Genomic DNA, 57671 nt, shown 5'->3' with positions numbered 1-57671 from the left:
GTGACATTAAGGGCAGCGCAGCTATGAAGCAGGCCTTTGAAATGGGAAAGAATATATAAATTCAAACCACAAACGGAGGTAACTATGAAAGTATTATTAGTCAATGGAAGTCAGCTCAATAAATATTTTTCCCTATCGGAAATGTCTGTTATTTCATCAAGGTATTGGAACATGGTACACGGGCATACACCAGAAGACGTGAAACAGGATTTAGAGGGATTGCAAATAATGCGGATATTGGGACGGAATATGGCCTGGTTCTTAAAATGCAAAGAGGCTGGTATCAAAGCAGGTGTTCCGTTCCAATTTTGTTGAAGGAGCAGTAGGAAGTGCTTTAGCGTTCGAATATCAAAGATACCTTGCACGCCTATCAGATGGCGAAACGCTGCAACGAAAAGAGGGTTATGGCGGAATCTATAAAATGGGGTGCCAGAGGTGCGCGAATCAATTCCATCTCTCCGGGAATCATTGTCACCCCGCCGGCCATTGACGAGTTTAACGGCCCCAGAGGTGATTTCTACAAGAATATGTTTGCTAAATGCCCGGCAGGTCGCGGCATCATTCCGTTTCCACTGGATTTCTTGGGTCAACGTACAGTCGATGGTCGAAGTAGTGTTTGTGTTTAAGACGGGGGTCGAGGTGAGGGAGATATTTTAAGGTGAAACGTCGGTTGAGGTTCAAAGTTACCTTGACCGGCGTTTTGTGTCCTCATGGCTAAAACGTTGTATGATGGTTCATAGGAAATTTTTAAAATACGCATTAGGAGGATAATGGTATTTTGGTAGTATTACTATTTTAATCTAATGTTATTTTCACTATCCATTTCAAATTGATTCCGTCCTAATTCATGAAATCAACTTTAACGGGAGAAATGTGGCACTAATGACGATCATTCAAAAAGGAGATGATATCAAGGAATGATTATCAAGAATTTTAAAGGAGAGACTGACAATGCTTATCCGTAAAAACTTATATGGACCAAATGATCTAGAGAATGAAGCCTCCCTTGAAACGATTATTAAGGATAATGAACCTAAAATTATAAACTTGATATACGGAATGACAGGAGATTATCATATCGCCCAGGACTTGGCCCAGGAAACATTTATAAAGGCATTCCAGTCAAGGCAATCGTTCAATGGCCAGTCTAAAATCTCGACATGGCTATACCGTATAGCCGTTAATACAACAATCGACTACCAACGCAAACGATTTGGTCGTAAAGAAAATCCGGCTGAAGAACTTGAAACAAAACTAGACGAAACTCAAGACCCGGATCAAAAGTGTCAAAAAACAGCGATGAGAAAGATGCTGTTTAAGGCGATTTCACAGCTGCCAAATGAACAACGTGAGGTGTACATTTTAAAAGAAATCAATGGATGCTCTACTAAAGAGGTGGCGGAGATCCTTAACATTTCGGTTGAATTGGCGAAGTGGCGACTACACAGGGCACGGATGCTCCTTCGCAAGTCTTTAACTCAAGGCAATGGCTATGAGAATATGGGTTCGTTTAAATTAACTACGGCTGGAATAGAATAAATTATCCATTAGGAGGAAAATTCAATGATTACAGGTCAAATGAAAATTACTGAAATTGTAGAAAAGTATCCGCAGTCCGTCGAAGTGTTTTTAAAACATGGCATGCATTGTTTCGGATGCATGGCTGCCCGGTTCGAGAATCTTGAGCAAGGTGCAAGGGCTCATGGTATCGATGTAGCAAAGCTGCTTGAGGATCTCAATAAAGCGATTGAACAGGATTATTGTTTGGTAAGAAAGGTTTAAAACGAGGTGTTAACTATGAATAAGATGCCTGGTTGTGTTTGTTGGGCACTATGAACCAATCGCCTCTTGCTAAAGAATTAATTTCTGTAGCAGGAGGTTTGTTTTATCCGTTAATGATACAAGTATCATGACTGAGCGAGAAGACTAACATCATCTAGCTATAAATAATTTAACATGAACTTTTTTATAACTTCCCTATCCTTTTAAAAATCTTTCCGTCTTAATATATGAAAGTAGGTTGGCGCCACCTATTGAACTTTAAAAACGTTAATTTTAGAAGGAGCTAAAAAATGAAAAATATAATATTCGCTACAGTTGAGTCCAACAGTTTCTTAATTTTGCGTCTTGCGTTGGGAATTATCTTTTTCGCTCATGGAGCTCAAAAACTTCTGGGTTGGTTTGGCGGTTACGGGTGGACAGGCACTATCGGTTTCTTTTCTTCATTGGGTATTCCCGCTGCATTAGGCGGTTTAGCCATATTAACCGAGTTCTTTGGCGGGATCGCAATTATTTTTGGCTTTTTAACTCGTCCGGCTGCACTTGGGCTTGCCATTGTTAATTTGGTAGCCATAGTCAAAGTCCATGGGGCTAATGGGTTCTTCTTAAATGGCCCCGCTAATTCCGGTATTGAATACGTTTTTGCACTGTCCATGATTTCCCTCTTCTTGCTAATTAAGGGTGCAGGATCACTCTCAATTGATAATGCCATTTCAAAGAAACTAAAATAACGGAGGATAAAATGTTAAAATCACTCATTTCAAAAATATTTTCCAAAGAACAAAGCCAAGTAGTATGCGGCTGTATGAACGTCACCGATCTAGACATCAAGAAGGCGATCAAGAATGGCGCCAAATCCTTTGAAGAGGTTCAAGCCGCAACGAAAGTCGGTACCGGTTGCGGAAACTGTGTTGAGAGTAATAAAGTTTTAGTTAATGAGTTATTGCTAAAAAAGAAAATTGCTGAAAACCAAATTGTATGCGGATGTATGAAAGTCACTGCCCAAGATATCGTAAATGCAGTCAAGAATGGCGCCAAATCCTTTGAAGAGGTTCAAACCGTAACAAAGGTCGGAACCGGTTGCGGAAATTGCGTGGAAAGCAATAAAGCATTGGTCGCATTACTGTTAAAATGATTAAAGATTTCTTACGGTATAGATCAAAAGAAGCCTTTTCACGTTCGAAGAACTGATTCCATATTATAGGAAGATTGGAAAGGGAGATTGAATAATGGATAAACCGGTAATCGCTCAAAAATACCCGTTCCTGTAGATCTTAAAAAGGGTGAAACTTATTATTGGTGTACTTGTGGCAAAAGTTCTACCCTACCGTTCTACAACGGAGCGCATCAAGGTACTTCCTTTACGCCGATGGCATTTATAGAAAAAGATGAAACTGCTTATCTTGCACGTTGCCAGGGCGGGTGTGTGACGGGAAACTGTCATGCACGGTGTGGAACGGGAGAAAAAGCGGAGATAACATCAAAGCCTTACCTATCGTTATTGTTCATGGCTAACGAAAGGCTCTCTCTTTAGTTGAGGGAGCTTTTTTGTGTTTGTTTACGGCAGAAAGATTTGGAATTCAACGGATAAACGATTAAGAAGGATTATCTGGCGGTGTAACAATAAATAGTATCCAAAGGAGAAAAAGAATGCGAGAGTAGGCATATCGATGATCAACTTTTATGTAGTCTTTGTCAACACTTTACTGGTTAACATATTAACTATAAAAATCCGGGTGGTTCAAATAAACGGGATGTAGGTAGATTTGTGTGTAATACAAATCTACCTACATCCCCATTTTTGCTTCAATCCTCAATATTAATTAGATTGCTATTATACTTTATTTTTCCTCTAAGTGCATCATCATAGAATTGTTGTTTATTGTCAATGAAATCAACACTTTCGTTCAATTCTACTATTCTATTCATTAAATCTACCTTCAGCTTATCTAACATTATCTTGCGTTCAGGAATGGTTGATTGACCTTTCAGACATAGGCTAAGATAGGTTTTCATATCTTGAATACTCATTCCACATTTTTTAAGGCAAGATAAGCTGTTTAGCCAATTAATATTTTTATCATCAAAAATTCTATAGTTGTTTTTATCTCTTTTGACATTTGGGACTAAGCCCTCGTTGCAATAAAACTTTAGAGTTTCATAAGTCATGTTTACTTTTTGACATGTTTCTTTCATCGAATACATGAAATTACCTCCAAAAGGCATAATAGTATTTGACCGGTAGTAACAACCGGGAATTATAATCGTATTGTACGACAAAATACAGTGTGAATCAAGGAGGATAAAAATGGAATATGTTATTTTGAACAATGGGGTAAAAATGCCAGTCTTAGGATATGGAGTTTATCAAGTATCCCAAGAAGAATGTGAAAAATGTGTATTAGATGCAATTAAGGTAGGTTATCGTTTAATTGATACTGCACAATCGTACTTTAATGAAGAAGCAGTAGGAAATGCTATTCAAAAATGCGGTATACCTCGTGAAGAATTATTTATTACCACAAAAGTATGGATAGATAATTATGGTTATGAAAAGACAAAAGCATCTGTATTGGAATCCATGAAAAAGTTAAAAACGGATTATTTGGATTTGATTTTGCTGCATCAACCTTTTAGTGATTATTATGGCTCTTATCATGCTTTAGAAGAAATGTATAAAGACGGAAAAGTAAGAGCGATTGGAGTGAGTAATTTCTATCCTGACAGACTGTCTGATATCTGTGCTTTTAATGAAATCACTCCTCAGGTCAACCAGGTGGAAACAAATCCGTTGAACCAACAAATAAAGGCTCAAGAGAATATGATTAAGAACAAAGTTCAAATTGAAGCATGGGCTCCGTTTGGTGAGGGCAGAAATAATATATTTTCTAACTCTACTTTAGATAGGATCAGCAAAAAATATCAGAAGACAGTTGCTCAAGTTATTTTAAGATGGTTGATTCAAAGGGGTGTTGTTGCTTTAGCAAAATCCACTCATATAGAAAGAATGCAGGAAAACTTTGATCTATTTGATTTTGAATTGTCCAAAGAGGATATGGAAACCATTATGACATTAGATACTGGAAATAGTTTGTTCTTTTCCCACCAAGAAGCAAGTACTGTGGATTTCTTCGTTGAACTTATTAATAAAAGACGAATATGAAATAGGAGTCTTATAAATAAAGCTAGGAGGAAAATGATATGAAAGTACTATTGATAAATGGCAGTCCAAATATGAAAGGATGTACCTATACAGCATTAACAGAAGTAGAAGAAACTTTACATGAAGCAGGTGTCGATACTGAAATCATTCATGTTGGCAATAAGGATCTTCGTGGATGTATGGGATGTCGTCAATGTAAAAAGAATGGAAAATGTGTATTTAATGATTTAGTTAATGAAGCTGCGCCTAAATTTGAAGAGTGCGATGGAATCATTATTGGTTCGCCAGTATATTTTGCCTCGGCAAACGGAACTCTTGTCTCATTTATTGATCGATTATTTTATAGCGTTCCATTTGACAAAACAATGAAGGTTGGTGCAGCAGTTGTTTCAGCGAGAAGAGGAGGATCTTCTGCAACCTTTGATGTAATCAATAAATATTTTACGATTTCAGGTATGCCAGTTGTTTCTAGTCAATACTGGAACAGTGTTCACGGATACACACCAGATGATGTTCAAAAAGATGAAGAAGGATTACAGACAATGCGTACATTGGGTAAAAATATGGCATTCTTAATTAAGAGCATTTCATTAGGAAAAGAAAAATTTGGTTTGCCAGAAAAAGAAGAAAGAAAAGTTACAAATTTTATCCGCTAAGATAAATGATTAGCGATGATTTGTCTGACTAAAGGGGAAAAGTACATGCAAAAGCGTCAATTAGGAAAAGGCGGCTTGGAAGTATCAGCAATCGGGCTTGGGTGCATGGGAATGAGTCATGGTTATGGCCCAGCGTCGAATAAAAAAGTGGCCATTTCTCTAATCCATGCGGCAATCGACCGGGGTGTTAATTTTTTTGACACCGCCGAAGTTTACGGACCATATGTCAATGAGGAGTTAGTCGGTGAAGCACTTGCCCCGTTCAAGGGGGAGGTAGTTATCGCTACCAAGTTTGGTATTAAAGAGGTTAATGGCAAGCAGGCACTTGACAGCAAGCCTGAGACCATTAGGCAGTCCGTTGAAGGCTCCCTCAAACGCCTGAAAGTTGAAGCCATTGACCTATACTATCAACATCGTGTTGACCCAAATGTCCCGATCGAGGAAGTGGCCGGAGTAGTACAAGACTTAATTAAGGAAGGTAAGGTTAAGTATTGGGGGCTTTCCGAAGCAGGAGTACAAACAATACGCTGTGCACACGCGGTTCAGCCGCTTACTGCAATTCAAAGTGAATACTCAATGATGTGGAGAAATCCTGAAGAAGAACTGCTGCCTGCCCTAGAGGAACTTGGAATCGGTTTTGTTCCGTTTAGTCCACTTGGCAAGGGATTCCTTACTGCAAAAATTGATAAGAATGCAACCTTTGCTAGTTCCGACTTTCGCAACATTGTTCCGCGCTTTAAACCGGAGAATCTCGAAGCCAATCAGGTTTTGGTCGAACTGATAAAAAAGGTTGCTGTAGGTAAAAATGCAACTCCAGCACAGATCTCGCTAGCATGGGTACTTGCCCAGAAACCGTGGATTGTTCCGATTCCTGGCACGCGCAAAATGGAGCGCCTGCAAGAAAATCTTGGCGCAGCGGACATCAAGCTGACTCTCGATGAAATAAATGATTTGAACGAGGCGCTCTCGAAGATCGAGATTAAGGGGGATCGCTATCCGGCAGGTTCAGAATACGCAAATAGAACAGGTAAATAAGGAACAAATATTCCGGATATTAGTTAGAGTAAGTAGCTAAGTCTTACCGAACGCAAATCCCTCCTTGACAACTATTGCTTTTTAAGTGATGAATGCTTGTCAAGGAGGGATTTCTATATGACTGATGAACAAAGGCAAAAGATTAAAATATTGCGATACCAAGGGCTCGTCTCTTTACTAAACTCACGGCACGAAAGGCCTCCAATAATAGCAATCATTAGTAATTGAAGAGGTGTTAAAACGATAATGTCTGAAATCGGAATGGGAGAAGCTCCAATCCCACCTGATATCGTTGAAAATCTATTTATTAGAGAAGAAGACAGCGGATTTATTGTTTTCATAGCCTTTTTAGGTGCCTTTGTGCCGCTTTCAACAGATGCCTATTTACCGGTGTTTCCGCAGATGGTCCAGCATCCAAATACGACAGCTGATATGATCAATCTAACCTTAGTTCAGCCTGATATTTATGGGCGATTCATAGACGATACATTCAGAATAATTATATCTCTAACTGTTATCGTTTGATTTTACATCTTGATGCATGTAATATTGTGAAATGACTTTATGACCAATATCAGGATGTGTATAACGCTCTCTATCTTGTGTCTTATTCTCGTAATTGATGGCTCGTTTTGGGCAGTGTTGAATGCAGGCCATACAACATTCGCATTGGTGGTGGAATACAGGCTTTCCATCCTCTAGGGTTATATTCTTTGCCGGACAAACATCCCGACATATCCCGCAGGAGATACAATCATCATTGACATCGTAGCCACTATTGCTATTTTGAATTAGAGCAATAAATTTATCATACTTCTCTTTATCTGACTCTTCTAAGTTTGAAATGGGTATGTGCTGCTTTGCAACAATACTATCAATTACTGGTTTGGTATTGATTTCAGCCTTTTTTAAAATGTCGTTGACTTCTATAGGCATGGGATATGCTGTTAGCGCATTTGGATACGAAATAATTTTGGCACCATAGTTCAGCTGTAAACCCCGCTTTTGAAGCAAATTGCCCATTTGTGAAATAACAGCACCATTGTTTCCTGCGTATGTCGCTACACAAAAAATGTAGGTATCACTTTGATCCGAAAACTTCATTTTACGGACAAAGTTTGCTACCATTGATGGTGGACCTCCGGCATAATTAGGAAAGACAAATCCTATACGCTCATAACCAGATGGTATCTCTAATAGAGTGTCTTTGTAAATTGCAACAAGCTCACAATTGGGTAATGCTTTGGCAATATCTTTTGCAACCTTAAGACTGTTTCCTGTACCTGTAAAAAAATAAATCCTATTTTTCATGATTATCACTCCTTAATTTTTCAAATAGCCTCGAAATCAATACATTACTACGCTACAATATCCAAAGCTTGGTATGCCTGGCAATCAAAGTCCAGGAAGTGATCACGAAGGGCTTTCCAGAGCCGATAAATGAGAGTAGCTCCCATTGCTTCAACAGCGCGCTGATCGGTTGTGACCGGGTTGGCAAAGTTATAGAAGTCATGGATGAACGCCAGATGATGTACCATCCGCCAGATGAATGTACCATCCGCAGCGGCTGCTCCACTGTGTAAGCACTCCAGATCATCCAGAGATCCGCGATGTACTGTTGCCCCCACAGAGGTCAACGCTCTAGGTCCGCTTTGTTTGAATAAAGGGAACGGTTATTCCGTTTATGTTAATATTATACGGAACTATAATTCCATTTGTCAATGCCCAATTTTTTAAGTAAAATTAGAAAAGAAGGGGGATTATCACTATGACAGAGAAAGAGCAGTCTTTGAACCAGACGGCTGATAGTCCACAGCCCAATGAGGACAATTTTGGCGATCATTCAAAACCATTGCGGGCGGACGCAAAACAAAACAGAGAGCAGATACTGAAAGCGGCCCAAAAGATATTTGCCGAAAAAGGGTTGTCAATTCCGATTAGTGAAATTGCCAACCAAGCCGGGGTAGGTATCGGTACAATATATCGCCATTTTCCGACGAAGGAAGCATTGTTTGAGGCAGTCAATATTAGTTATAAGCAGCGGCTTACATCAGAGGCTAAGTCTCTGATGAATCATGTCGATCCGGGCAAGGCATTTTTTGATTTATTTTCACGTGTTTTGGATGAGGGTTTTACCAACAGGGCCTGGAAAGACGCTTTTAAAAGTGGTGCCTTAATTAGTGAGACAGCAAACTCAGATGTGTTACAGGATTTTCAATCGGCTATTGCTAATCTTCTTACTCGGGCTCAGCAAGCGAAGGCGGTACGGGAAGATATCGATGTGCAGGATTTAAGCACTCTTTTGTTTAGCCTTCTGCTGGCATTAGAGCAGCAAGGAAGCGCTTCCGATATTGACCGATTCCATAGATTAGTATCCATTGCCATCGATGGTCTTCGTTGTAAAGATGCTTTCAATAAGTTAAAGTGAATAATGATAATGAATTTCAAACCTGACATTTTCATTCTCACTGTGCTTGTTAAACCAACAAATCGCGCAACCGATGCAAGTTGATAATTATACCCGCTATATCCAGGAAAACAAGAACTGGGAGTTTGTTCTTGTTTATACAGACGAATGCTTGCCGATGCCCTTGATGGCAAAATCACCCTGATTATTACTAAATCGGTGTTACGGTTTGCTCGTAATACCGTCGATACGCTAACAACCGTCCGAACTATTGATCACCAATATGTCGAGCCTGGCTGAAATAAGTACTCAATAATTGATACAATTAATGAACATAAAAAGTCCAGTACTACGGTTTTTTAGGGCAAACAGCATCGTTTAAGACGGTGCTGTTAATGTTTTTTGTACCTTTTCGTTAAAAGATGCATCCTATCAGGAACAATTACTACCTTTCGTTAAAAAGTATAAGCTCACAAAGTTTTGTCTCGATATCCTGAGTTTTGCAGTAAAAATATAGTAAAAAGCTCTGTCAGTACAGCATTTATGCGGACTACAGAGCTTTATTTTTCGGCATATTTATGTTGTATATTCAGACTTGATTTGTGGTATTGCAAATTTTTTTGATTTCAGATGTGGTCATAATCTTATTTTCGAGATCAACGCCGAAAACTTTCTCCAACGTCTGCAGGATTTCATCTCTTTGAGATACCCTTGAGACATGGATTTTGGGCTTGCCGGAAGCCCCTATCCTACGGCGAAAACAGTGTTTTCGTTCTTAGCGAAGTGTAGCTAGGTGAGGTTCACAAGTACCTTGAAAATTATATTTGGGCTCATGTATAATTAAATTATAATATTATTTCATAATATATAAGTTATATAAGTATTTTTGCTGTTTCCGAAATTCGGAAAAAATAAGCCTTTAGGGGGGGATGCTTAAGTGAATTACCAATTATTGAAGAGTGCTACCCAAGAGGTTAGGGATGAGTTCGCTCCATGTATCTATAATTGGCGAAGTGGATTGTTTGAAAACTAACTATGTTGTAATTTGGACTTATTTTTTGTGGTACAAATGGCTTTTTTCGAGCTAAATAATACATAGGAGAGTAGTAAATGGAAAAGATCAGAGTCAGATTTGCTCCGAGCCCTACAGGTTATTTGCACATCGGAGGAGCAAGAACAGCATTGTTCAACTGGTTATTCGCAAAAAAGCACAACGGGAAATTGATACTTCGCATTGAGGACACAGACACAGAACGACTCAAGGAAGACTCTGTAAGTCAAATATTAAGCAGTCTCAAATGGTTAGGGATCGATTGGGATGAGGGACCGGAAAAAGGTGGCGAATTTGGCCCCTACTTTCAATCCCAACGGCAAGAACATTACACTAAAGCAGCCCAAAGGTTAATTCAAGAAAATAAAGCATACCATTGTTTTTGTAGTGCAGAAGAATTAGAAGAAGAACGGCAAAAGCAACGAAAAGAGGGGACGCCTTTTCGTTATCAGGGAAAGTGTCGAAACTTATCTCCTGAAGAAGTTCAAGATAGACTAATGCGGGGGATTCCTTCTGTGATAAGGATGAAAGTACCGAACTCAGGTCAAGTTGTTGTTGAAGATCTTATTAGAGGAGCTGTGAGCTTTAATGCTAAACAATTCGATGACTTTATTATCGTTAAGTCGGATGGAACACCCGCCTACAATTTTGCTTGTGTTGTTGATGACCACGCCATGCAAATTAGCCATGTTATCCGGGCGGAGGAACATTTATCCAACACGCCAAAGCAGTGTTTAATCTATCAGGCTTTAGGTTACGAGATACCATTATTCGCTCATCTATCAATGATTTTAGCACCCGATCGCAGCAAATTGAGCAAAAGGCATGGCGCAACTTCTGTTGGCGAATTTCAAGAAATGGGTTGTTTACCGGAAGCTTTAGTCAATTATCTGACTCTACTTGGATGGTCTCCGGCAGAGCAGCAGAGTGAACTCATTGCTCCTACTCAAACGATCTCTGCTTTTTCACTAGAAAAGGTTTCCAAAACCGCTGCTGTATATGACGTTCAGAAACTAATTTGGCTTAATGGGCAATATATGACCACCTATGATTTAGATAGACTAACTCTACAAGCCATACCATTTTTTATTCGGGCTGGTCTAATCAATAACATAGAAGCTGAAGAAAATCGAGACTATATTCGTGACGTCGTAAACACGGTTAGAGAAAGAGTAAGGACTCTAGGAGAATTGACCGAAGCAAGTCGTTACTATTTTCAAGACGTTGTTTCCTATGATGAAAAAGGCCGCGAGAAGTATTTTGTTAAACAAGAAGGCGTTGCGGCTTTGCTCACCAAGGGCAGAAATTGTTTGAATACCCTAGAACGATTTGATGTAGAAAACGTTGAAAGCGCCTATCGACAATTAATGAGTGAGCTTGAGATTAAAGGTGGTACTATTATTCACCCCACAAGGTTAGCCTTAACAGGTCAAACCGTTAGCCCAGGCTTATTTGATGTTATGGCTCTATTGGGGAAAAAGAAATGCGTAGAACGTTTAGATAAGGCCATTGAATATATTCGGAAAATTTAAAAGAGGAATGGGTATATGAAATCGGCATTTGGTATTTTTTCTTTATCGACTAGCTAAAGTGCGTACGGCATCGATAGCGGACTCTGTCTCTTCTAGCGTGTTGAAATGCGAGAAAGAAAACCGGACGGAGCCGGATAGTTTGAGTCCATCATGCATCAATGGTGCACAATGTGCCCCCGCGCGCACCGCAATGCCGTATTTTTCAAAAAGTAGATCGGCGACTTGAGCAGAATCATACCCTTCGATATTGAGAGAGACTATGGGTGTGCGGAGAGGCGCAGCCAAATCGCCATAGAGTGTAACTCCTGGAGTATCTGCCAGCGAATGTGCAAAGAGGCGTGCCAGTGTATCCGCCTGGCCATGAATTGTTGATAGCCCAGTGGATTGTATATATTGTACGCCAGCCAATAATCCTGCAATCCCGTGCGCATTTTGCGTACCAGCTTCCAGCGCATCGGGCAATTCCCGGGGATGTTTGAAGTCGAAAGAATGATGGCCGCTTCCCCCAACATACAGGGATTCGGGCATGTAATTGGGTCCTAAACAGAGCCCTCCGGTACCTTGCGGTCCGAAGAGGGATTTATGACCTGTAAAGCAAAGCGCTGATATGTTTTTCATATCGATAGGCAAAAGTCCAGCGCTTTGTGAGGCATCTACAATGAAGTGCACGCCTCGTGCTGCACATAATTCACCGACAGACTGTATATCGAATACGTTGCCTGTGACATTGGAAGCATGTGTAAGTACTACGGCCTCAGTATCTGGCCGGATGGCAGAGGAAATTGCTTCCCTCGAAATGCATCCTAGGATGTCACAAGGAACAATGGTATAATTATCCTGCCTGTATATGGGTCGCAGTACCGAATTGTGCTCTGCAGCGGTTGTAACGATATGTCCTTTAATTCCGGCAATGGCGATGTTTAAGGCGACAGTGGCATTGGGGGTGAATACAACGCGCATAGGATCGTCAAGAAGCCCAAAGAGTGAAGCCAAGGCTATCCGTGCTTCCATCAACATACGGAGGGCGTCAAGCGCTGGTCTATGCGCTCCGCGTGAAGCGTTGCCAAACGTATCCATGGCTTGTAAAACGGCTTCCTTGACGCAATCAGGTTTTTTTAGAGTTGTGGCAGCGTTGTCCAGATAAATCATTTTTTTCTCCAATCTGTAAACAGAGATTATTTTATATTAGTATAATGCAAATACCTGTGATAAGGAAGGGATTTCCATGATGAGTTTATTATCAAACTGTACGTCCGGCGGCTGCGGGGCCAAGATTGGTCCGGGTGAGTTATCCAAGGTGTTGTCCGGTATGCCTGTATTTGGCGATCCTAAGCTCCTGGTTGGTTTTGATGCATCAGATGATGCTGCCGTTTATCAAATTAATCAGGACACTGCTATTGTTTCTACTGTGGATTTTTTCTCGCCGATGGTGGATGATGCCCGCTCGTTTGGCCGAATCGCAGCTGCTAATGCTTTAAGTGATGTATATTCCATGGGGGGCACACCACTTTTCGCTCTGAATCTCGTTTGTTATCCTGAGAGAATGGAACTAGAAGCCTTGGGTGAAATATTATTAGGCGGCGCGGAAAAGATCCAAGAGGCGGGAGCGGTACTTTGCGGCGGTCATTCTATCTATGACAAAGAGCCAAAATATGGGCTGGCTGTCACCGGACGTCTCGACCCGGAACGAATCTGGCGTAATAACACACCAGCTCCTGGGGATCAGCTGATCCTTACAAAACCACTTGGAATTGGTATCGTTATGGCTGCGCTGCGTGGAGAAATGGCAGATGAACAAGCTGTTCAGGCAGCGATTTCTTCCATGCAGCGGCTCAACAAATATGCAGCGGAGAAAATGCACAGTTTTCCGATCAGTGCCTGCACTGATATCACTGGTTTTGGACTGTTAGCCCATGCAAGAGAAATGGCGGGGGAAGGTACATCGTTAGTATTGTATAGTTCGGAGTTGCCATATATCCCTCAAGCTTATAAGTATGCCGGAGATTATCTGATAACTGCGGCTGCACAGCGCAACCGCAATCATATGCAGGGCTTTGTGGATCTTGGCGATACACCCTTTGCCTTGCAGGAATTGATGTTTGATCCGCAAACCTCTGGAGGACTGTTTCTCAGTGCCCCGAAATCCTGTGCCCAAGAGCTGTTAAGTGCCATTCAGGAAGTGGAACCGCAGGCTAGAATCGTAGGAGAAGTGCTCCTGCCGCAAAATTCATCGATTTTAGTACGCTAAGGAGGAATATTCATGAATAACATTGATTGTATTGGACAGGTCTGCCCTATACCGGTCATTCGAGCAAAAAAAGCGCTGGAGAGCTTGGGGGAAGCTGGCGGCGTGGTAACTGTTTTAGTAGATAACGACATTGCCCGTCAAAATCTTCAAAAGATGGCAACAGGTCTGGGTTATCAAAGCGAGTATGAGCAGAAAGAAAACGGCAATGTCGAAGTTACCATTGTTGCAGGAGAAGGCTGTGCTGTGGAAAGCTGCGCGACAGACGGAGATTCGGGGCTCGTCGTCGCCATCGGCAGGAATTCCATGGGGGAAGGCAGCCAGGAGTTGGGCCAAATACTGATCAAAGGTTTCATCTTTGCACTCAGGGAGCTTGTGCCGCCGCCCACGCATGTTTTGTTTTTCAATTCGGGGTCATACCTTACCAGCAGTGATTCAAACTGCTTGGAGGACTTGCGCGCTCTGGAAGCAGCGGGAACGGTTATCCTGACCTGTGGGACTTGCACCAATTATTTCGAGATTACAGAGAAGTTAGGGGTCGGTGAGATCACCAACATGTACGGCATCGTTACAGCTATGGCTGGGGCGAAGCGGCTTATTAATCTTTAGGAGGCTATCTGTGTCTTATATTCTTACGTTTGCCAACACGCATGCGGCTATTTTGGCCGAAAAGGCGCTTTTGCAGGCTGGATATTCGGTAGGGGTGATGCCATTGCCATCCGGTATTAAAGCTGGATGCGGCATCGCGCTTCGGGTAGATGATTATATTGCGTCAAATGCATTTTTGAAGGACAATAACATAGTTGTCGCAGCTGTCTATCAAACGTCGGCAAATGCACATGAGACTGTGTACAGCGAGGTAGTGCTATGAATATGCTTTAAGCGAGACAAGTGAACTCGTTCAGCTAAAGCTGAACAACGGGGAACCACTCCCACTTCTACAAGTGGGAGTCTTACGATTACGATTAGATGAAGACCTAAAGAGCGACATACAGGAATAGGCCCTGACATTAAAAAAATTTCAAAAATGACTAGACATATTAGTTGTAAATGGATTATAATAAAGGCCGTGACATAATCCAAATCAAATGATTATGCATAACGTAATGGTGATGCTTATTGAATTTAAAGGCATCTAGTATTCCGGGATTGTGTAGTGGTAGCACGTGTGACTCTGAATCACATAGCCTAGGTTCGAATCCTAGTCCCGGAGCCAAATTACGGCCCCATAGTCAAGAGGCCTAAGACGCTGCCCTCTCAAGGCGGAAACACGGGTTCGAATCCCGTTGGGGCTACCAATTTCCGCGCCACTAGCTCAGCTGGTAGAGCATCCGACTCTTAATCGGCAGGTCCCTGGTTCGAATCCTGGGTGGCGCACCAGAGAATGTATTATCCCGCAAGTTATTGCGGGATTTTTTTGCGTCACAAATATTACAAAGTATTTAAACTTCGCCATATACAATCAATCACTTTTAAAACTTCCTCTTCTGTGTTGAAATGACTAAAGCTAAAGCGTACGGTTCCGTGCGGAAAAGTACCCAAAGTTTTGTGACCAGACGGAGCACAATGAAGTCCTGAGCGTGTCATTATCCCATGTTCTTTATATAGAAGATAGCTAACCTCCGCATTATCATGCTTCGGAAAATTGATTGAGATGATTGACGTTCTATCCTGAAGATCGCTCTTTCCGATTAATTGCGCTGACGGAATCTCTAATATCCTGGTCATAAATAGATTCAGTAAATGTAATTCTTGTTCGCGGATTTTATCGATGCCAACTTTGAAAAGGTATTTTAGAGCAGCATTAAGTCCAAAAATTCCAGGAATATTTAGTGTTCCCGCTTCAAATTTATCTGGCATACAAGCGGGTTGAGTCTCTAGTTCGGAAAAACTTCCCGTACCTCCTTCAATCAGTGGTTCTATAGATGGTTCAATCCGTTTATTTACTAGAAAGCCTCCTATCCCTTGGGGACCAAGCAATCCTTTATGTCCGGTAAAGGCAAGTGCGTCAACATTAAGCCAATTCATGTCCATCTCTGTAAAGCCCGCAGTTTGGGCACTGTCCACGATGAAAAAAATGTTATTCATACGACAGAAGTGACCGATCTCCTTCAAGGGCAACATTGTACCGCAAACATTGGAAGCTGCGGTCATAAATACAGCCTTTGTATTTGCTTGAATCAGGCTTGGAAGAGATTCAACTTGATCCGGTGATAATGCCCCTTCCTTATTACATTCCAGGATATCAACCTCAAGATTTCGTGCTCTTAAGTTGTTCAATGGCCGCATAACAGCATTATGTTCCATTGAAGAAACTATGACATGATCTCCAGATTTCAGGAGACCTTTTATGATGACGTTCATGCTTTCTGTTACGTTTTTTGTAAATACGACATTCTCGGGTTTATCAAAGCGAAAAAGACGGCAGAGTAATTCCCTTGTTTCATAAATTACTTCTTCTGTTTGATAGGCTTTTGTATAAGCCCCCCTATTAACATTGCAGCCAATGGAAGATAAGAAATGCGAAACTGTCTCGGCTACACCCGGAGCCTTAGGGTATGAAGTAGCTGCATTATCTAAATATATCTCTTTCATGGTTTCACTCCAAAACTATATATGTTTTCCCTTCGTATACTTTATTGACGTCTGAGCAGCAGATACTTCACTATCGGACCAGCTGTTAGTGGTTTTTGGCGTACTTTAAAATATACTGATTGCCTTTAATATTGTATATTTGTTTAATATCCTGGATTAACAATATACTTAAATCTCCATTATAGTAAAACTCCACTCCTACTGCGCAACTTGTGTTAATATTTCTGGGCACAGGCTTAACTTCTGCTACTATGTTATTGTTACGCAAAAACCTATTAAACCTTATTGCCCCAGAAGTGGTGAAAAATATTGCAAAATATAGTTCGCCTGATTCCATTTTGAGAAGTCTCCTTTTAAGTCTTTATGTACTTAATAAATATTGAAACATGAACTCATCAGGAAAAGATCATTACACAATATAAGTATGTAGAGCCTTTTTAAACTGGAACCATATCGAGAATAATATTACTAATCTAGTTTTAAAAAATGAAAGCCTACAAACCGGATTATACAAACAGGACACGATAGGACGGAGTAAAAGGTATGAAAATAGAAATAGAAGAAGAAAAAGAAAACAACAGGCGGAATTATAGTTGTGGTTGGAAAAACTTTGAATGGCGTTGTTGAAATTTTCTTAATAAATATTTAAGAAAGACTAGCTTATAAAGTTTCGAAAGGCTATAATAAGTGTTATAAGTTAAAATGAATGACAGTACATAATGATTATGTTATGATTGACTATGTTGTGAATGAGGAGTGAGACATTTTGGAGTGGTTTACTTTAACCATTGATGGACGAGAAGTCAGTGTCCCAAAAGGAACGACTGTGCTTGAAGCCTGCCGCATGCATGATATCTCAATTCCGACCTTGTGTCATGACCCGGAACTTACCTCTGCCGGCGCTTGTCGTTTGTGTATCGTCCAAATCGAAGGGATGCGTAATCTTCCCCCATCTTGTGTGACTCAGGTTACTCAAGGCATGGTCGTTCAAACTCAAAATTCCAGAGTTCGGGCAGCCCGCAAAACAATTCTGGAACTGTTGGTTGCGAATCATCCGTTAGATTGTATGACATGTCAGAGGATGGGAAATTGCTCTTTAACCCAATATGCTTATGAATATGGTGTTACCGGAAAGCTTTATCAAGGTGAGCGCCGTCATCTTTCCGTGGACGAAGGGAATCCCTTCATTCTAAGGGACCCCAATAAATGTATCTTGTGTGGTAAATGCATTCGGGCGTGTGATGAGATCCAAGGACGGAGCGTTTTGGATTTCTCTTTCCGTGGGTTCGATACCCAAGTCGGTCCGGCTTTTAATCTTCCCTATCACGAATCTGATTGCGTCTTCTGCGGTTCCTGTGTCTCTGTCTGTCCGGTCGGAGCGTTGACCGAAAAGAAGATGGTCGGCAAGGGGCGTCCTTGGGACATTGCGAAAGTTCAAACCACTTGCCCATTTTGTGGGACAGGCTGCAACTTCGATCTCAACGTGAAAGACGGAAAAGTCATTGGCGTAACCTCAAACCCCAATGCCCCGGTTAATGGTAAAGCGTTATGTGTCAAAGGGCGGTTCGGGATGGATATGATTTACAACCAAAACCGTTTAACAACTCCTTTAATACGAAAAGAGGGTGCATTGGTTCCTGCAGAATGGGATGAGGCCTTAGATTTAGTGGCGAAAAAGTTTCGGGAAATTAAAGACAATTATGGAGCGAATGCTCTTGCTGCCTTAAGTTCAGCTCATTGTACGAACGAAGAAAATTACCTCATGCAAAAGTTCATGCGTGCTGTTATCGGGACCAACAATATCGACCACTGCGCCAGGGTCTGTCATGCTCCTACAGTAGCCGGACTGGCGGTTTCGTTCGGGTCAGGAGCTTCAACGAACTCCTTCGACGAAATTCCGGATGCCAAAGTTATGTTTGTTATTGGGGCTAACCCTACAGAAGCTCACCCTGTTGTTGGAACCAAGATGAAACAAGCCTTAGCCAAAGGGGCAAAGCTAATTGTCGCTGATCCTCGCAAAATTGAACTGGCAGAGAGTTCGGATCTATGGCTAAGACTTCGCCCTGGGACAGATGTTGCTCTGATAAACGGAATCATGAATATTATACTGGCTAATGGTTGGGAAGATCGCTCGTTCATTGAAAAACGTACGGAGGGGTTTGAAAAATTCCACGAGAACCTTGAAAATTACCCGCCGGAATTAGTGAGTCAAATCACTGGTGTTCCCCTGGAACAGCTTATTGAGGCGGCTAAAATCTATGCTACGGCAGAACGGGCCATGATTTTCTATACCTTAGGGATAACAGAGCATACCACAGGTACGGATAACGTGATGAGTTTGGCAAACCTGGCTATGCTAACGGGCAATGTAGGTAAGAAGTATTCCGGAGTCAATCCCTTGCGCGGGCAAAATAATGTTCAAGGTTCTTGCGACATGGGGGCATTGCCTGGCGACTACCCAGGGTACCAGAAGGTCGCAAATCCAGAGGTCCAAAAGAAATTTGAAGAAGCATGGGGCGTAACGCTAAGTCCAAATATTGGACTCATGCTTCCAGATATGTTTCCGGCAGCTAGTAACAAAGATTTGCGCGCTATGTATATTATGGGCGAAGATCCGGTGGTTACCGATGCCGATGCCAATCATGTGCGCAGGGGAATGGAATCCCTCGATTTCCTCGTAGTACAAGACATCTTTATGTCGGAGACGGCTAAACTGGCGGATGTTGTTCTGCCAGGGGCTAGTTTTGCAGAGAAGACCGGAACATTCACCAATGCCGAACGGCGAATACAGATGGTCAATCAGGCTATCGAGCCTATTGGTAATGCTAAAAGTGATGGGGAAATCATTTGTGAACTCGCCAAGCGCATGGGTTATCCATTTTTCTATAATTCTTCAGCAGAAATCATGCAGGAAATAGCAAATCTTACGCCTTTGTACGGAGGGGTTACCCATGAGCGTCTTGGGACGCAAGGACTGCAGTGGCCTGTACCGAGCCTTGAACATCCCGGGAGCAAGGTCTTACATCAAGAAACTTTCTCGCGCGGCAAAGGACTTTTTATGGCGATTGCCCATCAGGATGCTAATGAGCTGCCTGATGAACAGTACCCGTTCCTTCTCAGCACAGGCCGTAAACTTTCACATTATAATGTTTTCACGCAGAACTCAGAAGCACTCGATAGCTATTCTCCGGAAGAATTAGCAGAGATCAACCCGTTGGATGCTGAACGTCTCAGCTTCGAAGAGGGAGAATTGGTAAAAGTGACATCTCGGCGTGGGGAACTGGAAACAAAACTAAAGATAACTGAACGAGTACCGCCCGGCATGGTTTTCATGACCTTTCATTATAAGGAAACACCTACCAACGTCTTAACCAATGGAGCTTCTGATAAGGTTTCTAAAACGTATGAGTATAAAGCCTGTGGTGTACAACTTGCAAAAATTGGTTAAACCAAAAGTGAAGACTTTGAATATAGTTTTAATAAAGGAGTGACCATAATGGTTAAAATAACTGAACTTGCAGCGCAAAAAGTCAAAGAAATACTCAAAGCCCAAAATAAAGAAAATTCATCCCTTCGTCTCTATCTTGCAGGGATGGGCTGCAGCGGCCCGAATTTTGGCATGGCTCTGGATGATTCGAAAACGGATGAAGATATTCTGGACGAAGAATACGGAGTTTCTATCCTCACCGAGAAAAAACTCTCTGATTATTTAGAGGGAGCCACAATAGATTATATTGATACAGAAAACGGCGGAGGCTTTGAAATACGTCCGGCAGTACCCTTTAATGGCGGAGGATGTGACAGCGGCTGCTGCGGAGGATGCGGCGGCAGCTGTTAATATTGCAATTACGCGACTAGCTCAGCTGTTAGAGCATCCGACTCCTAAACGGCAGGTCCCTGGTTCGAATCCTGGGTGGCGCACCATAGAATAATTAATCCCGCAAGTAATCTTGCGGGATTCTTAATATTGGGAGCTGGTGGGATAGGGGCTGATGCTATTACCTATGGATAACAGCGTTTTAATGCGCCCTGTAAGCTTTCAAAAACCTAATGCTTTGACAAAGTAATCTTGAAAGCGAGGATCTGTGGAAAGCTCCAAAACCTCTAATTTACGTTTCAATTCGTTGATCTCTTTCAGCACATTCTTATTGAGCAGGGCCAAGCGGGCGCCTTCTACAGAGGAATTGCCGACAAAGGTAATTTTTCCTCGAAATCCTTTGGGAAGGAGGCCAATCTCACGGATACTATCCGGATTAATATGATAACCGAAGGCCCCGGCAATAACTGCTTCTTCAAGTGACTCGAGCGGAAGACCGGTTTCTTCAAGGAGAATAGATACCCCTGCTGCTATGGCGCCCTTGGCCAGCTGAATCTGGCGAAGATCTGACTGGGAAATGTAGATCTCTTCGGTGAGATAAAATTTTTTATCTCGGATTCTGGCTTCAATTCTGGGGTCGAGTTTAGGATTAAAGCGGCCACTCGCTAGAACTATTTTCCGCTTAACCAATGATGCTGTGATATCAATAAGACCGCTCCCACAGATTCCCTTGGGTTTGGCATCACTAATTGTTGTGAATTTAAGCTCATAATTATCATCGATAAAAAAAGTATCAATGGCACCTTCTTCCGCACGGCAGCCGCAGGAAATGTTCATACCTTCCAAGGCCGGACCGGCAGCCGCTGAGGTGGCAAGGAGCCTGCCGCCAAGATTAGCCACAATTTCACCGTTTGTTCCGATATCTAAAAAAACTGCCGGATGATCTATTTTTACAAAAGCCGTAGCTGCCAGACCGGCAAGTATATCAGCCCCCACATACCCTGAGGCGGAAGGCAAGAGGACTACCAACCCCGCCGGGTTGATCTGCATACCGATCTCTTTAGCATTTAGGTTAACTTGCTCCAAAAAAATCGGACGATAGGGCGCCCGGGCCAAGGAAGCAGGGTAGATCCCCAGAACAAAGTGCAGCATGGTCGTGTTTCCTGCGATAACTATCTGGTAAACACGCTCCGCTCTTTCTCTGGTTGCAGTCAGTTCGAGCACAAGTTCATTCACCTTATGGAGAATAGCTTCTTGAAGACGGTCGGGTCCTTGAGGATTTTCCTGGCAGTAACTGATCCGTGACAAGACATCACCACCGAACTCCGTTTGCGGGTTTAGACAGGATTTTTTGAGAAGGGTTTCTCCGGAGGTCAGGTTAATAAGATAAGCGGACAGGCCGGTGGTTCCAATGTCTACAGCCACCCCCAGGATTTCGCTTGGTTCGCTTCCCAGGTCAATAAGGAGATGATCCCGAATGACACCGTAGCTCGGGAGTGTGCCCCTTAGCTCCAGTTTGCCCATCTTACGATAAAGATCGGGCGAGTCACAGCTATAAGAGAGGCTTTCGAGATAGGGCTGTGCTGTTCTGGCAAGAGGAGGCAGCAAAACTTGTTTGACCGAACTATCAAGTTCAATCTCAACCTCCAAACCATGATCAATGGTTTGGAGCTGTTTTTCTTTGGCCAAAAGCTCAATCCAAACGTCACCCTTTACTCTCGCTTGGCAGGCCAGACGGATGTTAGGCTCATTGATGAATCTACATTCCAGCTCCTCGGGGGGAAAGAGGTCCCCCCGGGCAGCGACACGACATTTTCCGCACAGTCCTAAGCCATTGCAGGGTGTCTCTGAGACTAGCCCGGCTGTTCTAATACATTCCGAAAGCCGCGTGCCTTCGTTGACTTCTATAGCGAGATCCTCAGAGGGGAAATGCACTGTAACCTTATTAACAGCAAGATCATTACCTGCAGCCTTATTTATCGTCGCAGACATCTTAACTATAAGAACCTTCTTTCACGTAATTAGTCATAGCCCTGAGATTGCTTAGAGGTGTAGCCATACTGAGGCCGCAAGCCGGTGCGGCAATATCGACCCCTGAATGAAGAGCATTGCAGGTGATGGATATGATCTTCGCTTTTTCTCCGCTGTGCAGAAGCTGGGTGCTGACGTTGCCCATGAGTCCTGTCTTAATTACCTTTCGGGCGGCTTTTATGTTGACGATGGAGTCGAAACTTACAGCGTCGGCCTCAACCTCGTTAAGGGGGTCGATGATACTGCGGGCATTCCCGCAGATGTGCAGGATGACGGGGATACTCTCCTGATGCAGAGCCTTAATTATTTTCTGATAGTAGGGGACCGCGAACTTTTGGAAATTGCGCGGTCCCAGAATTTCACCTGTTGCCGAGGGATCGGAGATGGAGATAACGTCTGCGCCGGCTTTAACCATCTCTAAGGCATATCTAATCAGATATTCATTAATGAATTCTAAAAAGCGGGCAGCACGCTCGGGTTCCCGGCGCAGCATTTTGAAAATCAGCAGTGGATCAACGACCGAGGTAGCTGCACTCATATGGCCGGAAACATTGCCAATGACCGGAATACGGTCGTTACGAAGTTCGTGGATCGCTGCTAAAACTACTCCCATTCGGCCCGCGGTGACGTCAACAATCGAATAGTTTTGCATAATAGCTTCAAGGGGCTCGTCATTATAGTGAGTGACTCGGGGTTCGATAAGGTTATCGCCAAGATTAATGCCGGCACCTAGTGCTTCAGCTTCTGCTGTTAGACAAAAGGGTACGCCGTAATTTTCAAAGCCTGCCAGCTCGTTGATTTTCCGAGCAGCGGTTACCATGGCTTTAGCTGAGGAGTGCTGACAGCCTCCGATTTGTTCGGAGATTTCCGTTACGCAGGCACTCATCATGCCGCCCGGGCAAATAACAGGAGGCCGATCAACCTGGCCTCTCTTCAATACTTTTAATAAACGTTCTTTTTCCTCCAAATCAGGCACCTTCTTCCGGCCCTAACGACTGTAACGCAGGACAGATCTTATTTGGTTTTAACGTAACATTTTATCCAACTTTTCAGGATCAATAGGGTAACCTATTTCTCGTGCTGTCTCCATCATTGCTTCAATATTTGTAAACGGCGTTTCCACCGGCAAACTGCAGCCGGACATGATTACATAGCCTTTCGGTGAATCCCAAGCTTGCTGCACGCATTTTATAACCGCTGCGCGGACATCAGCAGGGGTGCCGGCGTACATAACGGCTGAAGGATCGACATGCCCCAGGATTTTAACTCTGTCGCCGACTTGTTCTTTGCACTTCTGCAGATCCACGACATTATCGACGCTGAATCCGGCAATACCCATGGCGACAATGTCTTCCCATATTTTTTCGGTTTTCCCGCAAATATGCATCGTCACGGGGTTGCCTTGATTCGTAATATAGTGCACTAATTTTTTGATATAAGGCTCGCCAAATTCTCGGAAATGCCTGGGGCCGACAATAGTACAGGAAGACATAGGTTCAGAAATTGTCGGTGTCAGACCAACATCAATTATCGCCTGAGCATAGCGGATACAAGTTTCCAGGGAAACTTCGCAAGCACGGTGAATGACTTCAGGATTTGTAAAGAATAGCTTACTCATCCGTTCAATGCCTAATAGGAAAAAGGCATTGGTAAAAGGACCAACAATTCCTCCGGCACAAGGAACTTCATCGCCTAATTCTTCAATCAGATATTTCATGGCTTCAATATGGACCGGCAAGCGGCCGTCTTTATACGGATCAGCTGCTTCTAAACGATTGATGTCACTCAGGTCTCCCAGTGCCGGAGCAGCCAGGTCAGCTGTATTGTCAACGGGAAAATTAATTTTCGCGCCCATTGCTTCAGCCCAAGGGAATAAATCCGTAAAAATTCTTACCCCATCGTAGCCAAAACGACGATAAGAAGCGACTTGAGCTGCGGCAATCAGCCGGGCATTGCTATTAAATTCGGATATCTTACAGCCATAAACCCGAGCTACCCCATTAGCTACATTGGGATTGCAAGGCAGACGATCTGCCATTTCGCCTCGGGCGATAGCTTTAGCTCTTTCCAGCGGTGTCATCCTGTCCTTCATGATGGCTTAAACCTCCTTGACCAACGATTGTGCTAAAACAGCTGCCTTTGAGGCATCTCCAGCATAATAGGCTCCGATTTTGTCGGCGAAGCCTTTGGAGATCGGCCCTCCGCCGATCATCACTTTAATCTGATTCTGCAAATTTTCGCCTTCCAGGAGCCTGATCACTTCTTGCATCCCCTCCATAGTTGTTGTCATGAGAGTTGATAAAGCGATAATATCAGCTTTAATTTCTTTGGCTGTATTTACAAAATCAAGGGGAGGCACGTCGCGGCCTAAATCTATTACCTCGAAGCCTGTCGTTTCCAGCATTATTTTCACAAGATTTTTGCCTATATCATGGGTATCTCCCTGAACAACTCCAATGACAATTTTATGGTTATCCTCAAGATTGTCTTGCTTTAAATGGGGCCTTAAAACGTCCAGCCCGGCATACATAGCATCCGAACACATGAGCAGCTCCGGAATAAAATATTCTTCCTCTTCGTACAAGGTGCCCGCACGGTCCATTCCTAGGGCTAAGCCCTGGTTGATGCCTTCATAGGGATCAAGATTATGAGCGATATAATTCTTGGCGAGCTCTACAGTCTGTTCTTCATCCATATTGACAACCGAATCAGCTAAATCTAACAAGAGCTTAGATTTAATATCTGACATACTTTATTTCCCCTTTTCTTTTAAGTTACGTTTTTTATCAAGCCCAGCAGGTCATATGTAGTTAAGTGACACTGATAATTTCCAGGAAAGCTTCAATTCGGACTTTCAATTGCTCTATGTCGGATTCGGAGTAGTCTGTCTCGATTTGCAAAAAGGGAACAGTCTTCCTCTCCTGCAGGTATTTCTTTAAACTATAAGACTCAATGTTATAGGTATGACATGCCTGCCAGGTGAGATCTACGACGCCATCGACCTTAAATTCTTCGATTAATCGTTGAACAAGTTCGAAGCGGGTGTTGTTCGGCGACATACAAGAACATGGTGTGGCGAGATATTTCTCGGCGATGGCCAATAGAGGCTCTTTCTCTTCGTCAACTTGGTCACAAACACCTTTATAACCTCCGCAGCTTTCGAAACAAACAACATTGCCTCCGTTTTCCTCTATAATTTGGACGACCTTGTGACAGCCGATTCCCACAGGAACTCCGGTTAAGAGTATTCGCGGTGTATTGGTCTTAAAAGGGGAGACTCCTTGATTGGATAATTCCTTCAATTTTAGGGTTAAGCGGTCAACTCTTTGAATGGTTGCTTCTTTGTCAATACTAAAGCCTCGATTATAAAGAATCGTCAGTAAGTCCAGGCCGCTGATGGGTGAGGGCTTATGTTTTGTAATATCCTGTAAGTCTTTTAAGGACCGCCGTTCTTCATTCAGCAGATGGATGGCCTCTCGTAAGTTTTGCTCAGTAATGGTCACGCTGAAGTCCTTTTCCAGACGGTCTTTCAGCTTGGTTATTTCGCTGTGCCAATACTCTAAAGCGTTCATATCCTGAGTTTGCGGCAGTTGGAGCAGGTGGAGAGGTTTTAACTCCGCAAGCAGTTCATACATTTTTTTCTTGCCGTCACAGGTTGTTTCGGCAATCAGAAGATCGGATATGTTAAAGTAAGGGCAGGCCCCGGAAGCGGCGAATCCATAACTGGATTTTATGAGGGGGCACAGGTTGCGGGGCAAAACCTTCTCGGCCACGGAAATTGGGTCCTGCTTCGTACTGCACAGGGGCAGGGGAATGGCCCCAGCTGCCATGACTAACTCCGTTGGGGTATAGATACAATATTTTCCTACAACCTTACGGCCCTCAGCTTTAGCCGCTTGGATTTCCGCAATACTATTCGAACGCAAATTTTCAAATTCACATAATAGATCGGCTTCCACGTTATTACCATCCTTTCTCTTTGGTGATAGTCGCTTTTTGATAGTTGGGGAGTCTTATGATTAGATAAAACTAGGCAAGTCTAAATTTTTCGAAACCTACGATAGCAGCTCCGAGGGCGCCAACGATTTGAGGTTGAGTGGATATATTGAATTTCAGCTTGAATGCGCTGGATAAAATTTGGCAGATCTCAGGATTGTTAGCAACTCCGCCGGAGAAAGTGACCTCTTCCCGCAAGGGGATTTTCGAGGCTAGACTCAACATCTTGTTTGCTATGGTCTGGACTATTCCGGAAGCAATTGCTTCTTTGGGCACCTCCTGAGCCAGGAGACCGATAATCTCTGATTCAGCAAAAACTGTGCACATGCTGTTGATACTTACTGGTTTGCTGTTCGAAGCCAGTTGACCCAATTCATCTAAGGTAATATCAAGAATGCCTGTCATCACTTGTAAGAAGCGCCCTGTCCCGGCAGCACATTTGTCGTTCATGATAAAATCAGCAACTGTCCCATCATCACTGACTGAGATCACTTTACTGTCCTGACCGCCGATGTCGATGACTGTTTTGGTCTGTGGAAAAAGGAATCTCGCCCCTTTAGCGTGACAGGTTATTTCAGTTACCTTTTTATCGATAAAGGGAAGGGAAACTCGACCATAGCCTGTTCCCACGATAATACTGATATCTTTTTCTTGCAGACCTGCCTTGTTGAGTGCTTCCAGAAAAACTGACCGTCCGGCTTCTTTCGGGTTCCAGCCCGTGGGAATTATAGCTGCACTTCTAATGGTTCCATCAAAAATAACGGCCTTCGTTGCCATAGAACCGACATCAATACCCGCGCTGAGCACTTATCTCACCTTCTTTAAAATTCTCATCAGTTAGGCAGACTAATACTGATTTAAACAAAAGCTCACCCATTCAACACTCGTGCTAAGAGTTCTATTTGATCAATAACCTAATAGCTATCTGTTAACATAACTATTATATTATCCATCGCGATAGAATTAAATAAGAAATGAGGGATAAGAATTAAGTTTTCAATTTTAAACAACGTTCCTGTCCCTCTTCGTTTCTGAAATATGGATTTTGCAACAAATGAGGCCTTGGAATGGGAGTTGTCAGACAAATAAGTACTCAATAATTCAAAACTCAAAGAGAAAAAGCTCTCGGCAGGCAAGTAATGTTGCGGGATTATTAATTAATTGGGTTCTCTTTATATAACAGAAAAATGAATGACATATATAATCATATTGTTATATAATATATTATGGAATAAATGTAATAATATTGGAGGTATTAAAGTGGCAGGTAAGATTGTTTTATTAGCCCATTGCTTATTAAATCCATTTTCTAAAGTTCGCGGTTCACCGGATAATTCTGATTTGGCAATCAAAATACATAAGTTGCTCAGAGAGAATCAATACGGAATTATCCAACTACCTTGTCCGGAGCTGCTTCACGGAGGGCTAACGCGCTGGGGGCAGACAAGATATCAATATAATTCTGTTTTCTATCGCAAGCATTGTGAACTATTGGTCGAGGATATTGTGAATCAGGTGGAAGAATATAAGCGCTGCAATGTTCCAGTTGGCCCTATTCTTGGGATCAACGGCAGCCCCTCATGCGGAGTATCGTATACCTGTGAAGGGCCATGGGGTGGTGAGCTTTCTCAGAACCATGAGTTGATGAATAAGATTGACCAATTACGAATGATACAAGGCAAAGGTGTTTTCGTGGAAATCTTAGAACAACGTTTGCGTTCTAAATCCATTACTCTTGATGTTATTGGTATAGATGAGGAAAAACCGGAAGAGAGCTTGGATAAATTACGCTCTTATATACTTCATAGTGAAGGAAAGGAAGAAGACTATGAATAAAAAAATTGCTTTAGCCTTAATTGCAATTGGCATTGTTATTAATATTGTCGGCGGTACTTTGAATACAGCTCTGAAACTGCCTCTCTTTTTAGATAGTATTGGCACAATGCTGGCGGCAGTGATTTTAGGACCTTGGCTTGGCGCTTTAACCGGAATATTAAGTAATGTTTTTCAAGGGATAGCAGCCGATCCCATTACGATACCGTTTGCGATTGTTAATGGTGTTATTGGTTTAGTCGTTGGTTTTATCGCCAGAAAACGAGGATTTCAGGATTATGTTAGCCCGCTGCTGGTTGGAATCATATTGGCCTTCTTGGCTCCAATCCTAGGAACACCCATCGCCGTTTATCTTTTTGGAGGAGTAACAGGAGGCGGAGTAGATATACTCTATACAGTTTTACTGAACTCCAGTCATGAGATTTTTGCAAGTGCTTTTTTGGCCCGAATCCCTGCCAACCTTTTTGATAAACTAATAAGTGCTTATTTAGTGATGTTTATAATCCGACGTTTACCAAGCAATTTAAAAGGTATCGCGGGAAAGGAAACAAATTTAGTTGTTTAAGTCAGTATTGCACAAGATTAAGACTGGGCCTCGTGCTGTTTCAGTACTGTTTGTTCTTATTTCTTTAATGGCTTATCACTCCTGGAAACCGCTATTAGCATATCTGTTAACATTTTTGGCTTTTGCAGTTATCTTTCATGTATTGGGGCAACTAGTCTCTCGTTTGCTGCCCATACTGTATCTAGGATGCGTTATTGTATTGATTCATTCCTTGGTTAATCCGTCCAATGTTCATTATATCTATATTTTCGGTATAGAAGGTTTTAATTACGGACTAATTACAGCTTTGCGGTTATTCAATATTGCTGCCCTAACCCAACTCTTCTTACTGCTCAATCCACTCCATGAAATTATTTCTGCCATGAGTTGGATTCATCCTGATCTTGGGATCATTTTGGCGCTTGTCCTATCGACTCTGCCTGTCATGCATCAACAGATGGAAATTACACTTAAAGTTCAAACTGCCAGAGGACTGCGGCGTGGCCGTTTTCCCTGGCAGCGTTTGTATGCTTATCTCGTCATCTTGATTCCGATCATAGTAAAAGCTCTTGTGCGAGGGCAAGTTATAGCTCAACTTTTACATGTACGGGGATACGGTCTGCATTTAGCGAAGAGAAATCTGGAGCTGGGTCATAGCGACAAAATAGCAATATTTTTAAGCTTAGGATTTTTGATTGTTAATCTGCTTTTGGCAAACGCCAGCCTTTTGGGTGGCTTGTGAAATCATAAAAAGAGAAGGCAATGGTTATGGTGTCTGTTAGAATCGATCATTTAAGCTGTACTTACAATGGAGCGAAAGAGCCGGCCCTCAAGGATATTTCTTTTACGGCAAATACGGGTGAAATCATTGTCATCAGTGGAAATAATGGCAGTGGGAAATCAACTCTCTTAGCCTGTATTTCCGATATTATTCCTTCCGTTATTTCTGGGAGAATAGAAGGTCAAATTCACCGCCAGGAAGATTTAGTAGAAAATAGTTGGGGTGCCGCAGCTATTGGTGTAGTGTTGCAGGATTCGGATGTTTTCTTAATGGAGAAAGTATACGATGAGCTAGCTTTTCCCTTAAGAAGTTCGCAGGTTGAAGGACCAGAGCTAGAAGAGCGCATATTAAAGACAGCACATTTATTGGGGCTGGAAGACTTGCTTGAACGTAAAATAATTTCTTTATCCGGTGGAGAGCGTCAAAAGGCGGCAATCGCTACTGCCTTAGTCGGAGACCCGCCGCTGTTGCTGTTTGATGAACCAACTGAGCAATTGGACCCGGAAAGCGCTGAATTCTTCGGGGAGATACTGATAAAGCTTGCGGCGGGAGGTAAGACAATATTTGTGTGTCTGCATAATCCCCGCAAAGCGCTCAATTGGTTAGCTCGTCACATTATCCTCAAAGGTGGACGGATGATCTATGATGGACTTCTGACGGAGATGAAATTATCTGAAGGAGAGCAGCTATCAAGAAACATTAATCTCCAGCAAGATATTTTGGAAGCGACGGACACTTACGATAATCAGGCATATAGCGAGGCACCAGTCTTGGAATTGCAAAACTTAACTTATCACTATGAAAAGGGAACAGGTATCGAAGACATCAATTTAATAATTAACCGAAAAGAAATCTTTGCTCTAATGGGGCCAAATGGTGCGGGTAAATCGACATTAATTCAACACTTTATTGGGTTGCTCAAACCCCAAAGAGGCAGGGTTTTAGTAAAAGGAAAAGACATTAACGGAGTTCCTGCTTGGAAACTTGCACGTGAAATAGGAATTCTGTTTCAAAATCCGGATGATCAAATTTTTAATGCCAGAGTTGATGAAGAAATCGCTTGGAATCTTACAGTACGCGGAATACCTAAAAACGATGCTGTAGAAAAAGCTCACAAATTGATTACTGATTTTAGCTTAGAAGGTATAGAAGCTAAGCATCCCCATGACCTAAACCGTTCACTTCGCCAATGGGTGGCCTTAGCATCAGTAATTATTACAAATCCTGAGATTTTAATACTTGACGAACCAACTAAAATGATGGATAAAGTTTTTCTAGTAAAGGTAATGAAGTGGTTACTTGAATATAGGCAAAAAGGCGGTACAATTGTACTAGTTACCCACGATTCAGAACTAAGCAAGTATGCCGATCGGACTGGAATAATTGTAAAGGGTTGCTTGACAAACATTAAATCAAATGAAAAAATTAAAAGTAAATTCTTATAAACCGATAGCCGCGGAATGGATGTTAAGATGAAAGTTGTTATGGTTCCAATCGAAATGATGGCGTGATCACGTCATTTAATTCAAACATTGTTTGGAGAATACAATGTGAACAGACTTAGAGACTTAAATGGTAAAAATAGCGCGGCAGGTCTTGTGTCAGGACTCTTAGCGATAACTGGCCCACCTGCTCTTATATTAGAAGCAGCTTCTCATGGCCATTTTACACCGACACAGACAATTCTTTGGATGTTTTCCGTTTATGTGTTCGGCGGGATCTTCAGTATTTTAATTCCGTTATATTATCGAATGCCTATAGTCGGTGCCCATTCCATTACTGGGGTTGCTTTTCTGGTAACGGTGACCTCTCAATTTACCTACCATGAACTCATCGGTGCATATATTATTTCAGGTGTTTTAATGTTACTGGTTGGATATTTTGGCGTTTTTTCAAAGTTGCTCGAATTTGTTCCTAAACAGATTATTGCTGTAATGTTGGCAGGAATGATCACGAAGTATATGATTAATTTCATTACGTCCATTAATCAAATTCCTTTTATCGGCGGAATGGCTTTCATTACTTACTTTATTTTTAGCAAATGGAAAACTCGGATCCCCCCGATGGTGGCGTCTGTTATCATGGGGACTTTTCTCTTATTTTTAACTCGACCTATAAGTAACATAGGAGCTGCAGAGTCTTTTATTGTTCCAACGATTCAACTACCTGAATTCAATTTTCTAAGCTTCCTTTCAGTTTCCATACCCCTTGCTCTGTTAATATTAAGTAATGATGCAGCGGTTGGAATTGGTGCATTGAAACAAAATGATTTTCACCCACCTATGAATCTATTAATAACCTTAAGTGGTTTTTTTTCGATCCTGACAAGTTTCTTTGGAGGACAATCAGCCAATGTGGCCGGAATGATGTCCGCCATTTGCTCGGATGAAGAGGCAGGCCCCAAGGAAAAAAGATATGTGGGAGCGATTGTTTCTGGATTTATCCTCCTTATATTCGGCTTATTCTCTTGGAAACTGGTCCCGTTGATTCGGATTTTACCTGAGGCTTTCACTTCGATGCTTGTTGGCTTTGCTCTGATAGGTGTGTTTGGGAATAGTTTGTCAATCGGCTTCTCGAAACCAACGATGAAAATGAGTACAGCTTTTACTTTTGTCATCGCACTATCCAATGTTACGATTTTAAATTTAAGTGCTCCCGTTTGGTCGTTGATCATAGGCGCTTTCATTGCACGATATATTGAAGATAACCCAATTGGGACTTCAGATTGATTTATAGGAGAAAGAAATAGGGAGCATCGCTCACCACTTAAAAAAAGTAGTTTTGGGACACTCCCTTCGGCTTTTAGGGGCAGAATAAGCATCGGTTTAAGTGGTGCTTATTCTATTTTTGTATCCTTATCGTTAAATGATACACCTCTCTGAAGGTCTGCCAGATTAGCAATATTATATACAACCTTCTAAAATTTCGGAAATATCGAGAGCTTTTAAGGCTTCTCCTACTTCACGAGACGCTATTCCGTCAACGATCATGGTTAAGCAGAAAGGACATGCGGTACCTACATAATCAGTCTTTGCGTCAATTGCTTCGTCTGTACGCATGACATTAATACGGTTGCCTTCATGTTCTTCTAGCCACATTCGACCGCCGCCAGCACCACAACAGAAGCTCTTTTCACCAGTATGAGCCATTTCTTTTATTTCAAGGCCAACAATTTTGAGTAATTCACGGGGCTGATCATATATCTGATTATATCGGCCTAAATAACAAGAATCATGATAAGTAATCGATTTTCCGGTAATATTGTTTAGCTTAAGTTTTCCGGATTTTACGAGCTCAAGCAAGAAGGTTGAATGGTGCACAACCTCGAAATTCCCGTCTAATTGAGGATACTCATTTTTAAGAATGTTGAAGCAGTGAGGACATTGAGTGATAATTTTCTTAACCCCATATCCCTTCATGACTTCAATGTTTTCTGAGGCTAATGTATAAAACAAGTATTCATTTCCTAATTTACGGGCAGAGTCACCACAGCATTTTTCTTCGTTGCCTAAGATTGCAAAATGAACACCAGCCGTTTGTAACAGTTTGACTAAGGCAGCGGAGACTTTCTGGTTACGTGCATCAAAGGCACCTGAACAGCCAGGCCAATATAAATATTCAGCTGTAGGATCTTCTTCGAAGGTTTTTACTCCTAATCCTTTTAAATAGTCGACCCGTGTGGTCCAACCGATGCCCCAGGGATTCCCGTTATTCTCCATATTTCTGAAGGCGAGCTGAGCCTCGGCAGGGAACCTGGTTTCCATTAAGACTAAATTCCGTCTCATATCAATCGTTTTATCAACATGCTCGACGAAAACTGGGCATTGCTGTTCACAAGAACGGCACGTAGTACAGGACCATAAGTCTTCTTCAGGAATAACTTCACCTATGAGAGAACGTATCGGCAGTTCGACGTTCTCTTCGGTTGCAGCGGTTTCGGCTTCCGCTGTTTGATTAGTTAAAGCGTCTTTATGTGCGGCTTTAACTGCCGTACCTGTTTCTTCCATTAAAAGCCGCATATCCTGAATGATCTTTTTGGGATTTAAGTGCTTTCCACTTAAATAAGCTGGACAGCTATCCTGGCAACGTCCACAACGTAAGCAAGCATCCGTATTAAATAAAGTTTTCCAAGAAAACTCGCGTAGTTGACTTTTTCCAAAGGTCTCAAGACTTTCATCTTCAAAATCTATAGGCTCAGGTATTCCGATGGGTCCTCTGTTACGGAAAACTATATTTAACGGACCCAATAGCACATGGAATAATTTCGAATAAGGGAAGTAAGCGATGAACGTCATTGCTAGGAGTAGATGGAACCACCATAAAAATCTATGCAATGAAAGTAACTGTGCTTGATTAAGGGATGCTTTGAGGGGAATTGATATCCATTGTCCAATAAATCCCCATCCGGCCCATGGATCAGGTGTTGCCGCAATACGAGCTCCTTCAATTAGGAAACCTGTTAGTAGTATTATAAATATTAAGGCTAGAGTGATTGCGTCATCCGTTTTATTATCTAGGCGATCAGGTCTTTGTATATAGCGACGATATGCTGCTATTACGATACCGAGGATAGCTGCTAATCCAAAGAGATTCGCTGTCAGCTTTATAAACAGATAAAGCCATCCGTGGAATATTTGTAAGCCAAAATCAGCTTGCAACGTGATCATTGCTGTTGCAAAGGCTAAGAATACAAATCCCCAAAAAATACAAAGGTGCATAATTCCTGGATAAGAATCTTTTAGGATTCGCTTATGCCCGAACCCATAGACAATAATATCTTTTACACCCTGCCATAGATATTTCCAGCGATTCTCAGGTTGCCCTAATTTCCAAAGTGATACTCGTTTGTACACTCCGTAGCCGAAGAAAATAAGTGCAATGATGAAGAACAAATAGAGCCAGTGCTCTCCTTCAATGTTCCAATACACTTGACGTGTGGCCATGCTCATGCTCATCTCTCCTCATTTTGATCTGCTAAGCACCTGAACAAGCACTTCGCAGATCAAATTTACGTTTTAGAATCTTTATTTTTGTTATAGCTAAAGGGTAAAACTTACTGTAGAGTTGGCAAGGACATTAAGACGGGTTTGCGGCAAGGGTATACTTATCAATTATTGATTCAGGCATACTATTAAAATTTTCAGGGGTAACGCCAATGACGATGCTCTCAATCTCCATATTTAACCACTCCTCCTTCATAAATAAAAGCTATGATAAGAACTGCATTTTGTATTTAACGACTATTAATTTATCGTTAAATACTAGAGAACGATCGCGGTGAAGCCCTATTTTAAAGGGTGATTTCAAAATAGACTAAGTGTTTTAATAATTCAAACTAGTTTTATTGCTTTGATTATACCTCCGGGTATAATAAACTTCAATGGCATTTGGCGTTTTTGGAAAGATCCCTACAAACGAATATTCCGATTTGTGTATTAACAATTTTTATGATCCTCAAGCTTTTCCCAAAGCTATTGGAGCTAAAACTAACCTTCTTAATCTTTTAGCTAGCTGAAGGGTATAGAGGAGAGCAAAGAGCAAGAAAAAAGGGAATATTTTATTACTTTAAGCCAGATAAATCGACACAATAATTAAAGTATTAAAGGTAAAATAATAGATAAGAACTCCAAATAAGTTTTAGCATCTGGTGATCGAAAGGGAGAGGATTATTGTCTACTTTACACGGAATGTTTTTGAAGATGGTGAGAGGCTTAGCTCTTTTAGAATCTTGTAATGAAAGAAGTGGAGTTGAGTTCTAATAAAACGAAGGGACCTATAAGGTTGAAGTAATTTAATTATAGGGAGGAATTCAAATGACTGTATTGACTAAAGCAAAGGATTTGTGTGAAGCTATTGCTCAATCAGATGAATTTCAAGAACTAATTAGAACTGAGACAATACTAATAAATGATATCGATGCACAAGATTTGATTGAACGCTTTAATAAGTTACAAACTGAATTAGAAAATCTGTTCCGTCAAGGAAAAAAGGCTACTGCCCAGCAGTTTAGCGAACTTAGAGTTCTGGAAGAAGAGCTAAATAAAGACCTGTCTGCTGGCCCCTATTTTAAGGCACAGCATAAATTTACTGACTTGTTGTCGCAAATAAATAAGATGATAAATGACACAATTCAACTAAAAAATAATATCGGTACAGGCCATTGCATCTGCGGTAAACATACTTCCTTCGGCTCCTAAAAAACTAACAATCTGGAATTTATACTATGAGATGTCACCGTGGACGCAGCACGTGGAGATCGTAGTAAGTTTGAAAACCGTGACATTTTTAAATCCGCCTGTAGCAAGGGTTTCGGGCCTGGGGAATTATTGAAATATACTAACAATGTTAAGGCCTCTGCTTATGCGGGCGGGGGTCTTTTTGTGTGTGATGGAACGTAATGTCGCAGGCAACTTTTATGCTCGGTGTGGAGAAAGGGAAAAGGCGGGCAGAAAAACAAAGTCGTAGACGCCGTGATAAGGCTGGCAGGTGGAGATTTTTTTACGAGGAAATAATTAACATTAAAATACAGAGGATGTGTTAATAATTCATAAGTACATTTATGTAGAATCTAAGGCTGCAGGCTATTTCACCCCTTCGGAAAACATAGAAAACTGATTGATGAGTACAAGCAAGGAAGGCTGGAGATTTATCGCTGCTATTCCAACTGTTTTTAATATTTTTGGTGTAATTAAAAAATATGACTTAGTGTTTGAAAAGGAAGAATAAATGTTAGCGTAACTTCTGTATAAATATGACCGTCCCACGTAAAAATCTGGTTGTGCAAATAATTCAACCGTAAAGGAAACATATCCAGTAAATTCCAAATCATCTATGACAGATAATACCCAAACAATATGATATGGATGGGGTGATTCTTTGTATACCCGGGAACAAATAATTGAAGCAATCGAGAATTGTCTGAATGAACGTGAACAGCAAATAATCAAAACAAGATTTGGACTCGATAATGGAATAACTGTGCCTCTAAACGAAATTGAGTCGATATTTAAAGTTTCACGGGAAGAAGTACGCAAGATTGAAAAGCGGGTACTAACTTATGTGAAGTGTCATATTTAGTAGAAATAAATGGGGGGGGTACGAAACTAAAAGTTAACATAAATCCAATATCTGAGGATTTCTTTGAAAATAGTTAATCAGCCCCGATTTTCAATATTGAAACCGGGGCTGATTAGTATTATGAATACACAATAAAAGGGCGGCTAATTTCTTGCAGAGGCTAAATTTACAGCAGAGCAAAACTTCAGCAACCAAGTGAGGCGGAGTAGATCAAGTAGCCAAAATTGTCCATTGAATATATAATTAGATGAAAATACTATAAATAGCGCATAAGGAGGGTTATTATGTGGAACCAATTAAGAACTGATGAGTATGAAGGAATGCTGGCTGAAACTATCACAATGCCTGGGCATAAAGGTGATCAGATACATGCCTACTTTTCACGACCGCTGGGGAAAGGACCGTTCCCGGGGATAATTTTGATTCCTCATATGCCTGGATGGGATGAGTTCTGCCGTGAGACCGCCCGCCGCTTCTCCCAACATGGTTACCTAGCTCTTTGCCCCGACATTTATTGCCGGTTCGGGCACGGGACTCCAGATGAGATATCGATAAAAGCCCGCGATGCAGGTGGCGTTGCCGATGATAGCGTAATGGGTGATTGTGAGGGGGCTTTGGATTACCTTAATTCTTTACCATATTCTAATGGAAAAGTAGGCGTCATTGGTATGTGCTCTGGCGGACGCCACGCCTTTCTTGCGGCATGCAAGGTCAGTGGTCTTGATGCAGCAGTCGATTGCTGGGGGGGGCGCGTAGTCGTTCCCAAAGAAGAACTGACACCAGCCCGCCCTGTTGCTCCAATTGACTATACATCTGAGTTATGCTGCCCTCTTTTGGGGCTGTTTGGAAATGACGACAAGTTTCCGACGCCGGAACAGGTTGACATGCAGGAAGAAGAGCTTAAGAAATTCGGGAAAAATTATCAATTCTACCGGTATGATGACGCAGGACACGGATTTATGTATTATCACAGCCAAATGTATCGACCGCATCAGGCGATGGATGCCTGGGAGAAAGTTTTTGACTTTTTCGGTGAACATTTGAGTACGGAGAAGAGAGATTAAGATGCAGCCATTTGTTGTTATGGCTAAGCCGGTCGGGTCGCTGTGTAACTTGAAATGCAGTTACTGTTACTATTTAGAGACAGGACGTTTTTTAAAGAGCCAGCATCAACAATTTCGTATGTCGGACAGCCTTTTGGAAACTTATATTCATCAATATATAGCGTCAAGCCCGGGGCCTGCCGTACAGTTCACATGGCATGGCGGGGAACCTACATTAGCTGGATTGGACTTCTACCGCCTTGTTTTGAAACTGCAGAAACGCTACCTCCCGGAAGGATGGAGCTGTTGGAACAATCTTCAGACCAACGGGATTCTGCTGGATGACGAGTGGTGTTCATTTTTGGCTGACGCCCACTTTGATGTGGGGCTGAGTATAGACGGTACACAATGGCTGCATGACAAAAATCGCAAAGATCACAGTGGTAGCGGATCTTATGAACGGGCAGTTGCGTCAGTCCGCCGTTTGCAATCTCATGGTATTCAGCCTGATTTGCTGTGTACCGTAACATCCGAAACAGCAAAAGAACCGCTCGCCGTTTACCGGGCGCTCAAAGACCTTAATACGGGATGGATTCAATTCATACCAATTGTACGGCTCACTGAGAATGGACAGCCGACAGCGGACTCTGTGATGAGCGAAGAATACGGAGATTTTTTGTGTACGGTTTTCGACGAATGGATCCGTCACGATCTTGGACGGCTGGACGTCCAACTGTTCGCGGAAATAGCATTGGTATGGTCTGGAGGGAATGCCAGCTTATGCTGGATGGCACCAACCTGTGGCCGAGTACTCATCGTTGAGCATGATGGTAGTGTATACTCGTGCGATCACTTTGTTAATCCTGACCACCACATTGGTGACATTGAATCTTCCCCACTGAGTGTACTTGTGGACTTACCGGTACAACGCCGCTTCGGGAATGAAAAGCAGACCAAACTTCCACAACAATGCTGTTCTTGTTCATGGCTTGAGATATGTAATGGGGGATGTCCAAAAGACAGGTTCATTTTAGCAGAGAATGGAGAGCAGGGACTTAATTATTTATGTAGTGGGTTACGGCATTTTTATGCTCATGCTGAACAACCCTTGAGACATGTCATGCAGCTCAGAAAACAAGGGTTAACAACGGACGCGATTAAGGCTGAACTGCTTGCCAAGTCACAGGCCCGGTGGCGAGATGTTAGGCGAAATGATCCCTGTCCCTGTGGTAGCGGCCGCAAAGCAAAGCATTGCTGCTGGTCTAAGCGGCTTTAAAGACTAAGCTCTTCGGAACTGCTTTCTAAATTCACTATTTCAAGCACCTGATTTGGTTTAACCCTGCAAAAGGTAACACGAAGGACGTTAATGTTAACTCATTAAACGCAAATACATAAGTATGAGCGTATCTATTGGGCAAGGTACTATTTTAAGAGGCATCTTCTGGATAAGGAAGGTGCTTTTTGCTTATGCTTTGTGCACTTCAATAATAGGAAAACCATGCAACACTACGTGATGTTACAGAGAAACCTTCTTTACACCTGAGTAACCAGAGCTAAGAAGATTTTTGTTCACTCCGGTAGGCGCAAAGAAGGCAATTAGTTTTTATCTCCCTGTAATTTCACTAGAAAGCCCGGGCTGGATCTCAAGAGTTTCTTTGTTGTGAGTAAGTACTAAATATTGAAGTCCAGTGACGATAATCAGCACCACTCCGGCTACATAAATGGATCGATATCCCGAACCGCTGGCCATGATCCCTAAGGCATATGCGCCGATTGCCATACCGGCATCCATCGAATTAAAGAATAAGGAGTTTGCTAAACCCACCCTGTGTGGTTCGACTGAACCGATCGTTTGAGTTTGTAAAATTGGCGTGACTGAGCCATAACCGATACCAATCAAAGCTCCGGCGATTAGGAATAAGTAACTTGCGTGGGATTGACTCAACAAGAACATTCCTATTGCGAAGATAACAAAACAAGGATAAACAATAATTTTTGCCCCCAATTGGTCTGACCAACGTCCAGTAAACGGGCGGGAAATCATAATAAATCCAGCGTAGATCAGGAAGAATGAACTAGCCACAGAGGTTAGGCCTAAATCCTTCATATATAAAGCAAAAAAGGCGGATATACCCGAATAAGCACAGGCTAAAATAAATGTCGCTAAAGCAAAAGGTGCAGCTTTTTTATCAAACAAGTCATTCCAAGAAAATTTACTTTTCTCTGAAAGTGTTTTTGTTGCGTCATCTATGTCCGGAACTTTGATAATTACAGCCAGAATAATATTCACCACAGATATAAGCATACACGTAATAAAAGCAGTGTTGTAAGCATTGACAGCTGCGAATTTCAGTCCGATAAACGGACCAAATACCATCGCTAAGCTCATTGCTAGGGAAAAATAGCTTAATCCCTCTCCTCGCCGTGAAGCTGGAATGAGTTCTGCGCAAATGGTCCCTTTTGCTGTGGTAATAACACCAAACGTCATCCCGTGAAAAACCCGCAGCAGGAGTAATGCCCAAATATTCTTTGCTGCAAAGGGATAAAGCAATGTTCCCATGAAAAAGGCCACTGTGGAATAAACAAGGATTTGCTTTTGTGCGCCTTTACTCAACCATCGGCCTGCAAAAGGCCGAATTACGATAGCTGCTCCCAAGAACAGTGTCACCAACAGTCCTACTTTGTCTGCGCCTGCATGGAGTGTACCCACCAAATATAAAGGGAGAGCGGTTAATAACACATAAAAAGCTAGGAAAATAAAAAAACTGAGGGTCGTTATACTTAAATAATCCTTCGTCCATAATTTTTCTTTCATACTCAACTTTGCCTCCTCTTCTAGTCACAACTTTTAAATTGTAACTCCAATCAGGTATGCGTAACAAATTGTCTTTGACATGGTTTTGTTGCATAATTGTAATATCACTTTTTTGATGGAGGAAAGTTTAATGGACTGGCATCAACTGAAATATTTTCAAATTCTGGCTGGCATATGTAACTTCTCAAAGGCTGCAGAAGAATTAACCCTTTCCCAAGGTGCACTAAGCCGAACAATCTCCCGGCTCGAACAGGAAATCGGGGTTCCATTGTTTAAAAGAAAAAGTCGTGGTGTTGTGTTAAACCGCTATGGAGAAGTCTTCCTTGAGCATGTCAACCGGGCTTTGTGGGAAATAGACGAGGCAAAGAAAAAAATCGACCATATGGTCGATCCCTTGCATGGTACGCTATCGCTTGGCTTTATTCAACCGCTCGGGTCAAGTTTCATCCCGGAATTAATCAGTAAGTTTCAAAAAGAAGCTCCCGGAATTCAATTTCATCTAACTCAGGATACCTCCAATCAAATACTGAATCAGCTGGAATCAGCTAAAGTTGACGTGGCCTTCTGCACTCTGCAGCAACCTTTTAAAGACTTTAGCTCCTTACCTATAATGACGCTGGAGCTATTTTTAATAGTTGATAAAAATCACAGGTTGGCAAACGTTGAGCAGATTGATTTAAGCGAATTGGCAGCTGATCCATTTGTTCTTTATAAACCTCAAACTGCACTCCGTGATAGCGTTGAGAAACTGTGCAATAATGCCGGTTTCCAGCCGAAAATGTCGTTCGAGGCCTTCGATGAAAGAACAGTAGCCGGGCTTGTCGGCGCTAAATTTGGTGTTGCACTGATTCCGATCTTTCCGGGGATTGATCTGAAAAAGGTTTCACTAATTCGTGTGCGTAATCCCAGATGTTCTCTAAGCATTCACATGATCTGGAGATCTCAGGGGTATTCGTCACCTGCGCTAACTCGATTTAAGTCCTTTATCAAAGATTCGGCAACATGATCCTATTTGGGGAACGGATACGTAATCAAGATTGCTATGCCTTGTTCGGTAACCGCTAGTATTTACCCAATTAGGTTTACTCTTGCTTATAGTATGTCAAGAGTTATCAAAACCGCCATTTTAAAGTCTTACTCTGTTTTCCATCGAGACACTTTAAGATATTGTGAAGCGTTATTAGGACAACTGCATAGGATATGATATACAAGCCTTCATAAATACTTTGATTACAAGGGGGTGTCATTATGGCTTTAGGTTCAGGCGCTTTATGGGCTGCACTAGGAAATGTTTGGGCTGCTCTGGGAACTTTTTGGACAGCGTTTGCTGTTTTGTGGGCTGCTATAGGAGATTTGTGGGCAGCTCTGGTTGCATTGTTTGCTGTTCCGTTTGCTGCATAAAAGGAAGGTAGACCGGTTATGGAGAGACTGCAAAGAGCCCTGAATGCTGGGGCTCTTTGCTTTTTTCATTTTTAGTTGATCCCTTGTCCTTCATTTTCTATTTGGAAAATATGTTTCCATGAACCAACATACAGAGACAGTTGTACTGCTGAAGAAGAAATGAAGATGAATAAGAATATATCATCAAACTGTAATCAATCATCTTCAGGAGTTTCCAGAGTCGATTTTAAAAAAGCAAGGGTATAGAGTAATAATTGTCGAAAGGCATCTCGTGTTTTATTAGATAAACGAAGAAGCTGAGTTAGTTATTATATATGCCATCTTGATACAATTAATTAACATAAAAAAGTCCAGCAATGCTGGGCTTTTCAGCGTTTTGGGGGAGGTTAAGCATCGTTTTATGAATTGCCCCGATGGCGTGGGCAGTTATCTCGTTTTTAATAACAACAGCGTCCGTCATTGCCCCAATCAGTTTACGGGCACTGCCTGTGGTACCGACTGCGACAATTTTTTCGTAGTGTTGTCAAGCTGCCTCTTTAAAGTGGACAATAGTCGTTTAACGGCTTTTAGGGGATCACCCTCTGTCCACAGATACTCACTTGCCTTAATCTTATTGTGTTCATCGATGACCACCCCTTTGGTAGAAATGGAGCCGATATCAATTCCTAAATATGCCTGCTCATTTCTTAGTGTCCTTTCTCATGATTATCATGTCATAAATAGCCTCGAGACGAGTATTAAAACTGGTCTCGCTTGATTGTGTGTCAAAGGAAAGATAGAGAATTGGAATTTTAAAATCATTGCTGATATTTTGTAGAACTGGAATGGCATCAATTTCCGGTGTACAACCAAAGGATTTGACATGAATGATCCCATCGTAGTCCTTTTTAGAAAATCCAGTGCTCTGTCAATGGTTGCCATGCTGGTAGCCCCCATCGGATACATGGCATAATTTTTATTTTTGAGGACAAGCACGATTCGTCTATAGCATAGGCTATTCCTTTTCGAACAATGTCTCTGTTGGTATCCGGGCTGACAATATAGTCGATTTTCAGTTCATTAAAAAAACTTTCCCAAAGATGCTTGTATCTATAATATAAGAGTGCTCTTGGTATACCAATCTTGATGATCATCACCTTCTTAAAGTGTATATTGGCGGAAAGGTTTCTTTAGAGAGTATTATTGGAAATTACCTATTTTGTATTTCCGGTGTAACAATATATACGTATATACTAAGGTATGTACATTCTTGGAAATTTGGGACTAAGTCTGTAAAAACAAAACGCCTAAAACAGCGACATTTTCGAACTCGTCTCTTGCGTTTTAACATCAATTCAAGGCTATGGAAAGGTCGGCGCTTTTTATGCCACAGTCCGAATTTATCGGCTGTGGTTTTTATTTTTGTATACATTGCGTTTAAACTCCATTTAAGTTCGGTTTAAATAGCAGCTTTATACTATGCTTATAGAAACCAAACAGGGTTTAGAAATAATACTATTGAAAAGAGGTTATTAACATGGATAAGGAACATTTTTTATCAACGTGAAAATCTTTGATGGTGAGCGTGTAATAGACAAGCAGTCTGTTACAATCAAAGGAGAAAAGATTGTCAACATTGGAGGTCCGGCTCCTGAAGGCGCAGGAATTATTGATGCGAAAGGCTGCTATGTTGGACCTTATTTATAGAGGAACAGCAGTTATAAATTTAAGAACGAATTTTATGTACATTCTATAATAAGCTCATAAACTTTAGCCAAAATGACGTTAAGGCAAAGTCTTAACGTCATTTTCTTAGAGATAAACTATTGAATATATCTTCCCATTTTCCATTTAAAAACAAAAAGCTAATGATGTTTATTTTTTAAACACATTAGCTTGAGTAATCTAAAAAATTTAGCCATATTCACAATCTTCACCTCTTAGGCAGTGCGCTTATTCAACTTAAATACTTTCTTTCTATTTAACATAGATTTTTCAACTCTGGTTTTCAATCCGTACTGTTGCCTATAATCTATAAAAACAACTCCATAAATAGCAATCATTACAATAATACTCAAAATTCCTGATAGCATATGAAACCCCCCTTAATTATATTGTTTGCTCTTTAGGTATAGAATAACACAATACTTAGCAAAATGTCATATTAAAATTATGTATTTGTCAAATAGTTTTTAGTTATGGTAATATTTGCCTCTGTGTAAATCTCAAGACAATCTTTAAGCCATAGGGTATATAGTTGTACTTAATAATAAGCGAATTTGCTATCGATGTGATTGTTTTTTAGAATATTATCTATCCGAATTCAAAAAGAAATACTTAATACTATTTTTCATAATTAGCTTATTTAATATTGTGGCAATATAAAAAGATAATAGTCATTCTGTATATTATAGGGCCATAGAACAAAACAAAGGAGAACAGTATAGCAATTTATGTTATGCGGCAAATGCCCAGTTGACCAAAGTGAATAAAAATAATAGTCTATCAACTTGTGACAGTAAATACTCAATAATAATTGACATATGTTCAAAAAGAACTATAATAGAAATCGAAAAGGGCATATGTCAATAACCAAAAGGAGGTAATTAGAATGCCGGGAAGAGATGGGTCTGGTCCAATGGGACGTGGAGCAACGAATGGAAGGGGCTTCAGTGTTTGTTCTGAAGGTAATGTACGTCGTAGGGGTGCTGGATTAGGTCAAGGACAGGGTCAATGTCAGGGTCAGGGGCAGGTACAAGGTCAAGGAAGGGGTTGCAGACGAGGTTTTGGAAGAACACTTTCGACAGATCCTACTGCAACAAAAAAGCAATAAGAATCGATTGAAAAGAAAAAGAAATTACTTGAAAGTAACCTTAATATTAGAAGCAAACAACTTGTTAGCTTTTAATCAGTAATAAAGCAGCAGGAGTCTCCTGCTACTTTATTACTGATTAAAACTGACAAAACAAAGGAAATAGAGAAGGGTAGGTGCTTTATGATACGGAGTCAAAGGAAAGTGTATTTCTGGATAATAGTGCAGCAGCTAGCCAAGGTGGTGCAGGGATCAAGGCTGCACAGATCATTGTGGATAACAAGGTAAGTGTTTTAGTTACCCCACGATCTGGCGAGAATACTGCAGAGGTAATTAAGTCCGCCAATATAAAAATATGACTATTACCTGTCAAAAGTAAAACAGGTATCGATATTATGTCGATTAATCTTCTTTTGGAAAATGATACAGACCCTGTAATCTGGAGAGAGGTAGATTTCATGTTTATTGATCTGCCGCCCGGTACAGGTGACGTACCGCTTACTGTATTCCAATCCATTCCAGTTGACGGATTAATAATTGGACTTCTCCGCAAGAGCTTGTTTCAATGATCGTATCTAAGTCGGTTAAGAGGCTAAAACGATGAAGATACCCATCATCGGAATAGTTGAAAATATGGCATATTTCAAGTGTCCTGATTGTGATTAAGAATATAAAATATTTGGTGAAAGTCATATTGATGAAATTGCTCAAAAACTCAACATAGATATTCTTGCTAAGTTACCAATTGATACCAGAATCGCAACAGCCTGTGATAAAGGTTTCATTGAACTTTTTGTGGGTGATTGGCTTGAGAATATAACAAATATGTTAGAAAAAATGGAGGAAAAGAAAAATGAAAATTGCAGTGGCAAGTAAGAATGGAATGGTAACAGAACACTTTGGGTATTGCGAGAGTTTCAATATTTTTGAAGCAGAAAACAATCAAATAGTTAAGAGTGAATCAGTACCAAACCCCGGACATAGGCCTGGCTTTTTACCGAATTTTTTAAACGATATGGGAGTTAATGTTGTTATTGCCGGAGGCATGGGTGGCAGCGCCGTCAGCATCTTCAACGATAAAGGTATTGAGGTTATTACAGGTGCACAAGGAATCGCTGAAGTCGCTGCAAAAAGCTATTTGCAGGGCGTACTTAAATCTACTGGCTCTGTTTGTCACGAACATCAGCATCATGATGAATGTGGAAATTAAATGAGGAAACCTGATTATTTGAAGGAGGATAAACATGGAAAATATTCAAAACCTATTAATCATAGTTAACAGTGGCATCGATAAGCCATACAATCAGTATGCTTCTTATGTTGTAGCTTTTATGTCCAAGCATATAGCCAAGATTGAAAATGTCACATTATATTATGGGCCGTATGGAGTTAACATGTCTAAAAAGGGCATGCTAGCAACCCTTAAATTAACAGATGATCTTAAAGAATTAATTGCGAGTCAACTGGATGGTGTAACTAAGGATGCACTTCCAGATAATCTTGAATTGATGGCTCGTTTTGTGAAAGATAAACTAGGGATAAATATTGTTTCATGTGCTACATTTAATGTTATCGATGGTGTTTCCCAAAATCTTGAAGACACATCCCAAATGGAAGACTTCATTATGCCGGTTAAACTGCCACTGGCAGCCCAGGAATTAATCGGCGCTGATAAAATATTATACTTTTAGTTGACTTAACGGTAACCATATTAATTTATAGTTACCGCTTTTTTCAGTATCTCAACGGTAGGTGTTCCACCGCTTAGCCTTAATTAAGTAAAATGCATAAAAATAAAAAGCTAATGATGTTAATCTTGTAAACACATAAGCTTGAATACCTCTAGAAAATTTGGCCGTATTCACAATCTTCACCTCTTAGGCAGTGCGCTTATTCAACCCAAATACTCTTTTTCTATTTAACATAGTCTCTGGTTTTCTATCCGTACTGTTGCCTATAATCTATAAAGCAACTCCATAAATAGCAATCATTACAATAATACTCAAAATTCCTGATGGCATATGAACCATCCTTAATTTTGTCGATTTGCTCGACGTCATACAGCGAAACAGCGGCAATGGCGCATCTGTTCAGGAGATCATGAAAACGCTTGTCCTCAGGAAAGTTCGTTTCAGTTATTTTTCTAAAAGTTGCTCTGATTTCTTATTAAGCAAATACACCCCTTTGTTATTAGTTTTTCCACCCGAAACGGTAAAAGGTTTAACCCAAAAATGTATTTCCAAACAGTGGGAACAATGTTAAAATTGTGTTTAAAAGGAGGAGAATCTTATGAAAATAGCTATAGTTTTTTATAGTAAGACTGGTAATACCAGAAAGGTTGCAGACCTCATAGCTGAAGGTGCAAAGAAAATCGATAAAGTTGATGTAAAAAGTATGTCGATCGAAGAAATTGACAATGAATTCTTGAACGAAGCCAAAGTAGTTATCTTTGGATCACCGACGATTGCAGGAACCTTAGCATGGCAATTAAAGCAATGGTTAGATACAGCTAAAAATGTCAGCGGAAAACTTGGAGCTGTTTTTGCTACAGCAAATTATGTTGGTGGTGGTGCAGAGGTAGCGGAACTCTCAATGATTGCTGAGATGTTAGTAAAAGGTATGTTGGTCTACTCCTCAGGTGTTGCTGAGGGACAGCCTTTCATTCATTATGGAGCTGTGTGCATTAAAGATGGGGATGATGGGCAAAAAGAGCGAGCAAAAATATTTGGCGAAAGAATTGCTAGAAAAGGCTTAGAATTATTTAACTAACACCCCAATTAAAAAAGTTACATGTTGGAATTGTACTAAGGGCTAAATTGTTGACATAATTAGTTTTATGGCAAGTTTTTATTGCAAATAAGGTATTCATATGTAGACAAGTTTATATCAACACAATATGTTGTGTTTTTAGCGAAAATGAAGTATGTTTCTTCACACATTTAGAGTAGTGTGGGGAAACATATTTTTTTGTCCATGTACCCGTGAACTTGATATAAAACTATTCTTGTGTTCTTTAACAGTCCACTACATAGATCAACTGCATCAGAAATAACGGGCTTTAGGTTAACTCATATGTGGTTTTCGTTGATTTGGTTTTTATTCTATTTTAGACTTTGGAAATTTAATAAAATTACTGATTAGGTAAGGCGAGTCAATTATTACTCTCTTCACAATGATAAGAATATTTGTTATTGACATATGCCGTAAACCTTGTATTATTAAAAATAGGACATATGTCAATAACCTAGGAATTATGCTCACTCGTAGTGTAATATTTAACCTTATTATCCGTATAAAACCATTTGTCTTTGTATTTTGTCCGAATCTTTAGCGAAGCATTAGACCTTTAAACGCTTGGGTAAAGGATTGAGGTGAAGAATGACCCGATAATTCCAGGTGCAATTTAAACTATTTAATGTCGGAGGTACTGTAAGATGCATGAACAAGAACCAATAAGAGTTAAAAGTTTAGATCCAACATTGCGTGATGAAATAGCAGGACTATTAAATGGCTGCGATTTTTCTAACTGTCTCACTTGTGGTATGTGCACAGCTGGTTGTATTTATAGTGATCTTCATAATGATCAAGACCCTCGTAAGTTTATACGTAAAGTAGTTCTCGGTATGCGAGAAGAAGCAGAAAATGATCCATTTATCTGGAATTGTACAATGTGTAATCGATGTACCGTTGAATGCCCTATGGGAGTGAATATAAACGCAATCACGAGAGCCTTTCGAGGAAAAGTTGCACAGCCGCCCGGTTATTTGCAATTTATCGCTGATGATCATATACGGACTGGTAATCAGATGGGTGTTGATCAAATTGAGTATGAGGAGACATTAGAATGGATTGAAGAAATGATGCAGGAAAATCTTAAAGATCCGACTTATAAGATTCCTTTAGATGTTCCTAATGCAGATTTCTTCTTTGGATTTAATGCTCGGGAGATTAAACATTATCCAGCTGATCTTCAAAGCATTTTAAATGTTTTCCATGCAGCTAAAGCAAACTTTACAATTAGCTCTAAACGTTGGGATGCTACAAATATATGTTTGTTTACGGGTAAAAACGATGAATTTGCTGAAATTTCGCGCCCGTTGTTTGAAGAAGCTGAGAGGTTAAATGCTAAGGAAATTATTGTCACAGAATGCGGGCATGCTTTCCGATCAACCAGAGTGTTTGCGCGTGATTACTGGAAAGGAAAACAGTTCCCTGTGCGGAGTATAGTTGAGCTCTATGCCGATTGGATTAAAGATGGCACTTTAAATCTAGATAAGACAAGAAATACTATCCCAGTGACCCTACATGATCCCTGTAATATGGTTCGTAAAGAGGGGGTTGTTGAGCCTCAGCGCTTTGTGCTGAGCAATACTGTAATGGATTTTCGCGAAATGTTTCCTAATAGGAATTATAATATTTGTTGTGGAGCTGGCGGAGGAGCAGGTGCAGTTGCTGAAACTAAAGCAATGCGTATGATTAAGGCTAAACCTAAGGTTGATCAATTAGTGGCTACAGGTGCCAAAATTGGGTGCATCCCTTGCCATAACTGTATGGATCAGTTTGTTGACATGAATAAGTATTATAAACTTGGTATGAAAATGATGCATCTCACTGCCTTAGTAGAAGTTGCATTGGGTTTAGTAGATGAGGAGAAGCAATTTTTCCATTAAATTGTTTTGCATAATCGCTTAAAAATATATATGACGTCTTATCGGTTGTAACTTTTTAATAATGACTGGCCATTTGGGATTGAATTTGAGCTAATTGGGTTTAAGATCTAGACTTATATGAATAGAAGGAATTGTTTACATTCACGTTGGAGGCTGTAGGTGTGAAGGTTACAATTGTTAATCGTCAATATGAGAATAAAGTTTTTTCAAAAGGTCAATTTAAACAGTTTGCTCTAAATGTAGCAGGATTTTGTAATTTATCGTTAACCGATCTATTTATTTTAATTCTTCGAAAAGGTACTGATACTAGCATAAGATCAACAGTTGAAGACCTAATAAATATCTGTGGGATTGGCAAGACGATTAATTGTCTAGCATTTCATTCTAGTTTTTATATAATAAAGTTTAGACTTCAGATTTACTCGAATGATTTGAATGTTCAGTATAACATTAAGGGTAACATAGAAAACGCTAAGCAAATCCTATACTTGACAGAAAATACTTTGGAGCTTACAAGGCACCGTGAACAAGGGACTGGCGAATTGAGCTTCGATAACGTCCAGTCTTTTGGGAACACTCAAGTGAACGGTGAATTACGCAACATATTAATTAATAATGAGTTATCTACTTCTCTTAAAGATTTATGGCAAAGGGCATTAAATCTACTTAAGTCACTTATTCCAATAAGAGCCTATGAGAATTGGATTGCCCCTATAGTTCCAAGTTTAGATGGAAATCACTTAATATTAGAATGTGCAGACAAATTTGCGAAAGATTTGATAGAAAATTGTTACAAGAAGGACATCATAAAAATCGTACGATCCATCAAACCTTCTGTGGAGGGAATAATAGTTAGAGTCAGTGACTTCCAAAGTGACGAGAGAACTAATAAACATGAATGTATTGAAATTGAAGAATCATTATTCGACCTTATGAAACAGGTTTATGAAAGGGAAACCGAAAATTCGGTTGGATCATTTGACGAGTATTTTAACCAGGTGATCATGACGCGTTGCCTAGAGCGTATAGATAATTGTTAACATAACATTAAATAAATTCAAAGAACTATACTCAAAAGGCTATTCTCCATAAAGCAAGTGGAAGAGGTAACGTATAGTGAGTACGGAAATTACACGTCATTACGAAAACAAAATCTTTAATAAAGATCAATTTAAGAAATTTGCTCTAAAATTATGTCGATTCCTTAATATATCACCATCGGATGGTTACGTTTACTTACGTCAAAAGGATCAAGATTTTGAGATAAGCTCTAAAGTCACTGCTGATGAATTGGAAAACATCTGTGAGTTCGGAACTTCGGTTAGTCGACTGGATTTTCATTATATGTATAACGTTATTAGTTTTAGGCCATGCTCGAATTCTTTGAATGTTTTGTATGTGATAAATGGTAATATGAAATATTCCGAGAAACTCATATTTTTTGTAGAAAACGTACTAGAAATTACAAGACTTACTGAAGAATTAAGTGAGTTGTCTGATGGATATGGTCGTAACGAGGCAAATAATAAACGACAATATCTCGAAATTGATAAACCAGTATTCGACCTTATGAAACAGGTTTATGAAAGGGAAACCGAAAATACTTTGAGATGGACATTAGAAAAGTTTCTTCATCAAATGCTCAAGGCACATTGCCAAGAAATTATGGGTTATAACCAATAAGCAATGAAATTAATCTAAGTAAGGCGAGGGAATGATGTCAAATTGGTAACACTTTTCTGCCTGGATTCTTACCCCTAGTGTAACAAGTGCTTAGAGCAGCGTTACCTCTTCTGTGAGAATAACTATTCTCTCTTGAAGAAGTCAATCAGCCAGAGATTAACGCTCTTAGTTGATTGACTTCTTGTGAAAAATCAACGTGTTAATGATAAGGATTTTGAAGTAACTGCGATTTAAGCGGCTCGATAAAACCTAGCCAGTAGTCGAGTACCGAGATTCTCAATTACAAACATTCTTCGATATAATATAGAATGTCAATTGCCCTAATAATTCCTATCGGCTTTCCGCCTTCGAATACTGGCAGTATATTGATTTTTTTTGTCATCATTATTCGAATTGCTTCAGAAAGATTTTGCTCTAAATGAACAAACTCAGTTACTAGTGGACGTATTGCATCTCCAACTTTAGTATTAACGCTATAACCTAAGGAACTCTTACGATAAAAGTTTCCCCAAGACGCTGGAAAATTCTCAGCGTCATCATTATTATTCAGTGTTTTTGCTTTTATGGCATTGAGTATATCTCGTACTGTTAAAATACCTGCAAGCTTCTCCTCATTTCCTTCTCGTTTTAAGACTATAATGGAACGATGCTTTTTACTCTCACCTGAATAGTTTTTAAAAACTTTTATGGCGTCTCTTAAGGTATCGGTATTATAGACTATGGGATATTCAGATGAAGATGAAACCGGAACCATTAACTCCTTAACTTTTTTTGTTTCAGGCACAGTTAGTTCCTCCTCTTCTTATTTTTTAAATATTTTGAATATACTAATTTATATTCTTATCTTTGATGTTTGTGTCATATGTCAAATATAATTGCTTCGGATAGTTTCATTTAAAACCAAAATGCCGAAACAAAGACCCCGCAAGGGTTAATTTTGCTTCGCATTGGGGAAATTGACTGTGGTACTCCACCTAAATAGCAACCAAACTTTAAGACAATTTGTGCAAAGAATACAAGGTTACGAATACAAATTTTCAGATATCCAAGAACAATAGAAGGACCGAGGCCACAGCCCCGGTTTTTCTATTGTCAATAGAAGGGCAGCAGGTGTAAGATAAGCGCTTTATGCGCGTTATCTTTTATTTAGAAGAAAGGAGTGAAGGTGAATCTGCAAGAAAAAATAATAAAAAATTATTATTATAGGAGGAAATTCTTATTATATAGCGAATATATAAAATATACAGATCATACAGAAAGAAGATGAATTTATGGACTACAAAGAGGTGCTGAATTTATATATTCCCCTCGTGGATTTTATTGCAGACATCATCGGCCCCCATTGCGAAGTGCTTTTGCACGATATTATAGATGTGGAAAACTCTGTGATTGCAATTCGTAATGGATATATCAGCGGGCGGTATATAGGATGCCCTTTAACAGATCTAGGATTTAAATTATTACAAAACAAGACCTTTTTGAATCAAAATGCCCTTGTTAATTATCGAAGCCGTACTGCTAGCGGCGATAATTTAATATCTTCGACCTATAAAATTAAAGATGCAAAAGGTGAATTGATAGGAATGCTCTGCGTGAATATCTTAAATTCTACCGATGATCTTATTAATAAAATTCCAACTGAATTTCCATTAACTGCAATGTTGGGTAATGTAGTCCGTATGGATGACACTGAAGAAGTAAAAGAATCATTAAGCACGTCTTTGGATAGCGTGGTTGATGATGCGGTAAAGAACATAATAACCAAGTACAAGATTTCTGCAGAAAGAATGTCCAGCGAAGAAAAAAGTGCGATTGTTCAAGAACTTCGTGAAGACGGAATTTTCAAGATAAAAGGTGCGATTGCGAAGGTGGCTGCAACGTTAAGGACCTCAGAAAGCACAATTTATCGATATTTAGCTATGAAAACAAATTGAATTCCTTATCTAAATGGTTTTTGCTGCCTTTCGGGGTGCCCTTGATTGCAGCAGTGTAGTAACGAAAAACACTGGCATTGTAAGCAGCGGTTACTCTGATTGAAATATAGATTATAGGGTACAAATAAATGACAAGGAGAAATTATTATGAACGAAGTGATCAAAACTGCGAAAGCTCCTAAGGCTGTCGGTGCCTATTCTCAAGCTATAAAGGCTGGAGGTTATCTTTACACATCGGGTCAGATCCCCATTGATCCTGAAACGGGTGTTTTTGTCGAGGGCGGAGTTGAAGCTCAGACAAAACAGGTCATGGAAAACTTAAAACAGGTTATTCAAGAAGCAGGGCTAGACTTTGATGATGTTATAAAAACCACTATTTTTATTCTCGATATGGGAGATTTCGCTGCTGTTAATAAAGTCTATGAACAATACTTTACGAAGACTTTACCAGCTCGCTCTTGTGTCGGCGTCGCCAGCTTGCCGAAAGGGGCTTTGGTAGAAATTGAACTTGTTGCATACTGCCATAACAAATAAGGACGTGATGAAATGTCAGCCTCATTGAAAGAAATACAAAGAGCTCGAGAAACACTAAATGGCGTGATTTGTAGAACGGGATTGGCATATTCCAATATTATCAGCGAGATGAGCGACAATAGTGTTTATCTAAAAATGGAGAATCTCCAACGTACAGGTTCGTTTAAAGTCAGGGGGGCCTACAACAAAATAGCGAATTTAAGTGAATCTGAAAAGAAAAACGGAGTCATCGCTTCTTCTGCAGGGAATCATGCCCAAGGGGTAGCCCTTGCAGCAACCACGTTCGGTATCAAGTCGACCATTGTTATGCCGAAGCATGCGCCGTTGTCCAAGGTGATTGCTACGCGTGGGTATGGAGCAAACGTTGTCTTATATGGCGATGTTTACGATGATGCCTATGCAGAGGCCAAACGAATTCAGGCAGAAGAAAACGCCACATTTGTTCACCCCTTTAATGATCCTCTGGTCATGGCGGGGCAGGGAACGATTGCCTTAGAACTGTTAGAGGATCTGCCCGACGTAGAAGTGGTAGTTGTACCAATCGGTGGAGGTGGACTAATCTCCGGGATGGCTGTGGCTATAAAAGAATTAAACCCGAAAATAAAAATCATCGGAGTACAGACTAAAAATTGCCCTGGAATGGCGGAATCAATCGCCCAGAAGCAGGTAGTGACTGTTGACGGAATCCCGACCATCGCTGATGGCATCGCTGTCAAAACCCCCGGGGATTTGAGCTTTGATATCTGTCAGCGCTATGTTGATGATATCGTTACGGTCGATGAAGAAGAATTAGCGAGTACAATTTTATTGTTACTCGAAAAGGTCAAGACTGTCGCTGAAGGTGCTGGTGCTGCAAGCATTGCCGCTGTCCTGAATAGGCTTTCTGCCTACAAGAAACGTAAGATAGCAGCCGTAATCAGTGGCGGGAATATTGATGTCAATACTATGACGCGCATCATTAACAAGGGACTCGTTAAATCTGGACGAAAGGTGTTTTTTGATACCATTATTTCAGACAAGCCGGGCGTGCTCTGGCAATTGTTGCAGTTAGTTGCTAATGCAGGCGCGAATGTACTTGCTGTTACACATAGCCGGGAAAATAGAGATGTGGCTTTGGGTTGTGCGAGAGTGGAGTTGGAACTGGAAACTGCAGATGAGGAACAAATTCAGACTATAAAGCAATTAATGGAACAACGTCAGTATAAGGTAAATATTCGATAAGAAGGACGTGTAATAATGCAAGAAAAACAATTAACCAGAGGACTTAAGGCTCGGCATATTGAATTGATTGCACTCGGCGGCACGATTGGCGTTGGTTTGTTTATGGGGTCGGCGAGTACCATAAAATGGGCTGGACCCTCTGTGTTACTGGCCTATGCCTTGGCTGGGATCATTATGTTTTTTGTCATGCGTATCATGGGAGAAATGCTGTTCCTCGAACCAGTGACAGGTTCCTTTGCTACCTTCGCGAATAAGTATATAAGCCCATTGGCTGGATTTATGACCGCTTGGAGTTATTGGTTCTTATGGGTTACGGTGGGGATGTCGGAAGTTACTGCAATCGGGATTTATGTAAACTATTGGTTTCCGAGCATTCCCCACTGGCTGCCGGCTTTGGTCGGGGTAGGAATCGTTGCGGCAGCAAATTTAGCTGCTGTGAAATATTATGGAGAATTCGAATTTTGGTTTGCTATGATCAAAGTCATCGCAATCGTCTTTATGCTGGTTATTGGTACAGGCGTGATTTTTTTCGGGTTAGGTAACGGTGGTCATCCCATTGGTCTTTCAAATCTCTGGAACCATGGCGGGTTTTTCGCTGGTGGGCTCAACGGTTTCTTATTTTCCCTCTGTATCGTAACGGCAGCCTTCCAAGGCGTAGAATTAGTAGGGATTACAGCAGGAGAAGCGGAAAATCCTAAACGAACGCTGCAAAAAGCCATTAAGAATATCATCTGGCGTATTTTGATCTTTTATGTGGGTGCTATTTTTGTCATTGTTACCATTTATCCTTGGAATCAAATAAGTATACTTGGCAGTCCCTTTGTGTTGACCTTTGCTAAAGTAGGGATTGTTGCCGCTGCCGGCATCATCAATTTTGTTGTCCTCACAGCAGCTATGTCAGGGTGTAATAGTGGTATTTATAGTGCGGCAAGAATGCTCTATACCTTAGCTAGTAATGGCCAAGCGCCTAAATTCTTTGGTAAAGTATCTAAAAGTGGTGTGCCCAGAAATAGTATTGCAACGACGATTGCCTGTTTATTGTTGGGAGTTTTGTTAAATGTCATAGCTCCAAATTCAAAATTGTTCATTTATATTTATAGTGCCAGTATTCTTCCAGGAATGGTTCCGTGGTTTGCCTTAGCTTTCAGTCAATTTAAGTTCAGGGAGAAATGGAAAAATGAAATCAATGATCACCCCTTTAAGTCTCCCTTATTTCCGATCAGCAACTATATAACCATTATATTTTTGGCACTCGTCTTGGTTGGAATGTGGTTCAATCCTGATACTCATTTATCATTAATTGTGGGAGCAGTATTTCTCCTGATTGTCATTGTGGGTTATTATGCCTTTGGCATGGGAAAAAGACAGACAAACCAAGAATTAGAGACTACACAAGAGGTTGCTAAATAGAATTCTCATGGTCGTGATTTAACATCTTCCAGAGAGGTTATGAATCAATCCATAACCTCTATTTTATTTCAAAATCAGAAAGAATCGAAAGAAGGACAAATTTTCATGACAAGAAAGATGCAAACGATGGACGGGAATACAGCTGCGGCTCACATATCTTATGCTTTTACCGATGTAGCGGCCATATACCCCATTACCCCATCAACAAATATGGCAGAGCATGCAGATGAATGGTCCGCCCAAGGTCGTAAAAACATTTTTGGCCAAACGTTAAAACTTGTTGAAATGCAGTCAGAAGCAGGTGCAGCGGGAGCCGTACATGGTTCCTTGCATGCCGGGGCGTTAACGACCACGTATACTTCATCCCAAGGTCTGTTGTTAATGATCCCCAACATGTATAAAATCGCGGGTGAACTTTTGCCAGCGGTGTTTCATGTCAGTTCTCGAGCGCTTGGGGCAAATGCAATCTCTATCTTTGGTGATCATCAAGATGTAATGGCCACTCGCCAAACTGGCTTTGCTTTGCTCGCAGAAAGCAGTGTGCAGCAAGTCATGGATTTGGCAGCAGTAGCTCATTTGTCTGCCATTAAAGGACGAGTCCCGTTTTTGAACTTTTTCGATGGATTTCGGACGTCGCATGAAATGCAAAAAATAGAAGTCCTTGACTATGATGAATTGGCTCAACTAATCGATCAGAATGCTGTCGATGAATTTAGAAGAAGAGCACTAAATCCTGATCATCCGGTTATAAAAGGGACAGTCCAGAACTCGGATATCTATTTTCAGCAACGGGAAGTTTCCAATCGGTATTACCAAGCTCTTCCTGAGATAGTGGAAAACTATATGGCTGAGATCAATAAACTTACAGGTCGGGATTATCATCTTTTCAATTTCTATGGTGCCCCTGATGCTGAAAGAATGATTATAGCTATGGGTTCGGTATGTGAAGCTATAGAGGAAACTGTTGATTATTTGAACGCTCATGGCGAGAAAGTAGGTCTATTGACGGTTCATTTGTACAGACCTTTTTCCCTAGAGCATTTCTTAAAGTACATTCCTAAAACTGTGAAAAAGATTGCGGTTTTGGACAGAACGAAAGAGCCGGGGGCTTTTGCAGAACCGCTGTATTTGGATGTTAAAGCAGCATTTTATGGTAGAGAATGGCAGCCGACAATCGTTGGCGGTCGCTGTGGCGTTGGTGGCAAAGATGTAGTTCCTGGCCACATTCAAGGGATTTTTGAAAATCTGAACCAACAGCAGCCCAAGGACAATTTCACCGTGGGTATTGTGGACGATGTTACGAATACCTCCTTGCCGTTTGGTGAAGATATCGATACCACTGCGCTTGGAACGACGGCTTGTAAATTCTGGGGACTCGGTTCGGATGGAACAGTTGGCGCTAACAAAAGTGCTATTGCCATTATTGGCGATCATACCGATATGTATGCCCAAGCGTATTTTGCTTATGATTCTAAGAAATCCGGTGGTGTTACCATTTCCCATTTGCGCTTTGGTAAAAACCCCATAAAATCACCTTACTTGATCAATAAAGCAAATTTCATCGCTTGTCATAACCAGTCATATGTCGATAAATATAACGTATTGGAAGGCCTAAAGCAGGGCGGAA

The 57671-nt window shown here is 41.0% G+C and carries 56 protein-coding genes, 3 tRNA genes and 5 pseudogenes (2 of these 64 cut by a window edge); 48 read left to right on the top strand and 16 right to left on the bottom strand.

Annotation, left to right across the window (positions count from 1 at the left end):
• From B5Y67_RS03325 to B5Y67_RS03295, 7 genes and pseudogenes are all read left to right on the top strand, one after another.
• On the top strand, positions 1-59 hold the final stretch of the coding sequence (locus tag B5Y67_RS03325; RefSeq protein WP_088225127.1) for a flavodoxin family protein. The gene continues 478 nt to the left of window position 1, outside the view; only the last 59 of its 537 coding nucleotides appear in the window; its start codon lies off the left edge, out of view; its stop codon occupies positions 57-59.
• Between the two features lie 52 nt (positions 60-111).
• Positions 112-315 (top strand): annotated as a pseudogene (locus B5Y67_RS03320) (flavodoxin family protein); the annotation flags it as partial.
• Positions 316-344: 29 nt separating this feature from the next.
• Positions 345-554, top strand: a pseudogene (locus B5Y67_RS03315) (short-chain dehydrogenase); the annotation flags it as partial.
• Positions 555-951: 397 nt separating this feature from the next.
• Positions 952-1539, top strand: a complete 588-nt coding sequence (locus B5Y67_RS03310; protein ID WP_088225126.1) for an RNA polymerase sigma factor — start codon at positions 952-954, stop codon at positions 1537-1539.
• Between the two features lie 24 nt (positions 1540-1563).
• Complete coding sequence (locus B5Y67_RS03305) at positions 1564-1782, top strand: DUF1858 domain-containing protein (RefSeq protein WP_088225125.1); 219 nt, start codon at positions 1564-1566, stop codon at positions 1780-1782.
• Positions 1783-2072: 290 nt separating this feature from the next.
• A complete protein-coding gene (locus B5Y67_RS03300; RefSeq protein ID WP_088225124.1) occupies positions 2073-2510 on the top strand; it encodes a DoxX family protein in 438 nt (145 codons plus the stop codon).
• A gap of 11 nt (positions 2511-2521) precedes the next feature.
• Positions 2522-2914, top strand: a complete 393-nt coding sequence (locus B5Y67_RS03295; RefSeq protein ID WP_088225123.1) for a (2Fe-2S)-binding protein — start codon at positions 2522-2524, stop codon at positions 2912-2914.
• Between the two features lie 671 nt (positions 2915-3585).
• Here B5Y67_RS03295 and B5Y67_RS03280 read toward each other — a convergent pair.
• Positions 3586-3984, bottom strand: a complete 399-nt coding sequence (locus B5Y67_RS03280) for a MerR family transcriptional regulator (RefSeq protein ID WP_088225122.1) — start codon at positions 3982-3984, stop codon at positions 3586-3588.
• A gap of 103 nt (positions 3985-4087) precedes the next feature.
• Here B5Y67_RS03280 and B5Y67_RS03275 point away from each other — a divergent pair, with 103 nt between their 5' ends.
• From B5Y67_RS03275 to B5Y67_RS03260, 4 genes are all read left to right on the top strand, one after another.
• Positions 4088-4942, top strand: coding sequence for an aldo/keto reductase (locus B5Y67_RS03275; RefSeq protein ID WP_088225121.1), 855 nt, complete (start codon positions 4088-4090; stop codon positions 4940-4942).
• Positions 4943-4980: 38 nt separating this feature from the next.
• Positions 4981-5598 carry a flavodoxin family protein gene (locus B5Y67_RS03270; protein ID WP_088225120.1) on the top strand — a complete coding sequence of 206 codons (618 nt, stop codon included), beginning with the start codon at positions 4981-4983 and terminating at the stop codon, positions 5596-5598.
• A 45-nt stretch (positions 5599-5643) separates the two neighbouring features.
• Positions 5644-6633, top strand: coding sequence for an aldo/keto reductase (locus tag B5Y67_RS03265; protein WP_088225119.1), 990 nt, complete (start codon positions 5644-5646; stop codon positions 6631-6633).
• 246 nt (positions 6634-6879) lie between these two features.
• Entirely contained in the window at positions 6880-7158 is a 279-nt protein-coding gene (locus B5Y67_RS03260) for a hypothetical protein (protein WP_088225118.1), read from the top strand.
• On the opposite strand, the gene B5Y67_RS03255 is transcribed toward B5Y67_RS03260, so the two are convergent.
• Positions 7141-7944: an EFR1 family ferrodoxin gene (locus B5Y67_RS03255; protein ID WP_088225117.1), complete on the bottom strand. Its 804-nt coding sequence runs from the start codon at positions 7942-7944 to the stop codon at positions 7141-7143. The two genes, B5Y67_RS03260 and B5Y67_RS03255, sit on opposite strands and share 18 nt — an antisense overlap.
• A gap of 457 nt (positions 7945-8401) precedes the next feature.
• On the opposite strand from B5Y67_RS03255, the gene B5Y67_RS03245 reads away from it, so the two are divergent.
• From B5Y67_RS03245 to gltX, 3 genes and pseudogenes are all read left to right on the top strand, one after another.
• Positions 8402-9061 carry a TetR/AcrR family transcriptional regulator gene (locus B5Y67_RS03245; protein ID WP_088225116.1) on the top strand — a complete coding sequence of 220 codons (660 nt, stop codon included), beginning with the start codon at positions 8402-8404 and terminating at the stop codon, positions 9059-9061.
• A gap of 76 nt (positions 9062-9137) precedes the next feature.
• Positions 9138-9331 (top strand): annotated as a pseudogene (locus tag B5Y67_RS25760) (recombinase family protein); the annotation flags it as partial.
• A gap of 819 nt (positions 9332-10150) precedes the next feature.
• Positions 10151-11623: a glutamate--tRNA ligase gene (gene gltX, locus B5Y67_RS03240; RefSeq protein WP_088225115.1), complete on the top strand. Its 1473-nt coding sequence runs from the start codon at positions 10151-10153 to the stop codon at positions 11621-11623.
• Between the two features lie 42 nt (positions 11624-11665).
• Here the strand turns inward: gltX and B5Y67_RS03235 are convergent, their stop codons facing one another.
• Complete coding sequence (locus B5Y67_RS03235) at positions 11666-12772, bottom strand: aminotransferase class V-fold PLP-dependent enzyme (RefSeq protein WP_088225114.1); 1107 nt, start codon at positions 12770-12772, stop codon at positions 11666-11668.
• Positions 12773-12848: 76 nt separating this feature from the next.
• Between B5Y67_RS03235 and selD the strand changes: the two genes are divergently transcribed.
• The 6 genes from selD (at position 12849) to B5Y67_RS03205 (ending at position 15248) form a co-directional block, all read left to right on the top strand.
• The gene (gene selD, locus B5Y67_RS03230) at positions 12849-13871 is read left to right on the top strand and encodes a selenide, water dikinase SelD (RefSeq protein ID WP_088225113.1); all 1023 of its coding nucleotides are present in this window, start codon (positions 12849-12851) and stop codon (positions 13869-13871) included.
• 12 nt (positions 13872-13883) lie between these two features.
• The gene (yedF, locus tag B5Y67_RS03225; RefSeq protein ID WP_088225112.1) at positions 13884-14477 is read left to right on the top strand and encodes a sulfurtransferase-like selenium metabolism protein YedF; all 594 of its coding nucleotides are present in this window, start codon (positions 13884-13886) and stop codon (positions 14475-14477) included.
• Positions 14478-14487: 10 nt separating this feature from the next.
• Positions 14488-14739, top strand: a complete 252-nt coding sequence (locus B5Y67_RS03220; RefSeq protein ID WP_088225111.1) for a DUF3343 domain-containing protein — start codon at positions 14488-14490, stop codon at positions 14737-14739.
• A gap of 271 nt (positions 14740-15010) precedes the next feature.
• Positions 15011-15084, top strand: a tRNA-Gln gene (locus B5Y67_RS03215).
• A 6-nt stretch (positions 15085-15090) separates the two neighbouring features.
• Positions 15091-15166, top strand: a tRNA-Glu gene (locus B5Y67_RS03210).
• 6 nt (positions 15167-15172) lie between these two features.
• Positions 15173-15248: transfer RNA gene (locus B5Y67_RS03205), tRNA-Lys, on the top strand.
• 51 nt (positions 15249-15299) lie between these two features.
• On the opposite strand, the gene B5Y67_RS03200 is transcribed toward B5Y67_RS03205, so the two are convergent.
• Both B5Y67_RS03200 and B5Y67_RS03195 read right to left on the bottom strand, forming a co-directional pair.
• Positions 15300-16463 (bottom strand): aminotransferase class V-fold PLP-dependent enzyme, encoded by a 1164-nt coding sequence (locus tag B5Y67_RS03200; protein WP_088225110.1) that lies wholly within the window; start codon positions 16461-16463, stop codon positions 15300-15302.
• 85 nt (positions 16464-16548) lie between these two features.
• Positions 16549-16800 (bottom strand): DUF3343 domain-containing protein, encoded by a 252-nt coding sequence (locus tag B5Y67_RS03195; RefSeq protein WP_088225109.1) that lies wholly within the window; start codon positions 16798-16800, stop codon positions 16549-16551.
• A gap of 429 nt (positions 16801-17229) precedes the next feature.
• Between B5Y67_RS03195 and fdhF the strand changes: the two genes are divergently transcribed.
• Together fdhF and B5Y67_RS03185 are read left to right on the top strand one after the other, a co-directional pair.
• Entirely contained in the window at positions 17230-19911 is a 2682-nt protein-coding gene (gene fdhF, locus B5Y67_RS03190) for a formate dehydrogenase subunit alpha (protein ID WP_088225108.1), read from the top strand.
• Positions 19912-19959: 48 nt separating this feature from the next.
• Entirely contained in the window at positions 19960-20301 is a 342-nt protein-coding gene (locus B5Y67_RS03185) for an iron-sulfur cluster assembly accessory protein (RefSeq protein WP_088225107.1), read from the top strand.
• A gap of 201 nt (positions 20302-20502) precedes the next feature.
• On the opposite strand, the gene B5Y67_RS03175 is transcribed toward B5Y67_RS03185, so the two are convergent.
• The 6 genes from B5Y67_RS03175 to B5Y67_RS03150 form a co-directional block, all read right to left on the bottom strand.
• Complete coding sequence (locus tag B5Y67_RS03175) at positions 20503-22272, bottom strand: ASKHA domain-containing protein (RefSeq protein WP_088225106.1); 1770 nt, start codon at positions 22270-22272, stop codon at positions 20503-20505.
• Position 22273: 1 nt separating this feature from the next.
• Positions 22274-23287, bottom strand: coding sequence for a uroporphyrinogen decarboxylase family protein (locus B5Y67_RS03170; RefSeq protein WP_242975812.1), 1014 nt, complete (start codon positions 23285-23287; stop codon positions 22274-22276).
• Positions 23288-23335: 48 nt separating this feature from the next.
• Positions 23336-24403, bottom strand: a complete 1068-nt coding sequence (locus tag B5Y67_RS03165) for a uroporphyrinogen decarboxylase family protein (protein ID WP_088225104.1) — start codon at positions 24401-24403, stop codon at positions 23336-23338.
• Positions 24404-24409: 6 nt separating this feature from the next.
• A complete protein-coding gene (locus B5Y67_RS03160) occupies positions 24410-25060 on the bottom strand; it encodes a corrinoid protein (protein WP_088225103.1) in 651 nt (216 codons plus the stop codon).
• Positions 25061-25121: 61 nt separating this feature from the next.
• Positions 25122-26270, bottom strand: a complete 1149-nt coding sequence (locus B5Y67_RS03155; RefSeq protein ID WP_088225102.1) for a double-cubane-cluster-containing anaerobic reductase — start codon at positions 26268-26270, stop codon at positions 25122-25124.
• Between the two features lie 70 nt (positions 26271-26340).
• The gene (locus tag B5Y67_RS03150) at positions 26341-27114 is read right to left on the bottom strand and encodes an acyl-CoA dehydratase activase (protein ID WP_088225101.1); all 774 of its coding nucleotides are present in this window, start codon (positions 27112-27114) and stop codon (positions 26341-26343) included.
• 453 nt (positions 27115-27567) lie between these two features.
• Here B5Y67_RS03150 and B5Y67_RS03145 point away from each other — a divergent pair, with 453 nt between their 5' ends.
• The 5 genes from B5Y67_RS03145 (at position 27568) to B5Y67_RS03125 (ending at position 32194) form a co-directional block, all read left to right on the top strand.
• Positions 27568-28143, top strand: coding sequence for a CD3072 family TudS-related putative desulfidase (locus tag B5Y67_RS03145; RefSeq protein WP_088225100.1), 576 nt, complete (start codon positions 27568-27570; stop codon positions 28141-28143).
• Entirely contained in the window at positions 28136-28705 is a 570-nt protein-coding gene (locus B5Y67_RS03140; protein WP_088225099.1) for a CD3073 family putative ECF transporter S component, read from the top strand. The genes B5Y67_RS03145 and B5Y67_RS03140 overlap by 8 nt, the downstream gene beginning before the upstream one ends.
• Positions 28698-29426 (top strand): energy-coupling factor transporter transmembrane component T, encoded by a 729-nt coding sequence (locus B5Y67_RS03135; RefSeq protein ID WP_088225098.1) that lies wholly within the window; start codon positions 28698-28700, stop codon positions 29424-29426. Before B5Y67_RS03140 ends, B5Y67_RS03135 begins: the two co-directional genes overlap by 8 nt.
• Positions 29427-29452: 26 nt before the next feature.
• A complete protein-coding gene (locus B5Y67_RS03130) occupies positions 29453-30910 on the top strand; it encodes an ABC transporter ATP-binding protein (RefSeq protein WP_170932565.1) in 1458 nt (485 codons plus the stop codon).
• 105 nt (positions 30911-31015) lie between these two features.
• The gene (locus tag B5Y67_RS03125; RefSeq protein ID WP_088225096.1) at positions 31016-32194 is read left to right on the top strand and encodes a benzoate/H(+) symporter BenE family transporter; all 1179 of its coding nucleotides are present in this window, start codon (positions 31016-31018) and stop codon (positions 32192-32194) included.
• A 174-nt stretch (positions 32195-32368) separates the two neighbouring features.
• On the opposite strand, the gene B5Y67_RS03120 is transcribed toward B5Y67_RS03125, so the two are convergent.
• Positions 32369-34408 (bottom strand): heterodisulfide reductase-related iron-sulfur binding cluster, encoded by a 2040-nt coding sequence (locus tag B5Y67_RS03120; protein WP_088225135.1) that lies wholly within the window; start codon positions 34406-34408, stop codon positions 32369-32371.
• 870 nt (positions 34409-35278) lie between these two features.
• Here B5Y67_RS03120 and B5Y67_RS03115 point away from each other — a divergent pair.
• The 4 genes from B5Y67_RS03115 to B5Y67_RS03100 all read left to right on the top strand — a co-directional run bounded on the left by B5Y67_RS03115 (position 35279) and on the right by B5Y67_RS03100 (position 38861).
• A complete protein-coding gene (locus B5Y67_RS03115; protein WP_088225095.1) occupies positions 35279-35662 on the top strand; it encodes a YlbF family regulator in 384 nt (127 codons plus the stop codon).
• Positions 35663-36341: 679 nt separating this feature from the next.
• On the top strand, positions 36342-36542 hold the full coding sequence (locus B5Y67_RS03110; RefSeq protein ID WP_088225094.1) for a sigma factor-like helix-turn-helix DNA-binding protein: 201 nt from the start codon (positions 36342-36344) through the stop codon (positions 36540-36542).
• A 284-nt stretch (positions 36543-36826) separates the two neighbouring features.
• Entirely contained in the window at positions 36827-37606 is a 780-nt protein-coding gene (locus B5Y67_RS03105) for a dienelactone hydrolase family protein (RefSeq protein WP_088225093.1), read from the top strand.
• Position 37607: 1 nt separating this feature from the next.
• Positions 37608-38861, top strand: coding sequence for an anaerobic sulfatase maturase (locus B5Y67_RS03100; protein ID WP_088225092.1), 1254 nt, complete (start codon positions 37608-37610; stop codon positions 38859-38861).
• A 327-nt stretch (positions 38862-39188) separates the two neighbouring features.
• On the opposite strand, the gene B5Y67_RS03095 is transcribed toward B5Y67_RS03100, so the two are convergent.
• Positions 39189-40400 carry an MFS transporter gene (locus B5Y67_RS03095; protein WP_088225091.1) on the bottom strand — a complete coding sequence of 404 codons (1212 nt, stop codon included), beginning with the start codon at positions 40398-40400 and terminating at the stop codon, positions 39189-39191.
• Between the two features lie 130 nt (positions 40401-40530).
• Between B5Y67_RS03095 and B5Y67_RS03090 the strand changes: the two genes are divergently transcribed.
• Complete coding sequence (locus tag B5Y67_RS03090) at positions 40531-41406, top strand: LysR family transcriptional regulator (RefSeq protein ID WP_088225090.1); 876 nt, start codon at positions 40531-40533, stop codon at positions 41404-41406.
• Positions 41407-41648: 242 nt separating this feature from the next.
• Positions 41649-41801, top strand: a complete 153-nt coding sequence (locus B5Y67_RS25155) for a hypothetical protein (protein ID WP_170932564.1) — start codon at positions 41649-41651, stop codon at positions 41799-41801.
• 887 nt (positions 41802-42688) lie between these two features.
• On the opposite strand, the gene B5Y67_RS03070 is transcribed toward B5Y67_RS25155, so the two are convergent.
• Positions 42689-42934 (bottom strand): acyl-CoA dehydratase activase-related protein, encoded by a 246-nt coding sequence (locus B5Y67_RS03070; RefSeq protein ID WP_242975810.1) that lies wholly within the window; start codon positions 42932-42934, stop codon positions 42689-42691.
• Between the two features lie 409 nt (positions 42935-43343).
• On the opposite strand from B5Y67_RS03070, the gene B5Y67_RS24805 reads away from it, so the two are divergent.
• A complete protein-coding gene (locus B5Y67_RS24805) occupies positions 43344-43487 on the top strand; it encodes a hypothetical protein (RefSeq protein WP_242975809.1) in 144 nt (47 codons plus the stop codon).
• 233 nt (positions 43488-43720) lie between these two features.
• Here the strand turns inward: B5Y67_RS24805 and B5Y67_RS25150 are convergent, their stop codons facing one another.
• On the bottom strand, positions 43721-43873 hold the full coding sequence (locus B5Y67_RS25150; protein WP_170932563.1) for a hypothetical protein: 153 nt from the start codon (positions 43871-43873) through the stop codon (positions 43721-43723).
• A gap of 518 nt (positions 43874-44391) precedes the next feature.
• Between B5Y67_RS25150 and B5Y67_RS03065 the strand changes: the two genes are divergently transcribed.
• From B5Y67_RS03065 to B5Y67_RS03025, 9 genes and pseudogenes are all read left to right on the top strand, one after another.
• Positions 44392-44613, top strand: a complete 222-nt coding sequence (locus B5Y67_RS03065; RefSeq protein ID WP_088225089.1) for a DUF5320 domain-containing protein — start codon at positions 44392-44394, stop codon at positions 44611-44613.
• Positions 44614-44771: 158 nt separating this feature from the next.
• Positions 44772-44948, top strand: a pseudogene (locus tag B5Y67_RS03060) (NifB/NifX family molybdenum-iron cluster-binding protein); the annotation flags it as partial.
• A gap of 3 nt (positions 44949-44951) precedes the next feature.
• Positions 44952-45468 (top strand): annotated as a pseudogene (locus B5Y67_RS03055) (P-loop NTPase); the annotation flags it as partial.
• Positions 45446-45802 carry a NifB/NifX family molybdenum-iron cluster-binding protein gene (locus B5Y67_RS03050; RefSeq protein WP_088225087.1) on the top strand — a complete coding sequence of 119 codons (357 nt, stop codon included), beginning with the start codon at positions 45446-45448 and terminating at the stop codon, positions 45800-45802. The pseudogene B5Y67_RS03055 and the gene B5Y67_RS03050, both read left to right, overlap by 23 nt.
• A gap of 34 nt (positions 45803-45836) precedes the next feature.
• A complete protein-coding gene (locus B5Y67_RS03045; RefSeq protein WP_088225086.1) occupies positions 45837-46283 on the top strand; it encodes a hypothetical protein in 447 nt (148 codons plus the stop codon).
• Positions 46284-46881: 598 nt separating this feature from the next.
• Complete coding sequence (locus B5Y67_RS03040) at positions 46882-47361, top strand: flavodoxin domain-containing protein (protein ID WP_088225085.1); 480 nt, start codon at positions 46882-46884, stop codon at positions 47359-47361.
• 665 nt (positions 47362-48026) lie between these two features.
• Complete coding sequence (locus B5Y67_RS03035) at positions 48027-49262, top strand: (Fe-S)-binding protein (protein ID WP_088225084.1); 1236 nt, start codon at positions 48027-48029, stop codon at positions 49260-49262.
• Between the two features lie 161 nt (positions 49263-49423).
• Complete coding sequence (locus tag B5Y67_RS03030) at positions 49424-50302, top strand: DnaA N-terminal domain-containing protein (RefSeq protein ID WP_088225083.1); 879 nt, start codon at positions 49424-49426, stop codon at positions 50300-50302.
• 76 nt (positions 50303-50378) lie between these two features.
• The gene (locus tag B5Y67_RS03025) at positions 50379-50945 is read left to right on the top strand and encodes a hypothetical protein (protein WP_088225082.1); all 567 of its coding nucleotides are present in this window, start codon (positions 50379-50381) and stop codon (positions 50943-50945) included.
• A 280-nt stretch (positions 50946-51225) separates the two neighbouring features.
• On the opposite strand, the gene B5Y67_RS03020 is transcribed toward B5Y67_RS03025, so the two are convergent.
• Complete coding sequence (locus B5Y67_RS03020) at positions 51226-51729, bottom strand: CBS domain-containing protein (RefSeq protein WP_242975808.1); 504 nt, start codon at positions 51727-51729, stop codon at positions 51226-51228.
• A 487-nt stretch (positions 51730-52216) separates the two neighbouring features.
• Here B5Y67_RS03020 and B5Y67_RS03015 point away from each other — a divergent pair, with 487 nt between their 5' ends.
• The 5 genes from B5Y67_RS03015 to nifJ all read left to right on the top strand — a co-directional run.
• The gene (locus tag B5Y67_RS03015) at positions 52217-52879 is read left to right on the top strand and encodes a PAS domain-containing protein (RefSeq protein ID WP_088225081.1); all 663 of its coding nucleotides are present in this window, start codon (positions 52217-52219) and stop codon (positions 52877-52879) included.
• A 144-nt stretch (positions 52880-53023) separates the two neighbouring features.
• Positions 53024-53413 carry a RidA family protein gene (locus tag B5Y67_RS03010; RefSeq protein WP_282432743.1) on the top strand — a complete coding sequence of 130 codons (390 nt, stop codon included), beginning with the start codon at positions 53024-53026 and terminating at the stop codon, positions 53411-53413.
• 12 nt (positions 53414-53425) lie between these two features.
• Positions 53426-54634: a threonine ammonia-lyase gene (gene ilvA / locus B5Y67_RS03005; protein ID WP_088225079.1), complete on the top strand. Its 1209-nt coding sequence runs from the start codon at positions 53426-53428 to the stop codon at positions 54632-54634.
• A 15-nt stretch (positions 54635-54649) separates the two neighbouring features.
• Positions 54650-56044 carry an amino acid permease gene (locus tag B5Y67_RS03000; RefSeq protein ID WP_088225078.1) on the top strand — a complete coding sequence of 465 codons (1395 nt, stop codon included), beginning with the start codon at positions 54650-54652 and terminating at the stop codon, positions 56042-56044.
• Positions 56045-56149: 105 nt separating this feature from the next.
• Positions 56150-57671, top strand: the 5' portion of a protein-coding gene (nifJ, locus tag B5Y67_RS02995; protein ID WP_088225133.1) for a pyruvate:ferredoxin (flavodoxin) oxidoreductase. Its footprint extends 1985 nt past the window's final position; the window shows 1522 of its 3507 coding nt (coding positions 1-1522); its start codon is at positions 56150-56152; the stop codon falls past the right edge of the window.

This window comes from Desulfosporosinus sp. FKB (genome assembly GCF_002196705.1).
In the GTDB taxonomy this organism is placed as follows: domain Bacteria; phylum Bacillota; class Desulfitobacteriia; order Desulfitobacteriales; family Desulfitobacteriaceae; genus Desulfosporosinus.
The sequence above is the reverse complement of the archived record's forward strand: the minus strand, read 5'-3'. Positions and strand labels throughout refer to the sequence as shown.

Bases quoted from the DNA above. Each gene is read 5' to 3' on its own strand.
- B5Y67_RS03310 (WP_088225126.1), top strand. From the start codon at position 952: ATGCTTATCCGTAAAAACTTATATGGACCAAATGATCTAGAGAATGAA.
- B5Y67_RS03305 (WP_088225125.1), top strand. From the start codon at position 1,564: ATGATTACAGGTCAAATGAAAATTACTGAAATTGTAGAAAAGTATCCG.
- B5Y67_RS03300 (WP_088225124.1), top strand. From the start codon at position 2,073: ATGAAAAATATAATATTCGCTACAGTTGAGTCCAACAGTTTCTTAATT.
- B5Y67_RS03295 (WP_088225123.1), top strand. From the start codon at position 2,522: ATGTTAAAATCACTCATTTCAAAAATATTTTCCAAAGAACAAAGCCAA.
- B5Y67_RS03280 (WP_088225122.1), bottom strand. From the start codon at position 3,984: ATGTATTCGATGAAAGAAACATGTCAAAAAGTAAACATGACTTATGAA.
- B5Y67_RS03275 (WP_088225121.1), top strand. From the start codon at position 4,088: ATGGAATATGTTATTTTGAACAATGGGGTAAAAATGCCAGTCTTAGGA.
- B5Y67_RS03270 (WP_088225120.1), top strand. From the start codon at position 4,981: ATGAAAGTACTATTGATAAATGGCAGTCCAAATATGAAAGGATGTACC.
- B5Y67_RS03265 (WP_088225119.1), top strand. From the start codon at position 5,644: ATGCAAAAGCGTCAATTAGGAAAAGGCGGCTTGGAAGTATCAGCAATC.
- B5Y67_RS03260 (WP_088225118.1), top strand. From the start codon at position 6,880: ATGTCTGAAATCGGAATGGGAGAAGCTCCAATCCCACCTGATATCGTT.
- B5Y67_RS03255 (WP_088225117.1), bottom strand. From the start codon at position 7,944: ATGAAAAATAGGATTTATTTTTTTACAGGTACAGGAAACAGTCTTAAG.
- B5Y67_RS03245 (WP_088225116.1), top strand. From the start codon at position 8,402: ATGACAGAGAAAGAGCAGTCTTTGAACCAGACGGCTGATAGTCCACAG.
- gltX (WP_088225115.1), top strand. From the start codon at position 10,151: ATGGAAAAGATCAGAGTCAGATTTGCTCCGAGCCCTACAGGTTATTTG.
- B5Y67_RS03235 (WP_088225114.1), bottom strand. From the start codon at position 12,772: ATGATTTATCTGGACAACGCTGCCACAACTCTAAAAAAACCTGATTGC.
- selD (WP_088225113.1), top strand. From the start codon at position 12,849: ATGATGAGTTTATTATCAAACTGTACGTCCGGCGGCTGCGGGGCCAAG.
- yedF (WP_088225112.1), top strand. From the start codon at position 13,884: ATGAATAACATTGATTGTATTGGACAGGTCTGCCCTATACCGGTCATT.
- B5Y67_RS03200 (WP_088225110.1), bottom strand. From the start codon at position 16,463: ATGAAAGAGATATATTTAGATAATGCAGCTACTTCATACCCTAAGGCT.
- B5Y67_RS03195 (WP_088225109.1), bottom strand. From the start codon at position 16,800: ATGGAATCAGGCGAACTATATTTTGCAATATTTTTCACCACTTCTGGG.
- B5Y67_RS03185 (WP_088225107.1), top strand. From the start codon at position 19,960: ATGGTTAAAATAACTGAACTTGCAGCGCAAAAAGTCAAAGAAATACTC.
- B5Y67_RS03175 (WP_088225106.1), bottom strand. From the start codon at position 22,272: ATGTCTGCGACGATAAATAAGGCTGCAGGTAATGATCTTGCTGTTAAT.
- B5Y67_RS03165 (WP_088225104.1), bottom strand. From the start codon at position 24,403: ATGAAGGACAGGATGACACCGCTGGAAAGAGCTAAAGCTATCGCCCGA.
- B5Y67_RS03160 (WP_088225103.1), bottom strand. From the start codon at position 25,060: ATGTCAGATATTAAATCTAAGCTCTTGTTAGATTTAGCTGATTCGGTT.
- B5Y67_RS03140 (WP_088225099.1), top strand. From the start codon at position 28,136: ATGAATAAAAAAATTGCTTTAGCCTTAATTGCAATTGGCATTGTTATT.
- B5Y67_RS03130 (WP_170932565.1), top strand. From the start codon at position 29,453: ATGGTGTCTGTTAGAATCGATCATTTAAGCTGTACTTACAATGGAGCG.
- B5Y67_RS03120 (WP_088225135.1), bottom strand. From the start codon at position 34,408: ATGGCCACACGTCAAGTGTATTGGAACATTGAAGGAGAGCACTGGCTC.
- B5Y67_RS03115 (WP_088225095.1), top strand. From the start codon at position 35,279: ATGACTGTATTGACTAAAGCAAAGGATTTGTGTGAAGCTATTGCTCAA.
- B5Y67_RS03105 (WP_088225093.1), top strand. From the start codon at position 36,827: ATGTGGAACCAATTAAGAACTGATGAGTATGAAGGAATGCTGGCTGAA.
- B5Y67_RS03100 (WP_088225092.1), top strand. From the start codon at position 37,608: ATGCAGCCATTTGTTGTTATGGCTAAGCCGGTCGGGTCGCTGTGTAAC.
- B5Y67_RS03095 (WP_088225091.1), bottom strand. From the start codon at position 40,400: ATGAAAGAAAAATTATGGACGAAGGATTATTTAAGTATAACGACCCTC.
- B5Y67_RS03090 (WP_088225090.1), top strand. From the start codon at position 40,531: ATGGACTGGCATCAACTGAAATATTTTCAAATTCTGGCTGGCATATGT.
- B5Y67_RS25155 (WP_170932564.1), top strand. From the start codon at position 41,649: ATGGCTTTAGGTTCAGGCGCTTTATGGGCTGCACTAGGAAATGTTTGG.
- B5Y67_RS03070 (WP_242975810.1), bottom strand. From the start codon at position 42,934: ATGATCATCAAGATTGGTATACCAAGAGCACTCTTATATTATAGATAC.
- B5Y67_RS25150 (WP_170932563.1), bottom strand. From the start codon at position 43,873: ATGCTATCAGGAATTTTGAGTATTATTGTAATGATTGCTATTTATGGA.
- B5Y67_RS03065 (WP_088225089.1), top strand. From the start codon at position 44,392: ATGCCGGGAAGAGATGGGTCTGGTCCAATGGGACGTGGAGCAACGAAT.
- B5Y67_RS03050 (WP_088225087.1), top strand. From the start codon at position 45,446: ATGAAAATTGCAGTGGCAAGTAAGAATGGAATGGTAACAGAACACTTT.
- B5Y67_RS03045 (WP_088225086.1), top strand. From the start codon at position 45,837: ATGGAAAATATTCAAAACCTATTAATCATAGTTAACAGTGGCATCGAT.
- B5Y67_RS03040 (WP_088225085.1), top strand. From the start codon at position 46,882: ATGAAAATAGCTATAGTTTTTTATAGTAAGACTGGTAATACCAGAAAG.
- B5Y67_RS03035 (WP_088225084.1), top strand. From the start codon at position 48,027: ATGCATGAACAAGAACCAATAAGAGTTAAAAGTTTAGATCCAACATTG.
- B5Y67_RS03015 (WP_088225081.1), top strand. From the start codon at position 52,217: ATGGACTACAAAGAGGTGCTGAATTTATATATTCCCCTCGTGGATTTT.
- ilvA (WP_088225079.1), top strand. From the start codon at position 53,426: ATGTCAGCCTCATTGAAAGAAATACAAAGAGCTCGAGAAACACTAAAT.
- B5Y67_RS03000 (WP_088225078.1), top strand. From the start codon at position 54,650: ATGCAAGAAAAACAATTAACCAGAGGACTTAAGGCTCGGCATATTGAA.